The 57,671-nt window shown below is 41.1% G+C and carries 51 protein-coding genes, 2 tRNA genes and 3 rRNA genes (1 of these 56 running past the window's edge); 16 read left to right on the top strand and 40 right to left on the bottom strand.

Going from position 1 to position 57,671, the window contains the following annotated elements; genetic code table 11:
• Positions 1–782, bottom strand: partial view of an aminotransferase class V-fold PLP-dependent enzyme gene (locus PTRA_RS00280; protein WP_058372261.1) — the 5' portion only. Its footprint begins 343 nt before the window's first position; only the first 782 of its 1,125 coding nucleotides appear in the window; the start codon lies at positions 780–782; the stop codon falls past the left edge of the window.
• A 1-nt stretch (position 783) separates the two neighbouring features.
• Positions 784–1,953 carry a PrnB family protein gene (locus PTRA_RS00275; RefSeq protein ID WP_058372260.1) on the bottom strand — a complete coding sequence of 390 codons (1,170 nt, stop codon included), beginning with the start codon at positions 1,951–1,953 and terminating at the stop codon, positions 784–786.
• Positions 1,954–2,090: 137 nt separating this feature from the next.
• Here PTRA_RS00275 and PTRA_RS00270 point away from each other — a divergent pair, with 137 nt between their 5' ends.
• The 4 genes from PTRA_RS00270 to PTRA_RS00255 all read left to right on the top strand — a co-directional run bounded on the left by PTRA_RS00270 (position 2,091) and on the right by PTRA_RS00255 (position 7,840).
• Complete coding sequence (locus PTRA_RS00270; protein WP_058372259.1) at positions 2,091–2,546, top strand: Lrp/AsnC family transcriptional regulator; 456 nt, start codon at positions 2,091–2,093, stop codon at positions 2,544–2,546.
• Between the two features lie 74 nt (positions 2,547–2,620).
• On the top strand, positions 2,621–5,338 hold the full coding sequence (locus PTRA_RS00265) for an ATP-binding protein (RefSeq protein ID WP_058372258.1): 2,718 nt from the start codon (positions 2,621–2,623) through the stop codon (positions 5,336–5,338).
• Positions 5,328–6,698, top strand: a complete 1,371-nt coding sequence (locus PTRA_RS00260; RefSeq protein ID WP_058372257.1) for an alpha/beta hydrolase — start codon at positions 5,328–5,330, stop codon at positions 6,696–6,698. The genes PTRA_RS00265 and PTRA_RS00260 overlap by 11 nt, the downstream gene beginning before the upstream one ends.
• 2 nt (positions 6,699–6,700) lie before the next feature.
• Positions 6,701–7,840, top strand: a complete 1,140-nt coding sequence (locus tag PTRA_RS00255) for a GNAT family N-acetyltransferase (protein WP_058372256.1) — start codon at positions 6,701–6,703, stop codon at positions 7,838–7,840.
• Here the strand turns inward: PTRA_RS00255 and PTRA_RS00250 are convergent.
• Entirely contained in the window at positions 7,817–8,407 is a 591-nt protein-coding gene (locus PTRA_RS00250; protein ID WP_058372255.1) for a DUF938 domain-containing protein, read from the bottom strand. The two genes, PTRA_RS00255 and PTRA_RS00250, sit on opposite strands and share 24 nt — an antisense overlap.
• Before the next feature lie 291 nt (positions 8,408–8,698).
• Between PTRA_RS00250 and PTRA_RS00245 the strand changes: the two genes are divergently transcribed.
• The 3 genes from PTRA_RS00245 to PTRA_RS00235 all read left to right on the top strand — a co-directional run bounded on the left by PTRA_RS00245 (position 8,699) and on the right by PTRA_RS00235 (position 11,116).
• Positions 8,699–10,075, top strand: a complete 1,377-nt coding sequence (locus PTRA_RS00245) for a class II fumarate hydratase (RefSeq protein WP_058372254.1) — start codon at positions 8,699–8,701, stop codon at positions 10,073–10,075.
• 113 nt (positions 10,076–10,188) lie between these two features.
• On the top strand, positions 10,189–10,701 hold the full coding sequence (locus tag PTRA_RS00240; RefSeq protein ID WP_058372253.1) for a hypothetical protein: 513 nt from the start codon (positions 10,189–10,191) through the stop codon (positions 10,699–10,701).
• A 10-nt stretch (positions 10,702–10,711) separates the two neighbouring features.
• The gene (locus PTRA_RS00235; RefSeq protein WP_058372252.1) at positions 10,712–11,116 is read left to right on the top strand and encodes a hypothetical protein; all 405 of its coding nucleotides are present in this window, start codon (positions 10,712–10,714) and stop codon (positions 11,114–11,116) included.
• Between the two features lie 25 nt (positions 11,117–11,141).
• On the opposite strand, the gene PTRA_RS00230 is transcribed toward PTRA_RS00235, so the two are convergent.
• The 13 genes from PTRA_RS00230 to PTRA_RS00170 form a co-directional block, all read right to left on the bottom strand.
• Complete coding sequence (locus PTRA_RS00230; protein WP_011326773.1) at positions 11,142–11,327, bottom strand: hypothetical protein; 186 nt, start codon at positions 11,325–11,327, stop codon at positions 11,142–11,144.
• A 55-nt stretch (positions 11,328–11,382) separates the two neighbouring features.
• Positions 11,383–11,703: a hypothetical protein gene (locus tag PTRA_RS00225; protein WP_041454305.1), complete on the bottom strand. Its 321-nt coding sequence runs from the start codon at positions 11,701–11,703 to the stop codon at positions 11,383–11,385.
• Positions 11,700–12,338, bottom strand: a complete 639-nt coding sequence (locus tag PTRA_RS00220) for a DUF4178 domain-containing protein (protein WP_011326771.1) — start codon at positions 12,336–12,338, stop codon at positions 11,700–11,702. The genes PTRA_RS00225 and PTRA_RS00220 overlap by 4 nt, the downstream gene beginning before the upstream one ends.
• Positions 12,339–12,413: 75 nt before the next feature.
• Positions 12,414–13,106 carry a PspA/IM30 family protein gene (locus PTRA_RS00215; RefSeq protein ID WP_011326770.1) on the bottom strand — a complete coding sequence of 231 codons (693 nt, stop codon included), beginning with the start codon at positions 13,104–13,106 and terminating at the stop codon, positions 12,414–12,416.
• Positions 13,107–13,130: 24 nt separating this feature from the next.
• Positions 13,131–13,544, bottom strand: a complete 414-nt coding sequence (locus PTRA_RS00210) for a YjfI family protein (protein WP_058372251.1) — start codon at positions 13,542–13,544, stop codon at positions 13,131–13,133.
• Positions 13,545–13,623: 79 nt separating this feature from the next.
• On the bottom strand, positions 13,624–15,345 hold the full coding sequence (locus PTRA_RS00205) for a polyamine aminopropyltransferase (RefSeq protein WP_058372250.1): 1,722 nt from the start codon (positions 15,343–15,345) through the stop codon (positions 13,624–13,626).
• Between the two features lie 4 nt (positions 15,346–15,349).
• On the bottom strand, positions 15,350–16,249 hold the full coding sequence (locus PTRA_RS00200) for a DUF350 domain-containing protein (RefSeq protein ID WP_058372249.1): 900 nt from the start codon (positions 16,247–16,249) through the stop codon (positions 15,350–15,352).
• Between the two features lie 26 nt (positions 16,250–16,275).
• Positions 16,276–17,208 (bottom strand): hypothetical protein, encoded by a 933-nt coding sequence (locus PTRA_RS00195; RefSeq protein ID WP_058372248.1) that lies wholly within the window; start codon positions 17,206–17,208, stop codon positions 16,276–16,278.
• A 303-nt stretch (positions 17,209–17,511) separates the two neighbouring features.
• A 5S ribosomal RNA gene (gene rrf / locus PTRA_RS00190) occupies positions 17,512–17,626 on the bottom strand.
• 147 nt (positions 17,627–17,773) lie between these two features.
• A 23S ribosomal RNA gene (locus tag PTRA_RS00185) occupies positions 17,774–20,662 on the bottom strand.
• 305 nt (positions 20,663–20,967) lie between these two features.
• Positions 20,968–21,043, bottom strand: a tRNA-Ala gene (locus tag PTRA_RS00180).
• A 111-nt stretch (positions 21,044–21,154) separates the two neighbouring features.
• Positions 21,155–21,231 (bottom strand) — tRNA-Ile (locus PTRA_RS00175).
• Positions 21,232–21,307: 76 nt separating this feature from the next.
• Positions 21,308–22,843, bottom strand: a 16S ribosomal RNA gene (locus PTRA_RS00170).
• Together the 16S, 23S and 5S rRNA genes with 2 tRNA genes alongside form the textbook arrangement of a ribosomal RNA operon.
• Before the next feature lie 601 nt (positions 22,844–23,444).
• On the opposite strand from PTRA_RS00170, the gene PTRA_RS00165 reads away from it, so the two are divergent.
• Positions 23,445–23,984 carry a gamma carbonic anhydrase family protein gene (locus PTRA_RS00165; RefSeq protein WP_058372247.1) on the top strand — a complete coding sequence of 180 codons (540 nt, stop codon included), beginning with the start codon at positions 23,445–23,447 and terminating at the stop codon, positions 23,982–23,984.
• Between the two features lie 4 nt (positions 23,985–23,988).
• Here PTRA_RS00165 and PTRA_RS00160 read toward each other — a convergent pair whose 3' ends face one another.
• Both PTRA_RS00160 and aroE read right to left on the bottom strand, forming a co-directional pair.
• Positions 23,989–24,243 (bottom strand): DUF1488 family protein, encoded by a 255-nt coding sequence (locus PTRA_RS00160; RefSeq protein WP_058372246.1) that lies wholly within the window; start codon positions 24,241–24,243, stop codon positions 23,989–23,991.
• Positions 24,240–25,064 carry a shikimate dehydrogenase gene (aroE, locus tag PTRA_RS00155; RefSeq protein ID WP_058372245.1) on the bottom strand — a complete coding sequence of 275 codons (825 nt, stop codon included), beginning with the start codon at positions 25,062–25,064 and terminating at the stop codon, positions 24,240–24,242. Before aroE ends, PTRA_RS00160 begins: the two co-directional genes overlap by 4 nt.
• A gap of 54 nt (positions 25,065–25,118) precedes the next feature.
• Here aroE and PTRA_RS00150 point away from each other — a divergent pair, with 54 nt between their 5' ends.
• On the top strand, positions 25,119–25,556 hold the full coding sequence (locus PTRA_RS00150; protein WP_058374471.1) for a group II truncated hemoglobin: 438 nt from the start codon (positions 25,119–25,121) through the stop codon (positions 25,554–25,556).
• 61 nt (positions 25,557–25,617) lie between these two features.
• Here PTRA_RS00150 and hemF read toward each other — a convergent pair whose 3' ends face one another.
• The 6 genes from hemF to PTRA_RS00120 form a co-directional block, all read right to left on the bottom strand.
• Complete coding sequence (gene hemF / locus PTRA_RS00145) at positions 25,618–26,568, bottom strand: oxygen-dependent coproporphyrinogen oxidase (protein ID WP_058374470.1); 951 nt, start codon at positions 26,566–26,568, stop codon at positions 25,618–25,620.
• Position 26,569: 1 nt separating this feature from the next.
• Complete coding sequence (gene tsaC, locus PTRA_RS00140) at positions 26,570–27,133, bottom strand: L-threonylcarbamoyladenylate synthase type 1 TsaC (RefSeq protein WP_058372244.1); 564 nt, start codon at positions 27,131–27,133, stop codon at positions 26,570–26,572.
• A 24-nt stretch (positions 27,134–27,157) separates the two neighbouring features.
• Entirely contained in the window at positions 27,158–27,733 is a 576-nt protein-coding gene (locus tag PTRA_RS00135) for a DNA topoisomerase family protein (RefSeq protein ID WP_011326759.1), read from the bottom strand.
• Positions 27,734–27,977: 244 nt separating this feature from the next.
• On the bottom strand, positions 27,978–28,451 hold the full coding sequence (locus tag PTRA_RS00130; protein ID WP_058374469.1) for a DUF494 family protein: 474 nt from the start codon (positions 28,449–28,451) through the stop codon (positions 27,978–27,980).
• Between the two features lie 289 nt (positions 28,452–28,740).
• Entirely contained in the window at positions 28,741–29,829 is a 1,089-nt protein-coding gene (gene dprA / locus PTRA_RS00125; RefSeq protein WP_058372243.1) for a DNA-processing protein DprA, read from the bottom strand.
• A 28-nt stretch (positions 29,830–29,857) separates the two neighbouring features.
• Entirely contained in the window at positions 29,858–30,979 is a 1,122-nt protein-coding gene (locus PTRA_RS00120) for a LysM peptidoglycan-binding domain-containing protein (protein ID WP_058372242.1), read from the bottom strand.
• A 118-nt stretch (positions 30,980–31,097) separates the two neighbouring features.
• Here PTRA_RS00120 and def point away from each other — a divergent pair, with 118 nt between their 5' ends.
• The 4 genes from def (at position 31,098) to trkA (ending at position 35,355) form a co-directional block, all read left to right on the top strand.
• Positions 31,098–31,601, top strand: coding sequence for a peptide deformylase (gene def, locus PTRA_RS00115; protein ID WP_058372241.1), 504 nt, complete (start codon positions 31,098–31,100; stop codon positions 31,599–31,601).
• 36 nt (positions 31,602–31,637) lie between these two features.
• On the top strand, positions 31,638–32,603 hold the full coding sequence (fmt, locus tag PTRA_RS00110; protein ID WP_058372240.1) for a methionyl-tRNA formyltransferase: 966 nt from the start codon (positions 31,638–31,640) through the stop codon (positions 32,601–32,603).
• The gene (rsmB, locus tag PTRA_RS00105; RefSeq protein ID WP_058372239.1) at positions 32,596–33,891 is read left to right on the top strand and encodes a 16S rRNA (cytosine(967)-C(5))-methyltransferase RsmB; all 1,296 of its coding nucleotides are present in this window, start codon (positions 32,596–32,598) and stop codon (positions 33,889–33,891) included. Before fmt ends, rsmB begins: the two co-directional genes overlap by 8 nt.
• Before the next feature lie 87 nt (positions 33,892–33,978).
• On the top strand, positions 33,979–35,355 hold the full coding sequence (gene trkA, locus PTRA_RS00100) for a Trk system potassium transporter TrkA (RefSeq protein WP_011326752.1): 1,377 nt from the start codon (positions 33,979–33,981) through the stop codon (positions 35,353–35,355).
• A 75-nt stretch (positions 35,356–35,430) separates the two neighbouring features.
• Here the strand turns inward: trkA and PTRA_RS00095 are convergent, their stop codons facing one another.
• From PTRA_RS00095 to PTRA_RS00060, 8 genes are all read right to left on the bottom strand, one after another.
• Positions 35,431–35,646 carry an EF-hand domain-containing protein gene (locus PTRA_RS00095; RefSeq protein ID WP_058372238.1) on the bottom strand — a complete coding sequence of 72 codons (216 nt, stop codon included), beginning with the start codon at positions 35,644–35,646 and terminating at the stop codon, positions 35,431–35,433.
• 70 nt (positions 35,647–35,716) lie between these two features.
• The gene (locus tag PTRA_RS00090; protein WP_058372237.1) at positions 35,717–35,929 is read right to left on the bottom strand and encodes an EF-hand domain-containing protein; all 213 of its coding nucleotides are present in this window, start codon (positions 35,927–35,929) and stop codon (positions 35,717–35,719) included.
• Positions 35,930–36,079: 150 nt separating this feature from the next.
• Positions 36,080–36,292 (bottom strand): EF-hand domain-containing protein, encoded by a 213-nt coding sequence (locus tag PTRA_RS00085; protein WP_058372236.1) that lies wholly within the window; start codon positions 36,290–36,292, stop codon positions 36,080–36,082.
• 468 nt (positions 36,293–36,760) lie between these two features.
• Positions 36,761–37,432: a flagellar brake domain-containing protein gene (locus tag PTRA_RS00080; RefSeq protein WP_058374468.1), complete on the bottom strand. Its 672-nt coding sequence runs from the start codon at positions 37,430–37,432 to the stop codon at positions 36,761–36,763.
• 48 nt (positions 37,433–37,480) lie between these two features.
• Positions 37,481–38,932 (bottom strand): TrkH family potassium uptake protein, encoded by a 1,452-nt coding sequence (locus PTRA_RS00075; RefSeq protein ID WP_058372235.1) that lies wholly within the window; start codon positions 38,930–38,932, stop codon positions 37,481–37,483.
• Between the two features lie 49 nt (positions 38,933–38,981).
• The gene (locus PTRA_RS00070; RefSeq protein WP_058372234.1) at positions 38,982–39,596 is read right to left on the bottom strand and encodes a YigZ family protein; all 615 of its coding nucleotides are present in this window, start codon (positions 39,594–39,596) and stop codon (positions 38,982–38,984) included.
• Between the two features lie 78 nt (positions 39,597–39,674).
• Positions 39,675–40,997 carry a Xaa-Pro dipeptidase gene (gene pepQ, locus PTRA_RS00065; RefSeq protein ID WP_058372233.1) on the bottom strand — a complete coding sequence of 441 codons (1,323 nt, stop codon included), beginning with the start codon at positions 40,995–40,997 and terminating at the stop codon, positions 39,675–39,677.
• Positions 40,998–41,117: 120 nt separating this feature from the next.
• Positions 41,118–43,004 carry a transglycosylase SLT domain-containing protein gene (locus PTRA_RS00060; protein ID WP_058372232.1) on the bottom strand — a complete coding sequence of 629 codons (1,887 nt, stop codon included), beginning with the start codon at positions 43,002–43,004 and terminating at the stop codon, positions 41,118–41,120.
• Between the two features lie 192 nt (positions 43,005–43,196).
• Here PTRA_RS00060 and fadB point away from each other — a divergent pair, with 192 nt between their 5' ends.
• From fadB to tusA, 3 genes are all read left to right on the top strand, one after another.
• Positions 43,197–45,356, top strand: a complete 2,160-nt coding sequence (gene fadB, locus PTRA_RS00055) for a fatty acid oxidation complex subunit alpha FadB (RefSeq protein WP_011326743.1) — start codon at positions 43,197–43,199, stop codon at positions 45,354–45,356.
• A 4-nt stretch (positions 45,357–45,360) separates the two neighbouring features.
• Positions 45,361–46,530 carry an acetyl-CoA C-acyltransferase FadA gene (gene fadA / locus PTRA_RS00050; protein WP_011326742.1) on the top strand — a complete coding sequence of 390 codons (1,170 nt, stop codon included), beginning with the start codon at positions 45,361–45,363 and terminating at the stop codon, positions 46,528–46,530.
• A gap of 309 nt (positions 46,531–46,839) precedes the next feature.
• Complete coding sequence (tusA, locus tag PTRA_RS00045) at positions 46,840–47,079, top strand: sulfurtransferase TusA (RefSeq protein WP_058372231.1); 240 nt, start codon at positions 46,840–46,842, stop codon at positions 47,077–47,079.
• Positions 47,080–47,141: 62 nt separating this feature from the next.
• Here tusA and PTRA_RS00040 read toward each other — a convergent pair whose 3' ends face one another.
• The 8 genes from PTRA_RS00040 to dnaA all read right to left on the bottom strand — a co-directional run bounded on the left by PTRA_RS00040 (position 47,142) and on the right by dnaA (position 57,512).
• Positions 47,142–47,666 carry an REP-associated tyrosine transposase gene (locus PTRA_RS00040; RefSeq protein WP_058372230.1) on the bottom strand — a complete coding sequence of 175 codons (525 nt, stop codon included), beginning with the start codon at positions 47,664–47,666 and terminating at the stop codon, positions 47,142–47,144.
• A gap of 134 nt (positions 47,667–47,800) precedes the next feature.
• The gene (locus PTRA_RS00035; protein ID WP_058372229.1) at positions 47,801–48,253 is read right to left on the bottom strand and encodes an early set domain-containing protein; all 453 of its coding nucleotides are present in this window, start codon (positions 48,251–48,253) and stop codon (positions 47,801–47,803) included.
• Between the two features lie 95 nt (positions 48,254–48,348).
• The gene (gene glyS / locus PTRA_RS00030) at positions 48,349–50,418 is read right to left on the bottom strand and encodes a glycine--tRNA ligase subunit beta (protein WP_058372228.1); all 2,070 of its coding nucleotides are present in this window, start codon (positions 50,416–50,418) and stop codon (positions 48,349–48,351) included.
• 2 nt (positions 50,419–50,420) lie between these two features.
• On the bottom strand, positions 50,421–51,323 hold the full coding sequence (gene glyQ, locus PTRA_RS00025) for a glycine--tRNA ligase subunit alpha (protein WP_011326737.1): 903 nt from the start codon (positions 51,321–51,323) through the stop codon (positions 50,421–50,423).
• A 140-nt stretch (positions 51,324–51,463) separates the two neighbouring features.
• On the bottom strand, positions 51,464–53,890 hold the full coding sequence (gyrB, locus tag PTRA_RS00020; protein WP_058372227.1) for a DNA topoisomerase (ATP-hydrolyzing) subunit B: 2,427 nt from the start codon (positions 53,888–53,890) through the stop codon (positions 51,464–51,466).
• Positions 53,891–53,902: 12 nt separating this feature from the next.
• Entirely contained in the window at positions 53,903–54,997 is a 1,095-nt protein-coding gene (recF, locus tag PTRA_RS00015) for a DNA replication/repair protein RecF (protein ID WP_011326735.1), read from the bottom strand.
• Positions 54,998–55,012: 15 nt separating this feature from the next.
• Complete coding sequence (dnaN, locus tag PTRA_RS00010) at positions 55,013–56,116, bottom strand: DNA polymerase III subunit beta (RefSeq protein ID WP_058372226.1); 1,104 nt, start codon at positions 56,114–56,116, stop codon at positions 55,013–55,015.
• A 13-nt stretch (positions 56,117–56,129) separates the two neighbouring features.
• The gene (gene dnaA, locus PTRA_RS00005; RefSeq protein ID WP_041454303.1) at positions 56,130–57,512 is read right to left on the bottom strand and encodes a chromosomal replication initiator protein DnaA; all 1,383 of its coding nucleotides are present in this window, start codon (positions 57,510–57,512) and stop codon (positions 56,130–56,132) included.
• Between the last annotated feature and the right edge of the window lie 159 nt (positions 57,513–57,671).

Genomic DNA, 57,671 nt, shown 5'->3' with positions numbered 1-57,671 from the left:
GTACCACCCCAAAATTTAAGCGCTCCCTTGTTATAAACAAAGTGATTTATATCAAACTCAAAGGGGGTTTGATGAGAAAACCAGCCAACATCTTTAGGCTCGCAAATAGCTATTTGTTGCGGGTTAACCCATAAGTAAGCAGCGCCAGGGCCGCCACATAGCCATTTAACGCTAGAGCCAATCATAAAGTCAGCATTTAAGGCGGTTAAATCAAGCGGTATAACCCCTGCAGATTGCGCAACGTCAATGATTGATAAGCTATTCGTTTTTTTACTCAAAGCAACAATATCGTGCACAGGGGCTTGCACCCCTGTATTTGAATATACGTGACTGATAAAAACTAAATCTATGTTATTCGTTAAATAACGCTGCCAAACGGTAATATCGGTTAAGTTTTCATGCTCTGGAATAAATGTTATTTGCGCACATTTTGGCAAAGCTTTTTGCATCGCAAAGCCCATACTTGGAAAGTCACTTTGTGCCATTAACACTTTGCAATTTTTTTGCTGTAATCGCGGATGCGACATTAACAACTTAGTTAAACCGCTGGATAAGTTAACTTGCGGACAAAATTGCTCGCTAGGTGCATTAAATAACTGCCCTAACGCGGCATTAAATTGCTCTACTGCAGGTAACCATTGCTGCCAAGGTTCTTTATTTGACGATTCCCACGGCGAAAAATAATGCGCCGCTAAATGCTGCTGACTATTTTTCAGTGGACGCCCTACTGAGTGGCTTAATAAATAACAGCCTTCGGCCATACAAAAATCGTGTTGATTCATCTTATTTAATCCACTGTTTTAGCAAGTTTATATCGTCGTAACGTGTTTTTATATCGTCGCGCTTGGCACTGGCACGTTTATCACGGAGTTTTTCTAACGAATCGAGCAAAACATGTAATGGTGGGCCACTAGCTGTTACTTTACTCATATGTTGCTGCTGCATTTGCTTTGACGGTTGCGCAATAAATTTTTCGACCAATTGATTGTGATGACCGATTGCGGTGTCACCATGTAGTTTACACACCTGAATAAATAGCTTTGCGTGGTATTTAAACCAGTCACTGTCTTTATATTGCTGCGCCTGTAAAAAGTCATCCATAAAGCTTTGCATACGCATTGCTTCGCGCAATATTTGCTGATCTTCTGGCATCATATATAAAAATTTATCCACCAGCATTTGTGAATAACTTGGCTCGTTGGCACTACACAGCCCAAGTAGCATATCGATAACGTTTATGCCGGCAAAATCTCCCGCATTAGCACCTCTGTATATCTCATTACCTACTCGATGCGGTTTATAATAAGGGCGCACACAATTAAAAAAGCGCTCGGTGTCTAGCTGAGTATAAAGTGCATTATTCGATTCAATTACATCTATTAGCGCTTGTTTTGCAACTTTTAATAGCTCGGCACAGGTGGGGTGCGAAATACCTAATGGCAATATTTTTAATAATGCATCGCTGGCGCGTTTATATGCCAAAATACCTTGGGTGTTGTAATCAATAAATAATTTTTCGTCGGGTAAATTAGTAAAGCGTTTATACGTGCCATTTAACGCTTTATTGTGGGTGGTTAAATGAGCGGTCGCAAAGCGCGGCGTTACTCCAATAGAAGCACCTATGTGCATTGCCAATGCCGACGCCTCGACCAGTGGCGATGTGGTCTCACGGCTTGGCTCGGTAATTTCATGACGACGACACGCCGCCATAAAAAGTCCTACATTACCGAGTAAATCAAACGCGCTATCAAACCCCTCATCGGTATTCCCCTCCGCTAATAAATTACTTATTAGCGCGTTACCTTCATCTTTTAACTGCTGCTTTAAAGGCTCTCCTATTCCCTCTACATTGGCTTTATCATCTTGTTGCCAGTAAAGTTGCTCAAGCTCGCTATTTATCTGTGGGAAGGTGCCTCTTATCCATCGATCGAAAATGGCTGTATGGGTGCTCATTATGGTTTCCTGTTATTATAGTTATCACTAAATGCTAACAGAGTTTAATGAGGGTAAAGCGCTAAAAAAATTAGTAATTATTAACATCATTAGCAATAATCACTACAAATATAAAAATAATTAATAAGAATCTATATATGCTCGATAAAAAAGATCAGCAATTGCTCATAGCCTTACAAACCAACGCTAGAATGTCTGTTGCAGATCTTGCCAGTCATATTAGCCTCTCAGATACGCCCTGCCTTAGACGAATTAAAAAGCTAGAACAAGCTAACATCATTACCGGCTACCACGCTGCTATTAACCCTAAGGCACTTAAACTAAACGTTTTGGTGTATGCATTTGTACGTTTAAATCAAAATTCGGCCAGTGCTGCCCTGCAATTTGAACAACACGTAGAAAAGCTCACCCATGTGCTAGAGTGTTCGGTAATATCGGGAAGTTACGACTATTTACTAAAAATAATTGCGCATGATTTAGAAAGCTATGAGCAGTTTGTTAAGCATCAATTAGGGAGCTTAAGCTGTATCGCTAATATAGAATCAACCGTGGTATTAAAGCAGTCTTTTAGCAAAAAACAATTACCATTGTAAAAAATACCGCAAATAACTTACTGTTAGCTATACTGATATTTTCAATTGGGAATATTACTTGTACAGGGATTTATGTGAAAAATTTTAACTCCAAGTATTACTCTAGTGTTTTTTACATTGCTTTTGCTTTAGCCTATTTTTTTGTAGGAGTAATACTTACCAAGCTAACCTTTAACTCGCAAATTATTCCTGTTTGGTTACCCGCTGGCATAGCCTTAGTTGGCTGCTTTGTGTGGTGGTGGCGATTTATTCCTGCGCTATTTTTAGCGGCTCTCGCATTTAATTTAAATTTTTTTACTAATACAACTCATGAAATGGTATTGGTCGGAAATTCATTAAACGAGGCTATGTATATTGCCTTTGGGGTGGTGCTGCAGGGCATGGTTGGTGCCGCAATATTAAAATTTTGGTTAGGGCACCCTCTGCGCCTTAAAAAACGCCAAAACATTATTTATTTTATTGTTGTTGTTGGTGTTTTAGTCAGTTTAATTTCGGCTAATTTTGGCGTGTTTGCACTAAGCCAATTTAATACAATGTACAGTGTAGATAATCACTGGAAAAACACGACCTACTGGTGGTTAGGTGATATTTTAGGGGTGTTAATTGCCACTCCATTTTTACTTTCATTACTACCAGATAAGTCTGATAACTATAATATTTCGGTACTACCGACACTTTCGGTATGTTGTATTTTATTTGTATCAGTAGCGGCTACCACACAATTATACGATAGCGAAAGCCGTATTAATGCGATAAAAATTGCTGAGCGCGAAGTACAAGTGATAGAAAACAGCCTGTACCGCTACACTAATCGCAGCATTATTGCGGTGCAAAGTTTAGCTAGCCAAATTCAGTCATCGCCAACATTAAGCCAGCAAAACTTTAATCAATACGCCAACACCCTGCTTGCTAAGCACTCATTTATAAAAGCCTTGTCATGGAATGTAAAAATTCCACCTCATCAACGCCAAGCATTCTCTCAAGAAATTTCAAGTATTTATAACTTACATTATGATGTTGTTGGTGAGCCTTTAGAGCCAAACGATCCACTCGTTATTGTAAAATATATAACACCGTTTAATATCAACCAAAAAGCCATTGGATTTAATGTCTATTCAAACCCAGATCGCAAAGCATCCTTACTTAATCCCGCAATAAAGTATCAGCCAGTGGGAACTAAAATAATTCAACTCGTACAAACTGAGCACTCTGATGCTGCTTATTTATTGTTTGCGCCTGTATATTCTCAATCCAATGAAAAAGAAACCATTAAAGGCTATGCCACAGGCATATTTTTAGTCCCTCAAATTATTAAGCAGGCCATTACTGAGCAGCAGTCTCAAATGTTTTCGATTGCTATTTATGAAGATATAAACAAACCTGCATTTTACAGTAACTCAAACAATCTTAATGTTGCACAAGGCAGTAAGCTAATATCGTTTAATGTCGATTTTGGTGGGCAACAATGGATAGTAAAACTGGCACTTAAAGATGCTTTTTTAGCCCAACATAATAATCAACTCACCTTGCTGCTGCTGATACTTCAAGTAATTGTATGTTCATTAATTTTATTGATTTTATTGCTGTTTAATCAGCAGCAAATTGCACTTACCCGCCAAGTGGCAGAGCGTACTTACTCATTAGCACAAGCAAAAAAGCAATCTGATTTAGCTAACCGGGCTAAGAGTCAATTTTTAGCTAATATGAGCCATGAAATACGCACGCCACTAAATGCTGTTATTGGCTTTTCTTCGCTTACCCGTAAAGAAGACGATGCCAATACCCTAATTGGTTATTTAGATAAAATAAATTCATCATCTAAAAGCTTATTAAATTTGATAAACGATATCCTCGATATATCTAAAATTGAATCAAAACGGCTAGTGCTTGAACGCATTCCATTTGATTTAACCGCCCTTATTCAGCGCATTAATACTATGTTTGAACAAAGCGCTGCAAGCAAAGCAATTGTGTGGAAAATAAAGAGCAACATCCCTAAAGACACTTGGTTTGTTGGCGATCCTATGCGGTTAGAGCAAATAATGCTTAATTTATGCAGTAACGCTATTAAATTTACTAACACTGGCAGTGTTACTTTAAATGTAGATACGCAGCTTATTGCGCCCAATAAAGCACAGCTAACAATTGCGGTTATTGATACCGGAATAGGTATAAAAGCAACGCAACATGAAAAGTTATTCAATGCATTTACTCAAGCCGATAACTCTACTTCTCGGCAGTTTGGTGGCACCGGCCTTGGGTTAACCATAGCCAAAGAGCTTAGTGTGTTGATGAATGCAAATATAGCGCTACATAGCGAGCTTGATAAAGGCTCTACTTTTACATTTACATTAGAAATAGAGACGGTTAAAGCGCAAAAACCCCTTATAAAACCTACAGATAATACTAATATAGCCGCTTTAAAAATTTTAGTGGCCGAAGATAACCCAGTTAATCAAATGGTTATAAAAGCCATGCTTGGTTCACTAAAAATTGTGCCACAGGTTGTTGAAAATGGTGAGCTTGCAGTTAATATTATAAAAAAACAGCATTTTGATTTAGTGCTTATGGATTGCCAAATGCCAGTAATGGATGGCTATAGAGCAACGGCCCTGATCAGGCAATTTAAAACGGCTGAGGAACTGCCAATTGTTGCCTTAACTGCCGACGTTATGCCCGAAGACAAAGCACACGCTCAGGCGGTTGGTTTTAATCAACACCTTGCAAAACCGCTTGAACTAATTAAGCTAACCGAGTGTCTTGCTCAATATGCAGTGGTTTATGAACAATAATAGTGTATTTTTAAAAATATTTTTAACTTGTATGCTTGGCTTTTTTCCTCACTTAGCTGTCGCTGAAAATTGTATTACGCAGGCAAACGATTTTGAGTTTATTAAAAAGAGTAAACAGCAAGGCCTATTACGCTATACAAAGGAGCACCACCAAGCGCATTTTGATTACCAAGCGCGTGCCCCTTTTAACAGCTACCTAAATCATGCGTATCAGTATATTAGCGTAGCTAATCCTCGCGCTGCTATGCCATGTCCTGTGTTTACTCAAACGTATCAGCAACTAGTTAATCAAGGCAGCCGTAAGCCTAATCCCACTATTGCCGATATTATTGCTCCTTTTGAGTTAAAACACCCACAAAATAAAAAAGCGGTATTACTCGTGCACGGCCTTACCGACTCCCCTTTTACCTATCACGATTTAGCCCAAGTGTATTACCAGCAAGGTTATACCGTACGCACTATTTTATTACCTGGCCACGGCAGCGCTGCTAGTGCGTTACAAGATGTAGACCTACAGCAATGGCAGCAAGCTGTGCGTTACGCTATAGAGCGCACAGCACAAGACTTTGATGAGGTTATTTTAGGGGGCTACTCTACGGGGGCGGCACTACTTATAGACTATGCAATCACGCAAGCGCTTTCATCAAAAATAACGGCGCTTATGTTGTTTTCACCGGGCTCTGAGCCGCATAATAAACAAGGTTGGATGGCCAAGTGGCTTGATTTAATCCCTTTTTTAAATTGGATAGATAAAGACGCCGATGTTGATTTTGCCAAGTATGAGTCGTTTCCACTTAATGCCGCGGCAGCCTCACATGATGCAATGTCATTGGTTAGCATTAAAAATTTAAGTAAGCGCCCAGCTTTGGCATTGCCTGTATTTAGCGTAATAAGCGATATTGACGCGACAATTGATAGCCATGCTACCCTTAAATTATTAAATGCATTACATAATACTAATTTAAGTCGCTATAAAAAACTCGATACCTTAGTGCTTTATGGTAGCAGCGCTATTTTACCCCCAAATTTTGCAGCAGATTACAGAGTATTAAATCCGCAGTGTGCCAGCGAGGCATGTCTAAAAATCCATGGTATATCGCATATTGCCATTGTTAACTCACCACAAAATCCGCATTATGGTATTAACGCTTCTTATCGTAATTGCGGCAGTTTTATTGGCGGCGAAAAGTTATATAAAACCTGTAAAACCACAAAAACGCCGCAATTTGGAGAACGTACAGCTGCTAACTTAAAGCAATACCCCACCTTACAACGATTAACCTATAACCCCTTTTTTCCTGAGCTTAAAAAACAAATAAGCACCTTTATAAAAAACGTAGAACACGCACAAGGTAAGTAGTAATGGCGACATTTTCGCATCAATGGTTTAGTAGTATTAATCAAATAGAGCGAGCGCAATGGCAACGCTTGTTTGGCGACGAGCCATTTACCCAACATGCTTTTTTATACGCATTAGAGCAAAGTCAGTGTGTTACTCAACAAAGTGGTTGGCAGCCTTATCACTTAGCTATTTTTGAGGGCGAAAATATTATTGCGCTGGCACCGGGCTATTTAAAAAGCCACTCTTACGGTGAATATGTGTTTGATTGGGCCTGGGCAGAAGCATACGAGAAACATGGCTTAGAGTACTATCCTAAATGGCTATGCGGTGTGCCATTTTGCCCTATTGAAGGTAGCCGTATTGCTATAGAGCATAGTAACCCTAGCTTAGTGTATGAATACATCACAGAGTTACTAAACCTGCACAGCAAAGAGCAAGGCTGGTCTGGCTGGCACGTTAATTTTTGCAACTTAGCCCAAGCAACACAGCTCACACTGCAGCACGCTATGCTTAGAGTGGGTGTGCAATTTCAGTGGTTTAATAAAGGCTTTACATGCTTTGACGATTTTTTAGATACGCTTAATTCTCGTAAGCGCAAATCACTAAAAAAAGAACGTAGCAAAATAACTCAACAAAACATTACTATTGAATGGCTGCAAGGGACGCAAATTACGCCTGAAATTATGCAGCTATTTTGCGAATTCTATCAACGTACTTATTTAAAACGCTCTGGCCACTTAGGCTATTTAAACATGCCCTTTTTTAAGCTTTTACATGCGCTAATGGCCGAAAAGCTAGTCATTATGCTAGCCAAAAAAGAGGACGCTATTATTGCCGCAACCCTTAGCCTAATAGGAGAAGATACACTGTACGGGCGGTATTGGGGGGCAAGCGAAGAGGTAGATTCACTGCACTTTGAGCTATGCTATTACCAAGGGATTGAGTTTGCAATAAAGCATAACCTCAGCTGTTTTCATTCAGGGGCACAAGGTGAGCATAAAATAGCACGCGGTTTTGCCCCAGTATTAACCTACTCAGCTCACCATATAATTGATAACGACTTTAGCAACGCAATTAACGATTACTTAAAACGTGAACGCCAGCATATTAATATTTATAAAGATCAATGCAGCGCATTACTGCCGTTTAAAAATCAGTAACTGATTATTAGCAGGCATGGCTATATCACTTAGTAACGTTAGCCCTGCTTGCTTTGCTAATAGCTCAACTGCTGCAAAATCTCTAATACCACTAAGTGGGTCGCGCTCTATTAAAAAGCGATTAAAGTCATTATTACTTTGGCTAGTAAACTCGCCTTTATATTTAAATGGCCCGTAAATGCATACTATGCCTTGGTCATTTAAATGCTGTTTTACACCCGCAAAAAAATGCTCTACTAGTTGCCAGCTTACAATATGAAAAGTATTAGCCGTGTAAATAGCATCCACTTTATCAATTGGCCACGCATTGTTTAAGTCAAGTTCAAGGGGAGCATGTAAATTGGTTAAATTAACCTCGCGGTGCCATAAATTAATACCCTCATGATTAATCGCTCTGTCGCTGCTATACCATTGTAAATGCGGCAACTGCTGAGCAAAATACACGCTGTGCTGACCTGTACCTGAGCCTACTTCGAGCACCGTTTTGGCATTCGCTAACACAGATTTTAACTGCGCTAAAATAGGCTGTTTATTATTTTCACACGCTTGTGAGAATGGCTTAATCATTTTTACTCTCAAGGTTAAATACTGATGCGCAACAGTAAAGCAAATTTAGCGTATTTTGTCGTGCGCTAATGTACGCTTTAAAGCCAGTTAATTAATCTATACTTTTATAATTGCTCTTTACATTGAAACACGCAGTCAAAGATGTAATGATAATTATTATCAAATACCCCTTGTAATTTACCACGCCAGCCTACAGATAGAGTACAAGGTTTACTTACAATAAATAATTACCAAGCGAGTGCGTAATTAGCATTCTCAGCCGCTGGTTTAATCCTTTTGAGGAAAAATATTATGACTCAGTTTAGAACAGAATCAGACAGCATGGGCGAGCTACAAGTCCCTGCTAATGCACTATATCAAGCGCAAACTCAGCGCGCTGTGAATAATTTTGCCATCAGTGGTTTAGCTATGCCTAAGCAGTTTATAACCGCCCTTGCTTACATTAAACAAGCTGCAGCGCAGAGCAACTTTGAGCTTGGGCACCTAAGTAAAACTAAAGCTAAAGCAATAGAGCAAGCATGCCAAGAAATTATTGATGGTAGCCATTATGAGCATTTCCCGGTCGATATATTTCAAACTGGCTCGGGTACGAGCTCAAATATGAATGCCAATGAAGTGATTGCCACTTTAGCAAGCCGGCTAGGTGATGAAAGTATTCATCCTAATGATGATGTAAACATGGGGCAAAGCTCTAACGATGTGATCCCTACTGCCATTGCCCTGAGCAGCGCAATAAATGTGGTATACGAATTACTGCCTTCACTAGAAAAACTATCACAGCATTTAGAACATAAAAAAGCCGAAGTTGGCGCGATAGTAAAAACAGGCCGTACTCATTTAATGGATGCTATGCCGGTTACTTTTGGGCAAACTTTAAGTGCCTGGCAAACGCAAATTAACCATGCTGCAGCTGGCATAAGGCATAGCCTAGAGCGTGTTTGCGAACTAGCACAAGGTGGCACCGCTGTAGGAACAGGTATTAATGCCGATCCACAATTTGCACCGCTATTTGCTAAAAATCTCAGTGCCAACGTAGGGATTCGATTTACTCCTAGCAGTAACTTTTTTTACAATATTGGTTCGCAAGATGCCATTGTCGCGCTTTCAGGGCAATTAAAAGTACTTGCTGTAGCGCAAATGAAAATAGCCAACGACTTGCGCTGGATGAACTCTGGTCCATTAGCGGGTTTAGGTGAAATAGAGCTTGAAGCACTGCAACCCGGATCATCTATTATGCCCGGCAAAGTAAACCCTGTGATCCCCGAAGCAGCAGCTATGGTGAGCGCCCAAGTAATTGGTAACGACGCTACAATTACCGTTGCCGGCCAAGCAGGTAATTTTGAGCTAAATGTAATGCTGCCGGTAATTGCTTATAATATTTTACAAAGTATAGAGTTACTCGCCAATAGCGCCCAAGCGCTGGGAGATAAAGCCATTGCTAGCTTTACAGTAAATCAGCTAAATATTGATAAGGCATTGGCTAAAAACCCTATTTTAGTAACCGCGCTAAATCCGGTGATCGGTTATGAGAAAGCAGCTAAAATAGCGAAACAAGCATATAAAGAAGCTCGCCCAATTATTGATGTTGCCGAGCAAGAAACCGAATTATCGCGCAGCGAGCTCGAAAAGCTACTCAATCCCAGCAAGTTAACCCAAGGCGGGCTGTAAATATTCACAGTAATTAATAACGGCTTTAATTGCTTGATAATAGAGTTTTTATTGCCGTAACAAATGCACAGTGTATGATAGTGGTGAATAATTCACCACTATCAGGATTTGTTATGCGTACTACATTGCTAGCTATATTTTTACCACTGTGTTTAACCGCTTGTTTAGATAACCCCGTAGCAGAAACAGAAAAAACAACTGCCAGCGAAACAACAGCGCCATCGCAGCAACAACTGCAAAAAAGTAACAAAGCAGAATTACATACCCCAGCCGAAAAACTATCAAATACTGCCATGAAAGCAGTTACTCTTGATGACATTAAAGCAGCTAAAAATGAATTAAATACGCTCATTGCTAATAAACAATGTGATAGCAGTACGCAGTGCCAAGTAGAAGCTGTAGGTAGCCGAGCATGTGGCGGCCCAAGTAGTTATGTAGTGTATTCAACGACAACAGCAACAACTGAGCAAGTCACTGCATTAAGTAAAAAAATCACTACCTTTGAAAGTAACTATAATGCACAAAATCAAATGGTCAGTATTTGCCAGCATTTAACTGCGCCAAGCACGCAGTGTGTAGAAAATAAATGTGTTAAACTTGAAGGCTCAGCAGTAAGTGTATTTTAAGGATAAGGTTATGAGTTGTTTGCCATCAGCAATTAAACTATCAGTTGTAAGTATTGCTACTAGTATTTTGTTACTGAGCGGCTGTGCTAGCACAACATCGTCAAGCAATGATCACGGAACGAGTTTAGCGAGTCTTAATAGTCAACTTAACGATATTGTTAGTAACAATAGCTGTACAGCTAGCTTTCAATGTAAAGTGCTTGAAGTAGGTGCGCGTGCGTGCGGTGGACCAAGTAAGTATGCTGTGTACTCAACACTTAATACCCAACAAGAACAAGCTGAGCAGATTGCACAGCAAATAACAGCACAAGAAAACACGCTAAATAAGGCACAAGGCTTAACTGACTGCCCATCAGTGCTTGAAGTACAATCACTGTGTATTAATCAGCAATGCCAACCTTTTGAAATAAAATAATGCTGCAAACAATTTAATTTCAGCGTTATCCTAAATATGGGATTAACGCTGAAATAATTACCACCATTACTAAACAAATCCCCGCCTTAATAATATAGTGCATTGGCATTTTATTAAGCACCCAATACGCATAAATAAAACGCACAAAGTAGCTTGCCGCAGTACCAAATAATGCAAAAATTAGTAAGTAAGCAATTAAAATTATATTCACGGCAACTCGTTATTTTATCGTTTTAGTTTAAGGGCATAGCGTCTATAACATAAAACTACTTAATTTTTTTTGTATGAGCAATCAAAAGTTCTGCAACACGTTGCTTTACTACGCGCTTGTCGTCACTTTGTACATCAAAACGGCTTGCAAGCTGTGCTATTTCATCGTCGTTTAAATTAAACGATAAACGCTGTCGGGTTTTTTTCGACTTTACATCTAAACCAAGTATTTTGCGTATCATATCTGAGGGTGTTAGTTCTTGATCAATCGCTTGCTTTTTTATCGACTTTTGTACTTCGCTACTTAGATCAAATGCCATTTGCGTGGCACGCACTGCCTGCTCTTGGCGTAACCACTTTTCTTTAGCATCACTCACTTAGCGTCTCCTGGAAACAAGTCAACAATGTCGGTAATTGGTCGCGTTAAGGTAAGCGAGACTTCGGTTTCGCCACCATCCCAAATCTCAATATTTAAACCAAAGCCTTTATCATCAGACTCTAAACAAATCATTTCACACAGCTCACCACCTTCTTGCTCATAACGTGGAAGAGCTTGATTGCGATAGTCTTTATTATGAAAATAACACACAAATGGCGATTCGCTTTGCTGATAGCTGTTAGCTAAAAACTGCGTAAAACGCTCTGGTATATTTTGCACTGTGATATGCGTTAACGACTCTTCATCAAAAATACGCGCAAACTGATCAAGGCCAAATATATCTTCTACTTCATCACGTTGTACTTTTATAGAAAAGTTAGCCCATTGCTCGCCATCTTCTTGCTCTATTTGTAAAAATACCACTTGGCCGCTGTCACTTTCCAACACAAACTCAGTATCACTACTGTGTTGATACTGATAAGTTTGTATATCAATAACGCGAAGAGTTTGCCCTTTTAACCACGCAGGATAAGCAAATGAATCGATGACGGTAAACATGTCACCTTTTTTAAGCTCACTGGCATGATTAAGCTGACGCTCTGGCTCTTTTTTAGATTTGAAAAAATTAAACATAGGAAGGCTGCCTTCTAAGCAAAAAAGGTAACTAAGCTAAAGCCTGGTTACCTTTTTAAAATATGAACGTAATTATTAGCTATTTTGCTTGGCTTTAATACGCGCTAAAATATCAGCACTTTTTGGACTACTGTCACCAATTCCGGCTTCTGCCATTTTCGCTTTTAAATCGTCGCCGTTTACATCGGCTTCTAGCTCTTTAGCTGCACCTAACTGATCTTGACGGTCTTGCTGGCGTTGCTTAATACGCTCAAGCGATTGACGAGCCGATGTCATAGACGAGCTGTTAGTGTTTAATGTGCTGTTTACAGCCATGGTAGCTTGTTGCACGCTTTCTGTGGTTTTAACCATAGTTAGCTGGCGTTGGTTTTCTTTAATCGACTTTTCAGCTTCTTTAACTTGCTGTTTAAGCGCTACAATGTGATTGCTAAAACCAGATAATACTTGTTCGTTCTCTGCTTTTTCAGCTTCAAACTCGCCAATTTTTTCTGCAATTTCTAATGCTAAAGCTTCATTACCTTTCTCCAGCGCTTGGCCAGCATAAGCTTCATGCTCAGCAATAGAAGCATCTACAGCGCTAATTTTACGCTTAGTTTGCATTTCTTTCGCCATAACTTCTGTTAGGCTCTTTTTAGCACGGTGCAAAGCATTTTGTGCGTCTGCAATTTCTTGCTCAAAAATACGGATACCGTTTTTATCTACAATTGCTTCGCCTGCTTCGCGAGCGCCGCCACGTACTGCTGTAAATAATTTTTTTAAAATACTCATAATCTTAACTCCACTAAATCGCTACTAATCGTTTAAATACATGGTCACGGCTTCTAGTGCATCAATAGCATTATCGGCTAATGTCACTAGTTCGTGGGTAATGTCATCTAATGATGAATTTACCGACAGTGCACCAAAAATCGCGTATTTATTATCGATTTTAGCAAATGCACTTAATGGAATTGGCACGTTTAAACGTAGTAATGTTTCGTTTAACTCGTTACGTAATTCCTGCTTAACTTCGTCTTCGTCAAACAAGTAGCTAATGCATAATAACTGCTCTTGTGTTTGCGTAACAAAAATTGGAAGCTCATCATTTTCATCAACAATGACTTGTAATACATCTTGCTCACCTGGATTAGCAATCAAGAAAGACTCAAAGTTAGCGCCTTCTGTTTCAAAAGAAGCTAATTTTATTGAAAGTTCATTTAATTCCATGTCTCTGCCTTTTGTCGTTTGACATATTATGTCTGAGTTAAGATTCTCATGGCCGACATATTATGTCAACCATGTTTTATTAGTTTTTATACAACTCGCTTTCTATTTGCCATGCTGTACGGTAATAATCGTACAGTTGACCAGAGCCTAACCTATTGACTTCAATATCTTTAACATGTTCAAAATAATTATTCGGAAAAACAAAACTAGCCAGTAAATATTCTTTACTGATCCACCTTGATGGTATCGGCATTGCGGTTACATCGTTAATTCGCCCACTAGCCGATTGCCCCATTTTAGTAGCTATAGTCCAGCCCCATTGCCCAAATGAAGGTATGTTTTGTTGATACTGTTCTACATATTCAAATCCAGCCGCTTTAACCGTTTTAGCAATACTTAAAAATGCTTTTTTAGCATGATAAGGCGAGGTTGACTGCACCGCCATTGCTCCATCTGGTGCTAGTAATTGGCGTACATGATTATAAAAGTAATCACTATACATTTTATTTAAATCGGGATGATTAGGGTCCGGTAAATCAATTAAAATAGTATCAAATTGCTTTGCCTGGTCGAGCAACTTTTCAACTTCTAAAAAGGCATCACCAACAATAATATCTGCACGCGGATCATGCATAGATTTGCTATTAAGGCTTAACAACCGCTGGCTAATATCTTCAGGCGAAGTAAACTCAGCGTCTTTATGGCCAAACAAATTAAGCAATTGCCCATCAAGGTCAATCAGGGTTACTTTGCTCACCGGCCACTTTAAAACATCTCTAAGTGCCAGCCCATCGCCACCACCAATGATCAGTACCCGCTCATGACGATTTGACGCCAACATAGCCGGGTAAACTAACATTGAATGATATATTTGCTCATCAACACTAGAAAACTGTAAGCGCCCATTTAAGTATAAATCGGTTATTGGCTGTGGCTGATTTTTACTTAACCGCTCGGTTAGTACCACATGTTGATATTTAGTGGCTTGGGAATAAATAACCTTGTCTTTGTATAAAACATTGCTCAAGTTATCCATCCAGCTACTGCCTAATACCAATATAAACGCAAATAATACTAGCAATAACAGGTGACACGCTAATAACAGCTTTGCAAAGCGTACATAGGTATGATACCGCCATAAAAAGGCAAGCCCTGCAATTATATTAAACAGCGCAGTCCACGCAGCTGCTTGCATTATGGGCATAGACAACATAATACTAACCCAAATAGCCGCGCCAATTCCGGCACCTATATAGTCGGCACCATAAATTGTTCCTGCGTTATTCTCTAAAAAACGACCATAAACATGCTGACGAATACGCGCGATAAGCGGTATTTCCATACCAATAAACAAGCCAAGTATAAGGCCAAATACATAGGGTAAAAAACGCGACCACTCTTGTAGCTTTTGAAATACATAGCCATTGAGTACTACGTCGGGAGGCAAATTAAAAATACTCGAAAACATATGCGGCAGCGAATAACTCACAGCAATAACGCCGGCAATGGCCAAAATACAGCCCATGCCAATCAAAGCAATTATACTTTCTAGCCAAGCAAAGGCGGTAAATGCATCTTTAAACCAACGCGCTAAAAATGCGCCAATGCCCATTGCGACTATCATAGTGCCGATCATCGCATAAATAGCGCTTTCTACTGAGCCAAGTACCCGCCCCGCATAATGAGACAGTAAGTATTCATAAATAAGGCCACACCCTGCGAGTACAGCCATAACGGTAATAAGTAAAATATCGTGCCCAAGTAAACTAAATTTACTTGGGCTTTTTATAGTTGATGACACTCGATTATGCGCCTAATAGTGTTGCCATAGTTATACCTACCGCAAATGATAACGCTGCAGAAATCGCGGCTACACCCACATTTTTTTGACGGTTCACTTCATCTGAAATATCACAGCCAGATAAAATTATTTTAATTGTCACTAAATGCAAAATAATAAATACCAGTAAACTAACTACTGCACTAATAGCCCAGTACAACAAACTCGCATTAATATTATCGGCTACGTAAGGCGCAATACCCGTTGCTGCGGTAATGGCTAATGCGCTGCCAATTAAAAAACCGGCATAACGAATACCCACAGCTAAGTTGCCATCAATAATTGCTTGTTGTAAGCAATCACCACTTTTATTGGTGCGCTTAAACAGCTGTACGCGATATTGGCTCACTACCAACAACACTAGGCTACCAATAACAAAAGCTGCAACCACAATAGGTAAACCATGCCAGCCGTCGGTAGCCACCCAGAGCAATGCCGAGCGAATTACAATGGCGACACTAACAACGTGGCCAAAGTCGATAACAGCCGCTGTCACGTTACCTTTAACTATTTCGCTATGTAAGCTCACTTTACGTAGCGCAACTTTATCTTGAAAGAAATGCCCAAGCTTAATGAGTAAAATAGCCAGTGCACCATAGCCCAGCATTTGCAGAGCTTCTTGCTGTAATGACACCGCAAAAGCACCGCTGCTCACACCAGTAAGCACAATCGCCAATGCAACTAAACCCGCAGCAAAACTAATACCAAATGCAAAGTTATCACGCTCAGTAATTTCATCATTAGCATGCAGGTTAGATACCCAACCCTTAATATATTTAAGACTCACAAACAGCAAAACAATAATTGCAAAATCAATCGCCAGCGCTTGCAGTGACCACATAGTTATTCCATTAAATTCATACATATTACTCTAACTCCAACTTTATTCTTTTACTTACCACGGCTCACGCCACGAGAGGTTCTACTACCACTGTTACGAACTGAGCCCGAGTTATTACTGTAACTACTCGAACGAGAATAACTACTGCGACTTTTAGGTGGTGTGTAGCTACTTCGGCTTAAGCCTGACGCCCCCGTTTTTTTGCTCGCATAAGGGCTAGTAAATTGCTTACCTTGGCGTTGATATGATTGACGCGTACGTGTTTCTAGCGTGCTCTGCGCTTTAATTTGTTTTGGGCTTGAGTAACGTGAACGGCCGTAGTCATTGTAATAACTATATTTACGACCTCGGCTCCAGCTACCATATTCAACACGATTAAATACATCCCCTAAAATACGATACATACCGTACCATTGCCAAAAGCTAGTACCATTGCTGTTAGATTGCCAGTTACCATAATTAGGATTACCCACCATTTGGTTACCAACTCCAGCGCCTTCAGCTTGCTGACTAATAGCACCAATACGCGCTAAATTGCCTTTAGACATATCCGCAAGCATATTAATAGGATCGGTTAACGCATCTGAGAATAGCGTAGGCTTTGCAGCTTCGCGCAATAAATCAATACTGTGCAAAGTATCTTCGTAAGGAGGAATAAGGTAGGTGCCCTTAATATCTTTAAGTCGCTGTGTTAAACCACTGTAAAGTGCACCTTGACGAGTGGCGTCAAGGGTAATTACATCAACAACTTTTGAAAGTTCTGGTTGCTGATTTTTAAGCTGAACACCGTATTCTTTAAGTAATAATGCATTTCGCAAACTACCATTATCAAGCGCAGTACCTAGCTGTGATAGCTCAACCTCCGCTTTTTTAATCGATTCTTGAATTGTTTTTTGCAGTTGCTCTTCTTTAGATTGGCAACCCATAAGCACCGCAAACAAACAAAACAGGCTGATAAGTTTCCAAGCTTTAATATTTGACATTCATGTCACCTGATTTACTGAATTAACCTCAGTAGTTTTACACAGGTCACTTATTAAACCAACAGTGAAATTGCAACAAAATGATTTTAAAAATGAATTTCTAGCTTGAGAATACAACGACTCGTTAAAGGCTACAGTCTCCTTAGCTATTTTAAAGCTCTTTATCGTCGGTAGTCACGTTGCTCTCCCGACCTACATGAGAGACTTTAGTGTATATTGAGTGTGTATTATTCACCCAAACTCCACTTTTCTGCAGACGTAAAAAAGCCCGAATCGTTAGATTCGGGCTTTCTACAATTTGGAGCCTGGCAATGTCCTACTTTCACATAGCAAATGCTACACTATCATCGGCGCTGTTTCGTTTCACTACTGAGTTCGGCATGGGATCAGGTGGGTCCAAAACGCTATTGTTACCAAGCAAATTAGGACGTTAATTCGTATTACTACAAATTAACTGAATTTGGAAAATATCTGATAATATTTTTTAAGTCGTTCTTCAGTAATATCTACTTTAGTTATATTAACTTCTTGCTTGAACTGTCACATAAAACGCGTTTGGCGTTGTATGGTTAAGCCTCACGGGTAATTAGTACAAGTTAGCTTAATGCCTCACAGCACTTCCACATCTTGCCTATCAACGTTGTAGTCTCCAACGGCCCTTCAGAGAGCTTATAGCTCTAGTGAGAAATCATCTCGAGGCCTGCTTCGCGCTTAGATGCTTTCAGCGCTTATCAGTTCCGAACGTAGCTACCGGGCAATGCCATTGGCATGACAACCCGAACACCAGCGGTTCGTTCACTCCGGTCCTCTCGTACTAGGAGCAACCCCTCTCAATTCTCAAACGCCCACGGCAGATAGGGACCGAACTGTCTCACGACGTTCTAAACCCAGCTCGCGTACCACTTTAAATGGCGAACAGCCATACCCTTGGGACCGACTTCAGCCCCAGGATGTGATGAGCCGACATCGAGGTGCCAAACACCGCCGTCGATATGAACTCTTGGGCGGTATCAGCCTGTTATCCCCGGAGTACCTTTTATCCGTTGAGCGATGGCCCTTCCATTCAGAACCACCGGATCACTATGACCTACTTTCGTACCTGCTCGACGTGTCTGTCTCGCAGTTAAGCTGGCTTCTACCATTACACTAACCGTACGATGTCCGACCGTACTTAGCCAACCTTCGTGCTCCTCCGTTACTCTTTAGGAGGAGACCGCCCCAGTCAAACTACCCACCAGGCACTGTCCGTAACCCCGATTCAGGGGCCAACGTTAGAACATCAAAACTACAAGGGTGGTATTTCAAGGTTGACTCCAACAAAACTAGCGTCTCATCTTCAAAGTCTCCCACCTATCCTACACATGTAGGTTCAATGTTCAGTGCCAAGCTGTAGTAAAGGTTCACGGGGTCTTTCCGTCTAGCCGCGGGTACACAGCATCTTCACTGCGATTTCAATTTCACTGAGTCTCGGGTGGAGACAGCGTGGCCATGGTTACACCATTCGTGCAGGTCGGAACTTACCCGACAAGGAATTTCGCTACCTTAGGACCGTTATAGTTACGGCCGCCGTTTACCGGGGCTTCGATCAAGAGCTTCTCCCTAAGGATAACCCCATCAATTAACCTTCCGGCACCGGGCAGGTGTCACACCGTATACGTCATCTTGCGATTTTGCACAGTGCTGTGTTTTTAATAAACAGTCCCAGCCACCTGGTCACTGCGGCTCCCGTCCGCTTAGAGAGCAAGTCTCATCACAGATAGGAGCGTACCTTCTCCCGAAGTTACGGTACGATTTTGCCTAGTTCCTTCACCCGAGTTCTCTCAAGCGCCTTAGTATTCTCTACCTGACCACCTGTGTCGGTTTGGGGTACGATTCCATATAATCTGAAGCTTAGAGGCTTTTCCTGGAAGTATGGCATCAGCAACTTCATCACCTTAGTGACTCGTCTCGTGTCTCAGGTTTAATGTTCGTCCGGATTTACCTAAACAAACGCCCTACTCACTTTCACATGGACTACCAACGCCATGCTTGCTTAGCCTGCTCCGTCCCCCCATCGCAATTATATCGAGTACAGAAATATTAATCTGTTTCCCATCGACTACGCCTTTCGGCCTCGCCTTAGGGGTCGACTTACCCTACCCTGATTAACATGGGATAGGAACCCTTGGTCTTCCGGCGTGGGAGTTTTTCACTCCCATTATCGTTACTCATGTCAGCATTCGCACTTCTGATACCTCCAGCATACCTCCCGGTACACCTTCAACGGCTTACAGAACGCTCCCCTACCACTCATCCTAAGATGAATCCGCAGCTTCGGTGCATAGTTTAGCCCCGTTACATCTTCCGCGCAGACCGACTCGACCAGTGAGCTATTACGCTTTCTTTAAAGGATGGCTGCTTCTAAGCCAACCTCCTGGCTGTCTGGGCCTTTCCACATCGTTTCCCACTTAACTATGACTTTGGGACCTTAGCTGGCGGTCTGGGTTGTTTCCCTCTTCACGACGGACGTTAGCACCCGCCGTGTGTCTCCCGGATATTACTTTACGGTATTCGGAGTTTGCAAAGGGTTGGTAAGTCGGGATGACCCCCTAGCCTTAACAGTGCTCTACCCCCGTAAGTATTCGTCCGAGGCTCTACCTAAATAGATTTCGGGGAGAACCAGCTATCTCCCGGTTTGATTAGCCTTTCACTCCTAACCACAAGTCATCCCCTAACTTTTCAACGTTAGTGGGTTCGGTCCTCCAGTTGATGTTACTCAACCTTCAACCTGCTCATGGCTAGATCACCGGGTTTCGGGTCTATACCTTGCAACTATTCGCCCAGTTAAGACTCGGTTTCCCTACGGCTACCCTAATCGGTTAACCTCGCTACAAAATATAAGTCGCTGACCCATTATACAAAAGGTACGCAGTCACCCAACAAGTGGGCTCCTACTGCTTGTACGTACACGGTTTCAGGTTCTATTTCACTCCCCTCACAGGGGTTCTTTTCGCCTTTCCCTCACGGTACTGGTTCACTATCGGTCAGTTGGGAGTATTTAGCCTTAGATGATGGTCCACCTATATTCAGTCAAAGTTTCACGTGCTCCGACCTACTCGATTTCACTTAAAATGTCTTTTCATGTACGGGACTATCACCCTGTATCGTGGCGCTTTCCAGCAGCCTTCCATTAACACATAATAAGCTTAAGGGCTGTTCCGATTTCGCTCGCCGCTACTTTCGGAATCTCGGTTGATTTCTTTTCCTACGGGTACTTAGATGTTTCAGTTCTCCGCGTTCGCTTCGTTAACCTATGTATTCAGTTAACGATACCTGCAAGCAGGTGGGTTTCCCCATTCGGAAATCCTAGTCTCAAGTGCTTTTTACTAGCTTGACTAGGCTTATCGCAAGTTAATACGTCCTTCATCGCCTCCAACTGCCAAGGCATCCACCGTGTACGCTTAGTCACTTAACCATACAACCCAAACGGGTCTTTGTTGTGTGACAGTTTAACTTCGCCAGAAGTCAATATTGAATACTAAAGTAGATACCAATCAATCAACTCATAAGAGTTAACTAAATGGCACTGAATGGTACTGCTACCATTCTTTTTTTACTTTTGAAAACTCTTGATAAATACAATGTATTCATCAGAATTTTATTATCAGCTTTTCCAAATTTTTAAAGAGCAAGAGAAATAAAAACTTCTCAAAATTAAACACACTTCATTCTCAGGTCGTTTATGACCCGATAAAGAATATTTATTTTTAAGAAGTAAAGTGGTGGAGCTAAGCAGGATCGAACTGCTGACCTCCTGCGTGCAAGGCAGGCGCTCTCCCAGCTGAGCTATAGCCCCACATATGCTGGTCTTACTGTTTGTATACCGACTTTGCTTCCAGGCAAGGCGTGGGAAATCGACGTTTAGTTTACTAAACGAGATATTCCATAACGATGTATGGGAGTAAAGTGGTGGGTCTGAGTAGATTTGAACTACCGACCTCACCCTTATCAGGGGTGCGCTCTAACCAGCTGAGCTACAGACCCAAACAATAAGTGTTGTTCTCTTTACAATTAACAATCATCTGTGTGGACACTACGAACAAATAAGTTCTAAATCGTATAAGGAGGTGATCCAGCCCCAGGTTCCCCTAGGGCTACCTTGTTACGACTTCACCCCAGTCATGAATCACTCCGTGGTAAACGTCCTCCCGAGGGTTAGACTATCTACTTCTGGAGCAACCCACTCCCATGGTGTGACGGGCGGTGTGTACAAGGCCCGGGAACGTATTCACCGCGTCATTCTGATACGCGATTACTAGCGATTCCGACTTCATGGAGTCGAGTTGCAGACTCCAATCCGGACTACGACGCACTTTAAGTGATTCGCTTACCTTCGCAGGTTCGCAGCACTCTGTATGCGCCATTGTAGCACGTGTGTAGCCCTACACGTAAGGGCCATGATGACTTGACGTCGTCCCCACCTTCCTCCGGTTTATCACCGGCAGTCTCCTTAGAGTTCTCAGCATTACCTGCTAGCAACTAAGGATAGGGGTTGCGCTCGTTGCGGGACTTAACCCAACATCTCACAACACGAGCTGACGACAGCCATGCAGCACCTGTATCAGAGTTCCCGAAGGCACCAAACCATCTCTGGTAAGTTCTCTGTATGTCAAGTGTAGGTAAGGTTCTTCGCGTTGCATCGAATTAAACCACATGCTCCACCGCTTGTGCGGGCCCCCGTCAATTCATTTGAGTTTTAACCTTGCGGCCGTACTCCCCAGGCGGTCTACTTAATGCGTTAGCTTTGAAAAACAGAACCGAGGCTCCGAGCTTCTAGTAGACATCGTTTACGGCGTGGACTACCGGGGTATCTAATCCCGTTTGCTCCCCACGCTTTCGTACATGAGCGTCAGTGTTGACCCAGGTGGCTGCCTTCGCCATCGGTATTCCTTCAGATCTCTACGCATTTCACCGCTACACCTGAAATTCTACCACCCTCTATCACACTCTAGTTTGCCAGTTCGAAATGCAGTTCCCAGGTTGAGCCCGGGGCTTTCACATCTCGCTTAACAAACCGCCTGCGTACGCTTTACGCCCAGTAATTCCGATTAACGCTCGCACCCTCCGTATTACCGCGGCTGCTGGCACGGAGTTAGCCGGTGCTTCTTCTGTCAGTAACGTCACACATGATGGGTATTAACCACCACGCTTTCCTCCTGACTGAAAGTGCTTTACAACCCGAAGGCCTTCTTCACACACGCGGCATGGCTGCATCAGGCTTGCGCCCATTGTGCAATATTCCCCACTGCTGCCTCCCGTAGGAGTCTGGGCCGTGTCTCAGTCCCAGTGTGGCTGATCATCCTCTCAAACCAGCTAGGGATCGTCGCCTTGGTGAGCCATTACCTCACCAACTAGCTAATCCCACTTGGGCCAATCTAAAGGCGAGAGCCGAAGCCCCCTTTGGTCCGTAGCCATTATGCGGTATTAGCAGTCGTTTCCAACTGTTGTCCCCCACCTCAAGGCATGTTCCCAAGCATTACTCACCCGTCCGCCGCTCGTCAGCAAAGAAGCAAGCTTCTCTCTGTTACCGCTCGACTTGCATGTGTTAGGCCTGCCGCCAGCGTTCAATCTGAGCCATGATCAAACTCTTCAATTAAAAAGTTTTATGTCTTTCGACAGCTCAATGAATTCTGAATTTATTTTAATATCTTTCGATATTGAATTGACTGTGCCGAAGCAACTTATAAATAAGTTACTTCTGTTGGTCACTCAGTTTTCAATTGAGACTCTAATTTTTTTGCCTCGCTAATTACCCATAAAGAGTAAGTAGTTTGGCTGTTAGAACTCAATCTGTACGAGTGCCCACACAGATGATTGCTTTATATTGTTAAAGAACGTTTGAGTCGCTTTAGCGTCTCAAGGGATGCGTATAATACATCCTTTATTTTTCGAGTCAACACTTTGTTTTAAACTTTCTTTCGACAATTTAAAACCGAAGTTTTATTTAACTCTCTAAGTAGTTCGTGCCTTGCTATGCTTCGGCGTTTCCCTTCTCAGTGGGGTCGCATTATAGGGAGCCGCAGATTTTACGCAAGCATTTTTTACTGAAAAACTAAAAAAAAATGACGTTCGCTCAGTTACTGACCTAAAGCGCCTAAAACTGATAGTTTTATAAACAATTACTGCTTTTGTGGCACTTAAATAAGCTCTGCTGTTACACTCATAATTTAATATAACTGTTAGTTAAAGGTGCAGATATGACAATCCGTTCTTATAAAGGTGTTACCCCTTCATTTAATGCGTCTGTTTATATAGATGAATCATCGGTATTGGTTGGCGATATTACTTTGGGTGATGATAGCAGCGTGTGGCCGTTAGTTGCTGCCCGTGGCGATGTAAACTATATACGCATTGGTGAACGTACTAATATACAAGATGGTAGCGTGCTGCATTTATCGCGAGCAACCAAAAGTAACCCCGAAGGTTATCCGCTTATTATTGGTGATGATGTAACGGTTGGGCACAAGGTTATGTTACATGGTTGTCAGTTAGGTAACCGTATATTGGTGGGAATGGGCGCAATTATTATGGACAATGCCATTATTGAAGATAATGTGATTATTGGCGGGGGGTCATTGGTGCCACCAAATAAGCGTTTGGAGTCTGGTTATTTATATGTAGGCAGCCCAGTTAAGCAAGCCCGAGCGCTTACCGAGCAAGAGCTTACATTTTTAAAAGTATCTGCGGATAACTATGTACTGCTTAAAAATGAGTACTTAAGTGACGACGTTATATAAGCACTTAGCTAATTAAGCTGACTTCTATTTGGCCTGCCGAGTTGTAACTTTCATCTTCGATAAGTTGCTCGGCGCGCTCTTCGTAATCAAAACGATTTTTTTCAAAGTAACTTGTTGCATGACTTTCATCGGTCAAACCTAAACTACTTACTGCAATAATACATTCCACCAGCATGCCATTTACTTGTGCAAAAAAGACTAATTGGTGCGCTGGCTCTCTAAATTCTAGCCTATCTATAAATTGTATTGCTTGGTTCATGTAAGTGTTCCCTGTTTTAGTGCATTAACGACAGGTAATATTGCAGGCATTTTATTACGCCATACATAATATGCCTGGGCAGCCTGACCAACTAGCATACCACTGCCATCCAATAGTTTAGTATTACTATTATACTGCGCTACCCAATTCATAAAAATGGTGTTTTGCAATGAATAAAACATGTCATACGCTACTTCACAGTTAGTAATATGTTTTTGATCAAGTGCTGGAAGCTCGTCATTCATACTGCTAGAGGTGGAGTTTATGATAAGCGCATAATCGTTTTCTGGTAGGTTGTTAAAACCATAACCCGACACTTTGCCATGTTGCGCAAACAACTTTGCTAAATTTTGTGCTTTTTCGGCGGTACGATTAACAATAACAACTTCCTGTGGCTGATGATCCAACAAGGGTAAAACAACCCCTCTTGCTGCCCCGCCTGCGCCTATTATTAAAATACGTTTACCAGTAATGCTGACATTATTTGCCAGCAGATCGTTTACAAAGCCGATGCCGTCGGTGTTATCACCTAGTAACGTGCCGTCTGTTTGCTTTTTTAAAGTATTTACTGCACCGACAATTTTAGCTAATGGTGTGAGCTCATCTGCCATTGCAAAAGCTTGTTCTTTAAAGGGCATAGTTACATTAGCTCCCTTACCGCCTTGAGCAAAAAAATTCGATACTGTTTTTTCAAAGTTATCGATAGGTGCTAAGATTGCGCGATAGTCGATTTGCTCACCTAAAGAGATAGCAAATTGTTTATGTATCGCGGGGGATTTTGAATGTTTTATTGGATTTCCAAAAACCGCATATTTGTCCATTTTAAAGCAACCTCTTTGCAGTAGTAACACTGCCTATTAACGATGATAAATAATATGATTAAACGACTTTTTTCAAAATCTAAGCCCGCTACAATAGAGCAAACACCCACACCAGAAAAAACACCTTATGAAATACTAGGTGGAGAAGCAGGTGCACTCGCTATTGCAAATAGATTCTACGATATTATGGCCACAGATGAATACGCTAAACCGTTATATGATATGCATCCTCTGCCATTAGATAGAATTCGCCAAGTGTTTTTTGAATTTTTATCTGGCTGGTTAGGTGGTCCAGACCTATTTGTAGCAAAACATGGCCACCCTATGCTGCGTAAACGCCATATGCCCTTTGCCATTGATCAAGACTTGCGCGACCAATGGATGTACTGCATGAATAAAACATTAGACCTTGAAGTAGATAATCCATTACTTCGAGAAGGCCTAAAGCAATCGTTTGGACAGCTAGCGAGCCATATGATTAACCAGCATTAACGCATAACACTAAATACAAAAAAGGCGCTACATAGCGCCTTTTATACTTACACAAGAAGCCTTAAAGCTGACACTCTCTAGCAATTAAATCATTAGGTTGTGTACTCAACCATTGCTGAGGACGTAAGTAGTACTGGTATAACTTAGCCTCAGCACTCTCTGCGTTAGGAGTGTAGTTATACTCCCAACGCGCTAACGGTGGCATAGACATTAATATAGATTCGGTGCGACCACCCGTTTGCAAACCAAACAGAGTGCCTCTGTCCCAGACTAAATTAAACTCTACATAGCGGCCACGACGATAAAGCTGAAAGTCGCGTTGCTGCGCTGTGTATTCATCTTTTTTACGACGCTCTATAATAGGTAAGTAAGCCTCTAAAAAGCCATTACCGACTGCCTGTGTAAAGGCAAAGCTTTGCTCAAACCCCAGTTCATTTAGGTCGTCAAAAAACAACCCACCTACACCGCGTGTTTCATCGCGATGCTTCAAATAAAAATATTCATCGCACCAGGTTTTATACTTTGGATACAACTCATCGCCAAATGGTGCACATAAGTCATGTGCTACTTGATGCCAATGTACTACATCATCAAATACAGGATAAAAAGGGGTTAAGTCAAAACCACCACCAAACCACCATATTGGTTGTTCGCCTTCTTTTTCGGCAATAAAAAAGCGCACATTGGCATGGCTGGTCGGTATATGTGGATTTTTTGGATGAATAACTAACGACACACCGCAAGCATTAAAGCTGCGCCCTGCAAGTTCGGGTCTGTGTGCGGTTGCAGATGCCGGCATAGAGGCACCAAATACATGCGAGTAGTTAACACCGCCTTGCTCAATAATATTACCATTAGTGATAACGCGTGTACGCCCGCCGCCGCCTTCGCTACGCTGCCAGTTATCTTCTATAAACTTAGCTTTACCATCGGCTGCTTCAAGGCCTTGGCTAATAGTGTCTTGCAAAGCCATAAAGTAGGCTTTTACTTGCTCTAATAATTCACTTTGCATATTAACCTCTAAATACTTTGCCATTCATGGCATCTTTAATTGTACTTGGTTGCGTGTTACCACCGAGTGGCTCATCAACATAATAACCTACCTGCTCAGCAAACTGGCTTTTAGCCTCGGCAATGCTTAATACTGTATTTTGACCGCTTAAATTAGCGCTAGTTGATACCAGTGGCTTACCAAACTCTTGGCATAAGCGCTTTACGGTTGGATGGTTAGTCACCCTAACTGCAATGGTGTCAAACTGCCCAGTTAACCACTTTGGGGTGCTTTTAGCTGCGGGCATAACCCAAGTAATGGCATTTGGCCAACTTGAAAAAATGTCGGCACGTTTATCCATTGGGATTTTGGCATCATCTACATATTTTAATAACTGCCCGTAGTTATCGGCAATTAAAATAAGGCCTTTTTCGACCGGACGCTGTTTAATAGCCAGTAGTCGCTCAACTGCTTGTTGATTATCTGGATCGCAACCTAAGCCATATACAGCTTCTGTAGGGTATAAAATCACTTCGCCTTGCGCTAAACACGTTATAGCAGCAGATATAGTAGATTGATCTGACAAAATCGTCTCCAGGAGTTTTAAACGTTATTCAGTGGCTGCAAGTTTATGCATACAACTTTTTTGTGGGCATTGTAACACAGTGCTATTAGCCATTTTTCTCTCAATCAGCAGTGGCCAGTTACATTCTGGGCACGATTGCTCAACCGGTTTATTATTCAGCGTATATTTACAGCTTGGGTAGCAATCGCATGAATAAAATATTTTACCAAATTTATTACTACGTGAAACTAAACGGCCTTTTTTACATTTAGGGCAACTAGGTAATGGCTCTTCATTTTGCTTTGCCTCGTTTTCATTCGCGATGTAATGACACTCTGGATACCCAGTACAACCAATAAACATACCGTAGCGGCCATTTTTTACCACCAGCTGCTTACTACATTGTGGACATGCGGAATCTTCTAGCACTTTTATTTCACTGCTATCGTGGTGCGCCAGCGGTCGAATAAAGTCGCACTTGGGGTAGCTGGCACAGCCTAAAAATGGGCCTGATTTACTATTGCGGATCACTAGCTCTGAACCACATTGTGGGCATATCTCATATTCTTTTTCTAGGGCGTGCTTATTCGCCGAGAAAAGCGAATGGTCGATTTTACTCATGGTGATCCTAGTTGGTGAATTTTCGCCTAATATACCCAAAACACTTAAAGATACAATAGCTATACCTATTACATTAAATTAGCGGCCAATTATAGCGTAAAAAGTGTGGTGTAATAACAAGGCAAAGATTATGGCATATACTTGCTGTATAAATTACTTTTAAGAAAGTGCTTAAGCAATTTAATTTACTCGTATGCTCATATTTTAATTAAATAGGTATTAATAGGTATCTTGAATTTAGGTATTAGTGAAGTAAGTCCCCGGGCTGGTCAAATATAAGATCTTCCATTTGCTCACAAGCCACTTCTGCTCCGGGTACATTAAATAGCACCATTAACACTACCCACTTTAAATCGTCTAACCCTATAAAAGGTTTATCTAGCGCTGCTAAGCGGTCCATTACCATTTCACGGGTAACACCATTAGTAACGCCAATGCGTTCAACAAACATTAAAAAATTACGACACTGCACATCCAGCATTTTGCATTCATGGTCGGTAAATACTCTTATTGTTTGTGGCGAGTCAGTGATTAAATATGGTGATGTGTCACTATGCTGTAATTCGGCTAGCTGCTCTAACCAATCTAGTGCTTTAAATATTTCGGCTTGATTAAAACCAGCTCGTAATAATTCATCGGTCAATTCATTAGGTTCAATGAAGAGCCCAGCGTCGTTGTGAATATAGTTTTCAAAAAGATACATAAGCACCTCAAACATATCACCACCTCGCATTTAGCTTAAGTACTTAGTTTAGGGTCTGTTAATCTTTCAAGGTTAAATTTGCAGCAGCCTGTTTGGTATTTAGGCAAGGCAGAGCCTATGTGGTGTGGTTATTTCCCATAAATTGGCGATAACGCAGCATTAATGCCAAACAGGCGCTACCCGAAGGGTTCTGCCTAGGGGCAATTAACTCTTTGTTGCTCGGTTTTTACTTAGCCCACTAGGTTACAAATCTCGCGCCGCGATTAAATCACCTCTAGTTTGAACAAATATTAACCCGCAAAGGTCAACAGACCCTGATGTAACCATCTAAAACTCGCTCTATTTGATCATCTAGTTCCAAGTCCAGCAACCTGGCTTGCACTTTATCAATTGGCCACTGAGCACGGCGAACAATGTCATCAACACTGGTTACCTCAAAGCCAATACTATTTAATACCTCACACTGGGAGTCTTTATTCGTTTGGGTTGACTGCTCTGTAGTTAAAAAACTACTTTGATAAGTAAAGCTCACCTCATCAAGAATATCACTTACATTTTCCACGAGCTTAGCACCTTGCTTAATTAAAAAATGACTCGCTTGGGCAAGTGGGTTTTTAATCGAGCCGGGAACAGCAAATACTTCTTTATTTTGCTCCAGCGCATAGCGTACGGTAATGAGCGAACCGCTTTTAATTTCAGCCTCAACAATAAGTACCCCCAACGATAACCCCGATATAATACGATTACGACGCGGGAAGTTATGCGCATTCGCGGCAGTACCAGGTAAAAACTCACTTACAAGCAAGCCCTGCTCTAATACTTGATTTGTAAGTAGCTTATGCTGCTTAGGGTAGTAAATATCAACACCGGTACCCAGCACGGCAATGGTTTTTCCGCTGCCAGCTAAGGCCCCTTTATGCGCAGATCCGTCTATACCGCGGGCCATGCCTGAAGTAATAGTGATTCCAGCTAAGGTAAGTTGATATGCAAACTCAGCAGCTATTTCCAGCCCCGTGGGGGTGGCGTTACGGCTCCCAACTATGGCTATTTGTGGGCTAGTTAATAACGACACATCGCCTTTGCAAAAAAGCAATAAAGGCGCACTGGCTATTTGTTTTAAATCTTCGGGGTAAGCGGCATCAAAAATACTAATAACCGTTATATTATTGTGTAGGATTAACTGTTCATAATGCGTAATTTGCTGCCAATTAGTGTGCAACAAATTAGTAGCTTGATTAGCACTTAGCCCTAATTGCAGTAATTGCTGATGAGATAAGCCAAACAATGACTCAAGGGAATGGTTTTTAGATAGTGCTAAAAGGGTTTTAATACCCAACCCTTTACACATATAAAAGGCAAGCCAGTGGGCAAGCTTGCCAGATGACTGATCCATGCTCTCTCCTAGAGCACCAACTCGCTACTTAATGAATAACTGCAATATCTCCAACGCGAATTGGGTGCTGATTTTTAGTTATTAGCGCATAACTTACGTTGTCATACACCTTAAATACAATTAACTCACCTACTTTTTCTTTCGGCATTTTCCAAACCGTACTTCCATCATCGGGTTCAGCACCAAAAAACTCGTTAGCATTTGACATTAACTTTTCAAAGCGACTTGAGTCCTCGGTGTAGCGAGGGCCACGAGGACCATCTATAACGCTTGGTGATTGGCGTTCAATATCAAGTACATGACCCACTTCTACTTGCTGCTCTGATCCTAAGTTTAGCACCACTACATCCATAGTGCTAAATTCTCTAGAATCGCTTGGCGAAGCAATAACATAGCCCAATACAGCCTGGGGGGGACGATGCATATTAAAATACGCTGGTAGCATTTGCCCTTCCATTGCTGGAAGTAAAAAGTCACCTTGTTTTATTTCGCGCTTCACCGACTCAACTCTGACCGATGCAGGCTCACCATTAGCGGCATCACCTTTTCTAAAGGCACGAGCCATACCAACATAAGCAGCACGATTAGCAAGTACCCTTCCTGTTTCTGGGTCTAAATATGGCTTACCTTTATGATAAATTGCATAAGCTTGGTGTAATTTTAAATCGCCTTTAACGTATAAAATATGCCCTAACGTTTGTGTTTTCGTGTTCTCGTTTGCCCCTAAAATATAAGGTTTAGCTTTTATATCGTCGCTATTTATAGCTTGCTCGTAAGTTATATAAGGTCTGATCATTTCTAGTGGCAAGGTGGTAATTGCATTTTTGCCTTTAGGGGTAATTCGCCCCTGAGGAGACAGCTTTCGGTACGCTTTATTTATCACTAAACGTGGGTTTCCCTGCGCATCGTAGATTAATGCTAAGGCATCGCCGGGATAAATAAGATGAGGGTTATTAATTTGCGGGTTCATTTGCCACAACTCAGGCCATAGCCAAGGTTCGTTTAAATAAACCCCAGAAATATCCCAAAGTGTATCGCCTTTTTTCACAACATACTGTTTAGGCGCATCTTTTTTTATTTTTAGCACATCAGCATAAGTAGAGAATGCAGCACCTAATGCAACTATAATTGCAATTAATGGAGATTTCATTGGGCTTCCTTGTATTGTTTTTTCATTATTATTGACCAAAACCTGTTAAAGGGGAACGCGAATGGCTAAAATAAGAGCATACAATACCCTAAATTAAGCATAAGTGTAAAAGGTAACTATGGCTACGTTAGAAGTTTTAAGATTCCCAGATGAACGTTTACGTACAATAGCACAAGAAGTTGCACATGTTGACGACCAAGTCCGTGTGATTATAAAAGACATGCTAGAAACTATGTATGATGAAAATGGCATTGGTCTTGCTGCTACACAAGTTAATATTCATCAACGCATTGTAGTGATTGACGTATCAGAAGAGCGCAACGAACCGCTGGTATTAATTAATCCACAAATTATTAAAAAAGCCGGTACAACCGTAAGCGAAGAAGGCTGCCTTTCGGTGCCTAACTCTTACGCAAAAGTTGATCGCGCAGAAACGGTTACTGTTGCCGCGCTTAATGAGCAAGGTGAAGAATTTGTACTAGATGCAGATGAACTACTCGCTATTTGTATTCAACACGAACTAGATCACCTTCAAGGTAAACTGTTCATTGATTACTTATCGCCATTAAAGCGCCAACGTATTCGTAAAAAGCTTGAAAAAGAAGCCAAATTTGCAGAATAGTAATTAGCACCGTAACAAGCACCTTAGGAAAACTCAGTGACTCAACCATTACGCATTATATTTGCCGGTACGCCGGACTTTGCCGCACGTCATTTACAAGCGCTGATACAAAGCGAACACCAAATAGTGGGTGTATATAGCCAGCCAGACCGCCCTGCAGGTCGTGGTAATAAATTAAAAGCCAGTGAAGTGAAAGAGCTCGCACTTGAGCACAACTTACCGGTTTTTCAGCCACAATCACTGAAAACAGAAGACGCCTTAAATGAGCTTACCAGTCTTAATGCCGACATTATGATTGTAGTGGCTTATGGCTTAATTTTACCTAAAGCCATTTTAGATGCCCCGCGATTAGGCTGTTTAAATGTGCATGGTTCTATTTTACCACGCTGGCGTGGTGCTGCCCCAATTCAACGTGCTATTTGGGCAGGTGATGAAGAAACCGGCGTCACCATAATGCAAATGGATGAGGGGTTAGATACCGGCGACATGTTGCATATAAGCCGCTGCCCTATTAGTGCCACCGAAACCAGTGCCAGTTTATATACTAAATTAGCTGACCTTGGCCCAGGTGCACTTATTGACACTATTAATAACTTAGCTAATGGTAAAATAACCCCTGAGCCACAAAATGATACTGCGGCTAATTACGCTAAAAAGCTCTCAAAAGACGAAGCCAATATTGACTGGTCTATGAGCGCGGCGCAAATTGAGCGTAACATTCGCGCGTTTAATCCGTGGCCGGTATGCTTCACCCAAATGGGGGGGCAGCCTGTAAAAATTTATCAAGCACATGTTGTAGAGCAATCAAGCAACCAGCCTGATAATAACGGGCGCGTTCTATCGAGCGACAAACATGGCGTTATTGTGGGTTGTGGCGAACATGCTTTATGTATTACGCAATTACAACCACAAGGTAAAAAACCAATGGCAATTAACGACTTTTTAAATGGTCGTAGTGACTGGGTTACTCCTGGCACAATATTAGGCGAAAATAATGAGTAATGTTCCAAACGTACGAGCGCTTGCCGCTGAAACTTTATATAACGTAGTTGATAAAGGCGCTTCGCTTAATCAAGAACTGCCATTTGCCAGCCAAGGCTTGCCACCTAAAGATAAAGCCCTGCTGCAGCAAATTTGCTATGGCGTTTTACGCTATTTACCAAGCCTTGAAAACTACTGCCAACATTTAGTTGAGGAGCCGTTAAAAGGTAAGCGTAGAATATTTCAATTTTTATTGTATGTGGGCATTTACCAACTACAACACATGCGTGTTCCGCCACATGCAGCAATTTCAGAAACTGTAAATGCACTACAACAATTGCGTGCTTTGGGTTTGAAAGGGCTTATTAATGCTATTCTACGTAGTTTTCAGCGCCAACAACTTGAGCTTGAAGAAAAAGCCAAACTTATTCCAGTGTGTTTATACAATCATCCAAACTGGTTTATCAAACAAGTTAAAGAAGCTTATCCTGATAGTTGGGAAGAGCTGCTTGCAGAAAATCAACAGCAAGCGCCTATGTGGCTGCGTGTAAATCAAGCGCAATACAGCACGCAAGAATACAGCGATATGCTAACAGCTAACGAAATTGAGCATACACTTAACCCCGATTTTATAGATGGGATAAAGTTAGCCAAGCCACGAGATGTGTTTTCATTACCCGAGTTTGATACCGGTGCTTGTTCTGTTCAAGATGCTGCTGCACAGTTAGCAGCGCGTTTTTTAGATCCTAAAGATGACGACACTATTTTAGATGCCTGCGCCGCGCCGGGTGGCAAAACATGCCATATTTTAGAATTGGCTGATGCTGAGGTACTTGCCCTTGATAGCGATGCAACTCGCCTAGAGCGTGTTAAGCAAAACTTAACTCGTATAGGTTTAGGTGCCGACCTACAATGTGGTGATGCATCACAACCACACACTTGGTGGGATGAAAAACAGTTTGATCGTATTTTACTCGACGTACCCTGCTCGGCTACCGGTGTTATTCGCCGCCACCCCGATATAAAGTGGTTGCGTCGTGCATCAGACATTGCCGATTTAGCAGCATTACAAGGCGATATACTCGATAGTATTTGGCCGCTTCTAAAGCCAGGTGGCACCTTGGTATACGCTACTTGTTCAGTACTCCCCCAAGAAAACCAACAACAAGTTGCTAAGTTTTTAGCTAATAACAATGATGTTGAGCATATTCCTCTACATGATAAAGACACGCCCACTACACCTGGTTTGCAGTTGCTACCTGGTGAAAGCGATGGCTTTTATTACGCTAAACTAGTTAAAAAAATATAACCTATACAGCACACAACAATTAGCTATCTATCTTATTTTAGATAGCTAATACTTCATAGCAATAGGTACTTATAACACTGGTAAATAATGAAAATAATCATACTCGGAGCTGGCCAAGTAGGCGGCACGCTAGCTGAAAATTTAGTTGGTGAACAAAACGAAATAACGGTCGTTGATATTGACGGCAACCGCTTACGCGAGCTTCAAGATAAGTATGACCTACAAGGCGTTGCTGGTCACGGTGCTCACCCAGATGTACTTCGCAGAGCCGGCGCGGAAGACGCCGATATGATTATCGCGGTAACCAGTTCAGATGAAGTAAACATGGTTGCCTGCCAAGTCGCGTATAGTATTTTTAATACCCCGACTAAAATAGCCCGAATTCGTTCTGAGCAATATTTAAAGTATCGTGAAAAGCTGTTTCATAACGATGACTTACCGGTCGATCACTATATTGCTCCTGAGGCATTAGTAACTAAGTACATTCGCCGCTTAATAGACTACCCAGGCGCATTGCAAGTGCTGCAGTTTGCCGATGGCATGCTCTCTTTGGTTGCTGTAAAAGCTTACTATGGCGGTTTATTAGTAGGTTATGCGCTATCTACGCTTAAACAGCATATTCCCAATGTAGAAACTCGTGTAGCCGCTATTTATCGCCAAGGAAAAGCAATAAAACCTCTAGGCACAACAATTATTGAAGCCGATGATGAAGTGTTTTTTATAGCAGCCACTAAACACATCCGCGCCGTTATGAACGAACTCCAAAGGTTAGAGCGTTCATATAAAAACATTATGATTGCTGGTGGCGGTAATATAGGTGCAGGCCTAGCGCGCTCACTGGAAAAAAATCACAGTGTAAAATTAATTGAGCGCAGCAAAGAGCGCGCCGAGCAACTCTCTGAAATGCTCGACAACACGATTGTTTTTTGCGGAGATGCGTCAGACCAAGAGCTATTGTCAGAAGAGCATATTGATCAGGTTGATGTGTTTATTGCGGTAACCAACGATGATGAAGTAAATATAATGTCGGCCATGCTAGCAAAACGTATGGGCGCACAAAAAACCATGGTACTTATTCAACGCAGTGCATACGTTGACTTAGTACAAGGCGGCGATATTGATATTGCAATTTCACCACAAGAAGCCACTATTTCGGCATTACTTACTCATGTTCGCCGCGGCGATATTGTTAACGTATATTCACTGCGCAAAGGTGCAGCTGAAGCTATTGAAGCTGTTGCCCATGGTGATGAAAATACATCTAAAGTAGTTGGCCGAACTGTAAGAGATATAAAACTCCCAGCAGGTACTACTATTGGCGCTGTAGTACGTAACGACGACGTGCTTATTGCCCACGACGATACCATTATTATGTCGGGCGACCATGTCATCATGTTCTTAATTGATAAAAAGCACATTAATATTGTAGAAAAACTATTTCAGGTGAGCGCTATATTTTTATAGCAGCATATTGTTGCTACTTTAAACACAAAAAAGCAGCTTAGTTAAGCTGCTTTTTTAATATAAGGTACTAAAGCTTTATTGTACTTTGGCAAACTCTTCTTTAGAAAGCTCGCCATTTCCGTCAGTATCTAGCTGATCAAATATTTTTACTAACTGTGTATTTGTCGCAGCTTCTTGCTGTGAAATAACACCATCGCCGTTGGTATCAAAAGAAGCAAAATCCACTGCTGCATAGGCTGCTGCTGAAGACGCTAAAACTAAAATCGCAAGTGATGTATTTAATACTTTCATAATAATCTCCTAAAAATGAGAGGTCCTTCTCAGAAATCCCTGACTGTGAAAAATAACCGAAAAAAAGTAATTAGTAGTTAGCAAACTCTGCTTTAGAAAGCTCACCGTTACCATCTGTATCTAACTCTGCAAATTGTGCGATTAAATCGGAATCTACCGACGCTTCACTTTGGCTAATTGCGCCATTACCATCTACATCAAGGGTATCAAAATCACTTGCTGCAAAAGTGGCAGATGACGATGCTAGAGCGATAAGTGCGAGTGCTTTATTTAGCTGTTTCATAATTTAATCCTTTACTATGTTATTCAATGGTTTATCAAAAAAATTAGATATACTAAGGTTTATACTTCCCTTGTTATTCTTTTTCATAAGCTCCCTTGCTTACTTAGGTTGTCTTTGGCAACACAGAATTTTATCAACCTTGCATTTTTCTTATGCTTTAGAAAATTCTTCTTTTGATAACTCACCGTTTTGGTCAGTATCAAGCTCTGAGAAAATACTCATTAACTCTGCATCTACAGCGGCTTCGCTTTGACTAATTGCGCCATTACCATCTACATCAAGGGTATCAAAATCACTTGCTGCAAAAGCGGCTGATGACGATGCTAGAGCGATAAGTGCTAACGTTTTATTTAATGTTTTCATAATCAATCTTCCTTCAAAGTTTATGTTAACTGCGATTAAGTGTTTCACTTTAAATCACGTTTAATGCAATACAGCTTAACTATTACAACTTCGGTGCCAACATTTAAAACACCAATAACTTCAATTAGTTAAAGGTGATATGTACTTAAAGGAGATAATTAACTGTCTGTTTTTGTTGCCTTTTTGCAACACACTTTAAGTCAAAACAATAAGTTCGAACAAATTCAATACCTTACAAAAAGCAAAAAGCGCCACAGATTATAAATTCACACTGTAAGGAAACTGTTTAGCTGGGGTATTCAACTCGGTTATAGCTGAATGATTTTTGATATGAAAATAACCAATAGTTTCAACTCCTCTAAGCAATTGTTTTATATTGGTTATTTTATTTTTATAAACACAGACATGCGTTATTTAAAATTAAATTTAATAAATCGCTACTTTGTTGCAAAATAGCGAAATGTACAGTTACTCGGTTTCTGATTCGAGTATTGAAGGGTCAATAAAGTGATCCCCCATAAAGCTTTTCATTTCTTCTTCGCTGGCTAATAGCTTTATTCCACAGTAAGCACCTTGAGCGTGTTCTTTCACGCTACAAATTTCTCCCTGAAAGTCTTTAACTTGCTTATTACTGCTATCGAGGATGATTGAGCATTGCATCCCTTTAATGTTTTCGGCCAAAGCTTTGTCTTTAAGATCAAACTTTATACCGGTTAGCGAAATATCTTTTATTACCCCATCGAGTATCCTGTCATCACTAAGCTTTAGCTTTGCCGATAATAAGGTAGGTATACGAGCTTGCGAGCGTAAGTCGAATAACTGCACTTGCTTTGGGTAATTAATAAAAAGTAATCGTGCGGGATGAGATACAACAGACATTATTTGCTGACGAAATGCGATGACCTGTCCACCACTCCCCTCTATTAATGCTCTTACTACCACCATTTCCCCATCGTGCAGGTAGTCGCTTGCTGTAGGCAGGCGCTTTGAGCTCGGATAGTTTAAAATAATAAATCGATTTTCGAGTAAACCTATAAACTCTGTTTTTACACGCTTGCTAGCCGTTGGTGTTAAAATTTCAAGATCAACCATGGCACCAGGCATTATTTGGTGTAGCTTTTCTAAGTTTGTTGTCGGCATTGTTGGCATATCCTTTTCCCTAATACTCTTTATAAACTAACAATTAAATTATCCGCGCCAAAATGTAGGCGTAAACAGCACTAATAAAGTAAATATTTCTAAACGGCCAAATACCATAGCAATAGTAAGCAACCATTTAGCACCATCACTAATAGATCCATAGTGCGATGCAACATCTCCTAAGCCCGGGCCAAGGTTATTTAAACACGCTGCAGTAGCAGAAAACGCTGTAATGTTATCCATACCGGTTCCCATCAGCGCTAACATAATAATTATAAACACCAATGCGTACGCTGAGAAAAACCCCCATACAGCTTCTACTACTTTATCTGGCAACGCCTTGCTGCCTAACTTAATAGAATATATAGCCCGAGGATGCACTAGCCTATTAAGCTCTCGCACGCCTTGTAAGTATAGTAAGAATACGCGCACCACCTTCATACCGCCACCGGTAGAGCCCGCACAGCCACCTATAAAGCTCGAAAATATAAGCAGTATTGGTAAAAATAATGGCCAAGCCGAAAAGTTATCAGTGGCAAACCCAGCCGTACTACTAATTGAAACAGCATGAAATAACGCTTGATCGAGTGTTTCATCGCCATTGGCATACACTTCATGAGACGAAAGCACGGTAAAGCAAATAACCACCAGCGCTAACTGAATACATAAAAACACTTTAAACTCAGGGTCGCGAATATAAACACTGATATTTCTACTTGCTACCGCAGCGTAATGCAGTGAAAAGTTAATGGCTGCAATAATTAAAAAGAACACACAAATAAAGTTAATTACGGGGCTATCGAAATGCCCCATAGAGGCATCATAAGTAGAAAACCCACCAATGGCGACCGTTGAGAATGCATGGCTTATTGCGTCAAACCAATCCATGCCTGCAATCCAATACGCTAAGGTACACGCAAGCGTAATTGACACATATATATACCAAAGGTGCTTTGCGGTGTCGGCAATTCGCGGGGTCATTTTAGAATCTTTTACCGGCCCTGGTATTTCGGCGCGATATAGCTGCATACCACCGACCCCTAGCATAGGTAAAATAGCAACCGCCAATACAATGATCCCCATACCGCCAAACCACTGTAATTGTTGGCGATAAAATAACACCGATTTAGGCAGGTACTCTATACCGGTTAGCACCGTTGCTCCGGTGGTGGTTAACCCCGAAAACGCTTCAAATACGGCATCAGCCAGTGATAGGTTTGGCTCTTGTAAAAATATCAGCGGTAAGGATGCAAACGCGCCAAGTACCAACCAAAACAACACAACAATTAAAAACCCTTCCCGCGCTTTTAAATCGCCATCTTCGTGGCGGTTAGGGTAATAAGCCATTAAGCCAATAGTGACACTAAAAATAAAAGCCAAAACAAAAGGAACACCACCACCGTCTTTATAAATTAAAGACACAATTGCCGGAGGCATCATGGTAATACTAAATAGTGCAACAAGTTGCCCAAGGATTTTTATAATGGTACGAAATTGCATTTAGCGTATCGCTTTTATTATTAGTAAGTTTAACGAGTAAGATATTGTCTTACTCTTTAATGGTTAACTCAACCGCGCCGTGGCTTAAATCAAAAATATCTTTAATTGCTTGCGTCGCTTGGCGGCTATCAATAGTAATAACCCATTCAATATTAGCAGTAAATTGCTTATCGATGTTAAGCACTTGATACTTCGTTTTTAATAGTTGCTCAATAGCGCCTTGCATACTGTATTCACTACTACCAATTAGCTCAATGCTTGGCACTTTATTAATCGTTGATAAGTTAGCTAATGCATTATTTAATGTGCCTCCATAAGCACGCACTAAACCGCCTGTACCTAGCTTTATACCACCAAAATAACGCGTAACCACAGCAGTAACTTCACCAAGCCCTGAACCCATAAGCACATTTAACATAGGTTTACCGGCGGTGCCATTTGGCTCACCATCATCCGAAAACCCATACACATGGCTTCCTCCTGGTTTACCCGCTACGTGAGCCCAACAATTATGCCGTGCATCGGCATACTTAGTTTCAATACTTTTTATAAACGCTTTAGCTGAACTTAAATCTGGGGTATGTGCAATATGCACAATAAAGGTGCTTTTTTTAATTTCTTCTTGATGAAAAACATCTGCTGCTGGGTATTTATATTCTGACATTCGTTGATGAACCAAGTTATAAACCAAAAAATGGGGCCAACAGGCCCCTCTTTATAATACAACGAGTCTAACGCGAAATTAATCTAGCGCTAAATTTCGTGTCATATTCTCTAGGCCGTCTTCGTGTACTATGATGTTATCTTCAATACGAATACCACCATAAGGCTTAAACGACTCTACCTTTTGCCAATTAATAAACTGTTTATTATCAGTTTGTGCTAAATCGCCTAGTAAGGAGTCGATAAAGTATAGCCCAGGCTCAATAGTAAACACTTGGTTTTTTTCAATTATGCGAGTACAACGCAAAAATGGATGTCCCTCTGGAGCCGCTTGTTGTGCGCCCATTTCATCAGCCATAAAACCACCCATGTCGTGCACTTGTAAACCTAGGTGGTGCCCTAAACCATGTGGGAAGAAGGTAGAAGTAATTTTACGTTCAACAATTTCCTCAGCTGGTAGCTTCACAATATCAAAGTCGCTAAGAATTTGTGCAACTCTATTGTGACACTCAACATGTAAATCACCATAAAGCATGCCGGGTTTTAATCCCTTACCCAACTCTATTTGCGCAGCGGTCATTGCTTGTACTAGTTCTGCAAATTCGCCTTGTTTTTTAAAGTCATAGGTACGGGTAATATCTGCCGCATAGCCATTAAAATTAGCGCCTGCATCTATTAAAAATGAGTTGTGTTGCTGCGGTGCTTTTGCCTCAAAGTGCGTGTAGTGCAAAATGGCGCAGTTTTCGTTTAGCGCCACAATGTTGCCATAAGGCATTTCGTTTTCACTTTGACGAGTTGCCATTAAGTAAGCTTGCTGAATATCAAACTCACTGCCACCATTAAAAAAGGTATCGCGGGCTGCTTTGTGGCCATCTACTGCAATACGGTTAGCGTTGCGTAAACATTCAAGCTCATATTGGGTTTTATAAGCGCGGTGGTAATGAAAGTAATTTAGTACCGGCTCAGGATTCATAACACTAAAGCCGAGTGCTTGTGCTACTTCTAAGTATTCGCCCACATAAGCGTAGTTAGCTTTGTCGTAGGGTAATAGCTTTTCAACCTGATCGGGCTGTAATAACAATTCAATGTCAAAATACTCAGCCCAAAAATCGCGCGGTTCATCTGGCACTTTATGCCAAAAATCGACCGGACGATAAAAAATAAGTTTAGGCTTGTCACTACCATTTACCACAATCCAGCAATGTGGGTTGTCTAGTACAGGTAGCCAAGCTTTAAAGTGTGGATTAACTTTAAATGGATAATACATATCATCTAAAAACTGACGCTTAGCTTGGCCCGAGTGAATAACTAATCCCTCTAACCCTTCGCGATCACAAATTGTACGAGTACGTTGTTGCAGTGTTGCAATATGTTCGGCGTATAAAACGGCTAATTTATCCATAATAAACCCATCTGTTGTATTTAACTTGCTTTGAGTCTACCACACCCATAATCCATACCCAAAGCGCTCAAAATAAGGGGAACATCTAACCTTATTAGCATATCCCCCTGCCTTTATTAATTATCCGCCCATTTTCATTTCGAGTAGCGGCGCCAGTATATTTCCCTCGCGGTGTAAACGCGTATGATAAACCTGCCTGTAGGCAAATACGTTTTTAACGTAATCGCGGGTTTCTCTATACGGGATCAATTCAATCCATAGCTCTGCAGGAATAGCTTCATCTGGTAACCAGCGTTTAATACGATGATACCCTGCGTTATATGAAGCCGTTGCCAGTATTTCATTGCCGTGGTTTTTCTTTTTTAAATACTGCAAATAGCGCGTACCCAACCTTATATTTGTTTGTGGTTGATATAAGCGGCGGCTCGACACACTGCCTTTATTTACGTAATCGGCAGTACTGGGCAACAATTGCATTAATCCTCGCGCATTTGCTGATGAACGTGCATCGGGGGCAAATGAGCTTTCACGGCGCGCAATAGCAATACTCCATGCCATATCTATTTTACTGCGCTTACTGTAGCGCTCAAAAACATCTTGAAATGCAAACGGAAAACGCTGTTCTACGTTATCCCACGCTTTTATTTTTGCTAGTGTAAAAATAGTGCTGTCATGCCAACCCAGCTCTGTGGAGAGTATTGAAGCAGCTAACTTTTCTTCGTCACTAGAGGTATTTGTTAGGTAATTCCATTCGCGACGTGCCGAGGTAAAGCGCTCAAGTTCATAAAATGCTTTCGCACGCTTATAGCCTGGGGCATTTTTTACTTTATCAACAAGCGCCTGATCGACAGCTAAAGGCTGGTTATTTAAATCAACCGGTAACCCTAATCGCGCCGCGGCTAAAAAACCATAGTAATCGCGATTAGCTGCTACTGTTTTCCAAATAGCGTCTGCTTTTTGTTGCTCACCACGTTTTGCGTAGCTGTACGCTAACCAGTATTGCTGGCCAAGACTTAAGTTATCTTTACCAGTAAAAAAGGCTGCAATACCCTCCCAGTCTTGGGTTTTAAGCATGTTACCGAGTTGCCACTGAATTAATTTGCTGTCTTGGCGATCTTTTGGCACTTTGTTTAACCAAAAGCTTGCTTGTTTGTGTCCGCTAGAAGCAAGCGACAGCGCAAAGGTATAATACACATCAGCTTTAGCTGCATCGCTGTAAGTAAACATTTGATCTAGCTTTTCCCATGCTTTTAAAGCAAGCTCTTTATCACGCCAAATTAAACGCTTTACACCATAAAGAGCAATTTGCCCTTCTTTAACCGACTTATTTTTGTATCTATATAATCCGGCTGCAGCACTTGGATCGCGGCGTACTTTTAAGTATAAATCAGCTAAGTAACCTTCATTACTGGGTAGTAATGTTTTTAAATAAGGTAATAGGCTTTGTGTACCGCCTTCTGCCGCCATAGTCACCCGCTGCCAAACAGCCTCTTTACTCATATAGCCTTTTTTACGCCATAACGAAAAAAGCCCATCGCACGCTTTAGGTTGCGACTTGCCTACCGTCCATAAATCAGTTACTTGGTTTAATATTGCTTTTTCTGGCGCACCTAAATCAAGTTGATAATCTAAATATGTACAAGTCAGTTCAGTATCAGAGGTTTCGCGGTAATTGCGAATATACGCTGCTTTTTTATTGTGTTTTTCTAAATAACTTAACCATGCTTTACGCACTGGCCACTCTAGCGGCGTATGCTGATAAATAGTGAGGTAATCTTCTATTTCTGCTTGGTGTTTTATATCAGGATGTCGTTGCCAATATACTTTTTCAACATAAGGCTTTAATGGATGATCAAGATTACTTATAGCCATTTTAAAATCTTGGTAATCACCATAGCGAACTTTTTTTTCAGCGTCTAAAAATGCATCGTTATCGATGTTTGCCTCAACGCAGTGAAGAGGGAAAATAAAAACCGCTGCCATAGCATTTAATAAATATTTTTTCATAATGCCTTCATAATAAAATTAAAATAATAAGCAAAAACTTTTGTTCCACCATAGCACCAAACAAGCTATATTTTAACCAACTGTTTTGTAACCAAGTTAAATTTTTCGTTGCATTTTTAATTCAAAGCAAGCACACTGATTAAATCGCAACTCATCGTACCAGTCTTAGTTCGTCAACTAGGGAGAATAATAATGTTATATAAAAGCGATTCCTTTGAAGTTAGCTTCATAAAGGAAAACATCGCCGAGTTTAAGTTTTGTGCTACAGCTTCTGTAAACACACTATCTCAGCAAACCCTTTCAGATTGCGCAACAGCATTAAAACAATTAGCTGCAAATACTGATATAAAAGGCATGATTTTTACCAGTGATAAAGAACACTTTATTATTGGTGCCGACGTATTCGAATTTTTACCTATATTTACTAGATCTGAAGCAGAACTAGTAACCTGGATAAAAGAAGCCACTGACGTTTTTGACGCTATCGAAGACTTACCATTCCCAACTCTAAGCGCTGTAAACGGCTTAGCACTTGGCGGTGGCTGTGAGTGGGTACTTGCTACCGATTATCGTGTAGCAAGCGAAACTGCACAAATGGGTCTTCCAGAAGTAACCCTTGGCATAATGCCTGGTTTTGGTGGCACAGTACGCTTACCGCGCATTATTGGTGCCGATAACGCCATGATGTGGATTACCTCAGGTTCTACTAACCGCGCAGCAGATGCCCTTAAAGTAGGTGCATTTGACGCAGTAGTTAGTGCTGACAAACTTATAGAGTCAAGTGTATCAACACTTGAACTAGCAATTGCTGGCAAGCTCGATTGGCAAGCAAAACGCAATGTAAAGCTACAACCACTTAAATTAAACCGTGTTGAGCAAGGCATGAGCTTTGCAATGGCTGAAGGCATGGTAATGGCTAAAACTAAAGGCCACTATCCTGCACCTGTAATGGCTGTAAAAACCATTAAAGCAGCTGCTAACTGTACTCGTGATGAAGCAATGGCAATCGAAAATGCCAACTTTGCTAAATTAGCAGGCACGCCAGAAGTTGCCGCGCAAATCGGTATATTTTTAGCCGACCAGTACATTAAAGGTAAATCACGTAAACTTGCTAAACAAAGCGATGTAGAAATTAAACAAGCTGCAGTGTTAGGTGCTGGCATTATGGGCGGCGGTATTGCATACCAGTCTGCTTATAAAGGTACACCAATTATAATGAAAGACATCCAACAGGATGCACTTGACTTAGGTATGGGCGAAGCCTCTAAGTTACTTGGCCAAAAAGTTAAACGTGGCCATATGTCGATGGAAAAAATGCTTGGTACGCTAAGCAAAATTAAACCGACCCTTAACGATTCTGATCTACAAAGTGCCGATATTATTGTTGAAGCCGTAGTAGAGAACCCTAAAGTTAAGCAAGCAGTACTTGCAGAGCTTGAGAAGACCATGCCAGAGGGCACGGTACTTACCTCAAACACTTCGACTATTTGTATTGATTTGCTAGCAGAAGCGTTAGATAAACCAGAAAACTTCTGTGGTATGCATTTTTTTAACCCAGTACCAAAAATGCCGTTAGTAGAAATTATCCGTGGTGCAAAAACCTCTGATAAAACCATTAACGCAGTAGTTGATTACGCGCTTAAATTAGGCAAGTCTCCTATTGTTGTTAACGATTGCCCTGGCTTTTTTGTAAACCGTGTTTTATTCCCTTACTTTGCAGGTTTTAGTAAATTAGTAGTTGAAGGTGCTAACTTTGCAAAAGTAGATAAAGTAATGGAAAACGTATTTGGCTGGCCTATGGGTCCGGCTTACCTACTTGATGTTGTAGGTATTGATACTGCTTTTCATTGTACTGGCGTAATGGCCGATGGCTTCCCTGAGCGCATGGCGCGTGCAGATAAAGACCCAGTGACTATTTTTGCTAACGAAAAACGTTTTGGCCAAAAGAACAAAGCTGGTTTTTATAAGTACGAAACAGATCGTCGCGGTCGTCTTAAAAAATCGCATGACGAAACTGCAATTGAGCTACTTAAGCCAATTACTGAAGCTGAAAAAGCATTCGATAAACAAGAAATCATTGACCGTTGTATGATCCCAATGCTTAACGAAGTACTACTTTGTTTACAAGAAGGCATTGTTGCATCACCACAAGAAGCTGATATGGCACTTGTTTACGGTGTTGGTTTCCCTCCATTTAGAGGCGGCGCGTTCCGTTACTTAGATCAAACAGGTTTAGCTAACTTTGTGGCAACTGCCGACAAATATGCTCACTTAGGTGCGATTTATCAAGTATCAGAGCAAACTCGTCAATGGGCCGAAGAAGGTCGTGTTTTCTATAAGGTGGAAGGTTAATATCATGAATAATCCAGTAATTGTAGATTGTATCCGCACACCTATGGGTCGTTCTAAAGGTGGCGTATTCAAAAATAAACGTGCCGAAGACTTAAGCGCACATTTAATGAAAGGCTTACTCGATCGCAACCCAGCAGTTGATCCAGCATCAATTGACGATATTTATTGGGGTTGTGTACAGCAAACATTAGAGCAAGGCTTTAACGTTGCACGTAACGCCGCATTACTTGCCGGTATTCCACATAGCGTACCTGCTGTAACGGTTAACCGTTTATGTGGCTCGTCAATGCAAGCATTGCATGACGCAGCTCGCGCAATAATGACCGGCGCTGGCGACACTTACCTAATTGGTGGTGTTGAGCACATGGGCCACGTACCTATGACTCACGGTAACGACTTTCACCCAGGTTTAGCAACAAGCATTGCGCAAGCTGCTGGCTCTATGGGCTTAACAGCTGAGTACCTAGCAACACTGCATGGCATTAGCCGTGAGCAGCAAGATGAATTTGCGTACCGCTCACATCAACGTGCTCAAGCTGCAACTGTTGAGGGGCGTTTTCGCCGCGAAATTTTAGCAATGGAAGGTCACGCAGCAGATGGTTCTCTTATCTTAGTTGAAGACGACGAAGTAATTCGTCCAGAAACAACGGTAGAAGGCCTATCAAAGCTTCGCCCTGTGTTTAATCCTGCATCGGGTACGGTAACAGCCGGAACTTCTTCTGCACTTTCTGACGGCGCATCTGCAATGTTAGTAATGAGCGAAGCAAAAGCAAAAGAACTTGGCTTACCAATTCGCGCACGCATTAAAGCAATGGCAGTAGCCGGTTGCGATCCATCAATCATGGGTTACGGCCCAGTACCAGCAAGTAAAAAAGCACTTGCACAAGCCGGTATTACAATTGATGACTTAGGCGTAGTAGAGCTTAACGAAGCCTTTGCAGCACAATCATTACCTGTAATGAAAGATTTAGGGTTAATGGATGTTGTTGACGAAAAAGTGAATTTAAATGGCGGCGCAATCGCACTTGGTCACCCTCTGGGTTGTTCGGGTTCGCGTATTAGCACCTCGCTTATTCACTTAATGGAAGATAAAAATGTACGATACGGTTTAGCAACTATGTGTATTGGTTTAGGCCAAGGCATTGCAACTGTATTTGAACGTGTTCAAGACTAATTAGTTTAAACATGTAAAACCATCTTGGTGATTAAAAAGGCGAACTGATTTTATGCAGTTCGCCTTTTTTTATTGGTTTATTTTTAGTTGTTTTATATGGTTAGATTAAAAAATCTGGAATACTGTGATCGGGTGTATTATTTGTTATTGCCAAGCTCTATTGATTAAGTCCTTTAATTAAATAAGATGTGTAACTTAGATATAGGTAAAATAGTTAAATTACGCTTTAAATTGCGCTAAACTCTGCAACTTATAAAATGTAAAACCCACATGCGCAGCAATCGCTTTAACTAAACAGGCAAATTTATTATGAGCTTTAATAACCCCGATCACCAATTAGATGCTATAGGTTTACGCTGCCCAGAGCCAGTGATGATGGTACGCGCTGCTATTCGAAAAATGAAGGACGGTGAAACGTTATTAATAACTGCTGACGACCCATCAACAACTCGCGACATTCCGAGCTTTTGTACCTTTATGGATCACACGCTGGTGGCTAAAGATGCAGAAGCAGCACCGTATAGGTATGTAGTTAAGAAAGGGCTTTGAACTGACGTAGGTTGGGTTGAGTATTACGAAACCCAACATATCTTAGAGTTATCGAAATAATTTCACTCATCATACATATTGTTTAACTTGTTATCACTTCCCCAAGTACTCGGTAACTTTAAATTTTTAACGTATCCATGAAAGCTTGAAAAAGGCCAATCACTGACTTTAGTAACGTATTTATGCTTCACGGGATTATAGTGAATATAATTAATATGGTTATCTAAGTCTTCTTCATTTCTAATTTTATGCTCCCAATAACGGCGCTGCCAAATTCCACGCTCCCCTTTATGTAATCTGCTTTGTTTACAAAACTCACCTGGTAATATCTGTCGAGAAAATTCAGATTTAATTAAACGCCAACGCATTGCGTAATTACTGTCGCCCTTTGGTAATTGCCAGATAGCATGGAGGTGGTCATGCATGATAACAATTGCAATCGTATTTACAGGATGCCTTTTAGTTATCTTCAAATAGACACGGCGTAATATTTCTATATTTTCAATAAGGAGAGACTGAGTTCTATCTTCTAAATTTAGAGTGAAAAAGTAATATGCGCCTGGCTCTAAAACACGTCGATAACGCATATCTATACCCAAATAGATGAAGTTATGAATAAGAGTATAGTGTAATTTTATGAGTAATAATAAAGGTAAGCTTGGGTCAAACTTACCTACAGATATTCGTTGGGTTTCGTTTCACTCAACCCAACCTACGAAAATTACTTCTTCGTTATCGTCACTTGTGGCTTGTCGTAATTACTGTAATCAATACTTACTATATAGGTGCCTTTTATTGCTGGCGTATAGCTAAAGTAGTTATAAATAGTATTACAGTCTGCAGTAACAGCTTGGCCTAAAGTTAGGCTTTGCCCTGCTGGCTGAGTATCGCTGTAGCCACAGTTGTAACCTTCACTAAAGTCGGCATCGGCAATTTTAAATTCGTATACTTTACCAGGCATTGAAAATTTAACTTCTGCTTGATACAGCGATCGCGCTACTTGGGTAAATTGGTACTGAGGCTCTGCATCCCATAAGGTAAAGTCGCCCCTTAAATACACGGTACGATCTAATTTTTGTTGTGGTAATACATCATCAAGCGTTATTTGCGTAGAACAAGCAGTTAAAAAACTAACAAGTGCTAAGGTTAAAATACGTTTTATTGGGCTTTTCATTCGAGATCCTTACTTTATATATGCAGGTTAATAATACACCAAAATTAAAACTAAAAAGCCAGCAAAACGCTGGCTTTTTACATTATCGAATAATGTTATTTTTGTAGTACAGAAATGTCTGCAATACCTAAAAACAATCCGCTTAACTGGCTTAAAAGCGCCAAACGATTTTGCTTAACCGCTTCGTCTTCCGCCATAACCATTACGTTGTCAAAAAAGTTATCAACACTTTGACGAATACCAGCCAATTGGCTTAATGCCTCTTGGTAATTGCCGCTAGCGTAAAGTGGTGAAAGTTCAGTAGCAAATTTTGCTACTTGTGCCGCAAGTACTTTTTCTGCGTCGTCGGTTAGTAAACTTTCATCTACATTACCTTCGCTGGTAATGTCATTTTTAGCAAGTATATTACTCACACGCTTATTAGCGGCTGCAAGCGCTTCTGCTGCGTCTAATGTGCGAAAATGGCTTACGGCTTTAACACGGCGATCAAAATCAACAGGTTTAGTTGGACGGCGTGCAAGCACAGCTTGAATCACATCTACTTCTATCCCTTCGTCTTGATACCAAGCACGGAAACGCCCTAGCATAAACTCAAACACATCGATTGATACATTAAGATTAGTTAGTTTATCGCCAAACAAAGTTTGCGATTTAGCAACTAGGTCTAAAATATCAAGCGGTAGCTCTTTTTCTACCATGATGCGCAGTGCACCAATAGCAGCACGACGTAAAGCAAACGGGTCTTTGTCGCCTTTTGGCGCTTGGCCTATGCCAAAAATACCCACTAAGGTATCAAACTTATCGGCAATCGCTACTGCGCAACTAATTAAGTTGCTAGGTAAGCTGTCGCCTGCAAAGCGTGGCATATATTGCTCATTTTGCGCTAATGCTACATCTTCAGCTTCGCCGTCAAAACGTGCGTAATGCATTCCCATAACACCTTGGATGTCGGTAAATTCCATCACCATTTCGGTCATTAAGTCAGTTTTACTTAATAAACCAGCACGCTGTGCTAGCTCTTTATCTGCACCAAGTTGCTGGGCAATATAACCGGCAAGCTCACTAATACGCGCAGACTTGTCTTTAAGTGTACCTAACTGTTTTTGGAACAATACGCTATCGAGAGATTCTAAACGGCTTTCTAGTGTTTTCTTTTTATCGCTTTCAAAAAAGAATTGCGCATCGGCTAAGCGAGGACGCACTACTTTTTCGTTACCCGAAATCACTACGCTAGGATCTTTACTTTCTATGTTAGACACAAACAAAAATTTATTTAAAAGTTTGCCGTTTTGATCTAAAAGCGGAAAGTACTTTTGATCGTCTTTCATCGTGTAAATAAGCGCTTCGGCCGGTACTGCCAAAAACTCTTCTTCAAATGTAGCCGTTAATGTTACTGGCCATTCTACCAATGATGTTACTTCTTCAAGTAAATCTTCATCCATAGCTACAACCGCATTTATTGCTTTAGCGGCGGCTTCTATTTGCGCTCGAATTTGCGCTTTACGCTGTTCGTAATCGGCAATAACGTAGGCTGATTTTAAAACATCAAAAACGTCATCAGCATGGTTAATGGTAATTTTTTCAGGATGATGAAAGCGATGTCCTTGAAGCTGGTTATTTACCTGCTTACCCAGCACTTCACCTGTTACTAACTCATCACCCAATAAAACAGTTACCGTATGCACTGGACGAATAAATTGTGTTTTATTCGCGCCCCAACGCATTGGCTTAGGAATAGGTAATTTAGCCAGCGCTTTATTAATAACGTCAACCATGAGCGTTTTAGTTTCTTGCCCTGCTACTTTAGCAAGGTGCAGCAACCACGCGCCTTTGTCGGTTTCAAGTGTTTGCGCATCTTTTACTTCAATACCACAACCACGTGCCCAACCCATTGCAGCCTTAGTAGGATTGCCGTCTGCATCAAACGCTGCCTTAATTGCTGGGCCGCGTTTTTCTACTTCTTTATCTTGTTGTTTAGCATCAAGCGCTATTACGCGAAGGCCCAAACGACGTGGTGATGCATACCAGCTTACGCCTTGATGCGCTAATTCTAATGCTTCTAGTTCTGCAGTTAAGTTTGCAGCAAATGCTTCTGCTAATTTACGCAGTGCTTTTGGTGGCAACTCTTCGGTGCCAATTTCTACTAATAAGTTTTGTGCTGACATGCCTACTTATCCTTACACAGCGGGAAACCAAGCGCTTCGCGTTTATCATAATAACTTTGTGCACACGCTTTTGATAAAGCACGAACGCGCAGTATGTAACGTTGACGTTCGGTTACCGAAATTGCGTGGCGCGCGTCTAATAAGTTAAATGCATGCGACGCCTTCATTACTTGCTCATAAGCCGGTAACGGTAAGTTTGCTTCAATTAACTTTTGGCTCTCTGCTTCACATTTATCAAACTGAGCAAATAGGTCTTCTACGTTGGCGTGCTCAAAGTTATAAGTAGATTGCTCTACTTCATTTTGATGAAACACATCGCCGTAAGTAACACGCCCAAGCGGGCCATCAGCCCATACTAGGTCGTAAATACTGTCTACGCCCTGAATATACATGGCTAAGCGCTCTAGGCCGTAAGTGATTTCGCCAGTTACCGGTGAGCACTCAATGCCGCCCACTTGTTGAAAGTAGGTAAACTGAGTTACTTCCATGCCGTTTAACCAAATTTCCCAACCTAGGCCCCACGCACCTAAGGTAGGTGATTCCCAGTTGTCTTCAACAAAGCGTACTTCGTCTGTTAAGGTATCTATGCCTACAGCCGCTAAAGAGCCTAAATAAAGCTCTTGAATGTTATCTGGCGAAGGCTTTAGCACAACCTGAAACTGGTAGTAATGCTGCAAGCGGTTTGGGTTTTCGCCGTAACGGCCATCGGTAGGTCGACGGCACGGTTGTACGTATGCACTCGACATTGGCTCTGGGCCAATCGATTTTAAAAATGTTTGCGGGTGAAATGTCCCAGCGCCCACTTCCATATCAAGTGGTTGAATAATAACGCAGCCTTGCTGCGCCCAATAATCCTGTAAAGCCAGGATCAAACCTTGAAAGGTTTTAACGTCATATTTTTGCATATTTGGCTTTTTACTATCTGAGAAGTAGCGTGAAAATTACCCTCAGTATACCTTGTGCACACGCAGGTTTTAAGCAGTTTGTGCAATTGAAAAAATAAAAAAGGAGCCATTGGCTCCTTTTTTGTGAGTAGTATTGCTAATTATACGTCTAGGTTAACTACACGTAGCGCGTTCTGTTCTATAAACTCGCGGCGAGGTTCTACTTGATCACCCATTAGCGTTGCAAATAACTGATCGGCAGCTACTGCATCTTCAACAGTTACCTGCAGCATACGACGTGCATCGGGATCCATTGTAGTTTCCCACAGCTGGCTAGGGTTCATTTCGCCCAACCCTTTATAGCGCTGTATATAGAGGCCACGCTTAGATTCAGCGATTAGCCATTCTAAAGCATCCACAAAGTTATCAACAGGTTGTGTTTTCTCACCGCGTTGAATATAAGCGCCTTCTGTAATGATATTTGCAATGTTTACGCCAGTAACAGCAATGCGCTGATAATCGCGTGAAGCAATAAAGTCATAATGAAGTACGTGCGCTTTATCTACACCGTGCTGACGAATTTTCACTACTGGGTAGTATAAGTTACGCTCAGTATCATGCTCTGTTGCAGCTTGGAAAATAGTAGCATCTTCATCACGAGCAATTAAGTCATCAACTAATTCTTTAGTCCATGCTATTACTTTAGTTTCATCTGAAAGATCTTCTTTTTTCAGTTCACTTTGGTAAATAAGACGGTTCATTACAGTATTAGGAAACTTACGTTTTAGACGCTCAATTACCTTAACGGTATTTTGATAATCGTGAACAATTTTTTCTAGCGCTTCGCCTTCAATACCGCTTGCATCTGTACTGGTGTACAAAGTTGCATTATTTAAAGCAAGAGTTGTTAGGTATTCAACTAGTGCTGGATCATCTTTAATATAACGCTCTTGCTTACCTTTTTTCACTTTATAAAGTGGTGGTTGGGCAATATAAATATATCCGCGCTCAACAATTTCAGGCATTTGGCGATAAAAGAACGTAAGTAATAAGGTACGAATGTGCGAACCATCCACGTCAGCATCCGTCATGATAATGATACGGTGATAGCGCAGTTTTTCAGGATTATATTCATCACGACCAATACCACAACCTAATGCAGTAATGAGTGTTGCTACTTCTTGCGATGAAAGCATTTTATCAAAACGTGCTTTTTCTACGTTTAATATTTTACCTTTAAGCGGAAGAATAGCTTGGTTTTTACGGTTACGTCCCTGCTTGGCTGATCCGCCAGCAGAGTCTCCTTCCACTATATATAGTTCTGATTGTGCTGGATCTTTTTCTTGGCAATCGGCTAACTTACCAGGTAAACCGGCTAAGTCCATTGCACCTTTACGACGTGTCATTTCACGTGCTTTACGTGCAGCTTCACGCGCACGTGACGCATCTATTATCTTACCTACAACAATTTTGGCATCTGTTGGGTGTTCTAATAAAAACTCAGTGAATTTTTCAGCCATTGCTTGTTCAACCGCAGACTTAACTTCGCTCGAAACTAGCTTGTCTTTAGTTTGTGATGAAAACTTAGGATCAGGTACTTTAACACTTACAACAGCAGTTAAGCCTTCACGAGCGTCATCACCCGTTGCATTACTGGTTGTTTTAGCTTTTTTGTTAAAGCCTTCTTTTTCCATATAGTTGTTAAGTGTACGTGTTAGCGCAGATCTAAAACCGGCTAAGTGAGTACCACCATCACGTTGTGGAATGTTATTTGTAAAACAGTATATGTTTTCTTGATAAGCATCATTCCATTGCATTGATACTTCAACAACAATACCATCTTCTTCACGCGTATGCGTAAAGTGAAATACACCTTTATGTATAGGTGTTTTATTACGGTTTAAATACTCTACAAACGCTCTGATACCGCCTTCGTATTTAAAGTGATCACTTTTATTCTCTTCGCGCTCATCATTTAAAATAATGCTTACGCCAGAGTTTAAAAATGAAAGCTCGCGTAAACGCTTAGCTAAAATATCGTAATGAAAATCTAAGTTAGTAAATGTTTGATCACTTGGCCAAAAACGTAACTCTGTACCTGTTGTGTCTGCGTCACCAATTACAGCTAATGGCGCATCTGGTACACCATGAGTGTATGTTTGCTCATGAAGTTTACCTTCACGGCGAATTGTTAATTTAAGCTTTTCTGATAATGCGTTAACAACCGATACACCAACACCGTGTAAGCCACCTGAAACTTTATAAGAGTTATCATCAAACTTACCACCGGCATGCAGTACCGTCATGATTACTTCGGCTGCAGATACACCTTCTTCTTCATGAATTGAAGTTGGGATACCACGGCCGTTATCTCGTACAGATACCGAACCATCTAAGTGAATCGTTACAAAAATATCATCACAATGACCTGCTAAGGCTTCATCTATAGAGTTATCGACGACCTCAAACACCATGTGGTGTAAGCCCGTGCCATCATCGGTGTCCCCTATATACATTCCAGGACGCTTTCTTACTGCGTCTAATCCTTTAAGTACTTTTATACTCGACGAGTCATAATTCTCAGACATGGTTAATCCCACTTATCTTGTTATTAGGTTGCCATGTTTCACGTGGAACATTTGCAGTTCTCGTTGCATGGGTTCCACCACAGCAGAAATACTTTCAGACAAAATTGAAGATATAAAAATTTGAGAACTGCAGTGAGCTAATAATTGCCCCACTTTCTCTTTTGTATCTTCGCTTAACTCTGAAGGTAAATCATCTATTAGCAATATAGATTGCTTATCTGTCTCTGACTCAATTAAGCTATTTTGCGTTACTTTTAACGCATAAAGTAATAGCTTTAATTGTCCACGAGAGAAAATATTCTCAACGCTACTGCCAGCGACACTAAAACTAAAATCAGCCTTATGAGGCCCTTTACTGGTAAAACCTTGGCGAGCATCTCGCTCAAAGTTTAACTCTAATGCATCGCTAAGAGATTCGCTCTCTTTCCAACCGGCATTAAAGCTTATTTCTAAATCGCGTATTAGCGTTAATTCTGCACACATTTTATCAAAAAACTGCTGCTTAAACCTACTTATATACGCCATTCTTAATTTATTTATTTGCTCAGCCAGTCTAACAAATTCTTTGTCCCAAAACTTAATTTGGTCAAAATAATTCTTTGGCTTACTTTTTAGTAGCGCATTTCGTTGTTTTAACACTTTATTGAACGATTGCCATAAAAAGAAGAACTCATGTTCCACGTGGAACAAACCTAAATCTAAAAACTTTCTACGCTCTTTAGGCCCACCAAAAAATAACGAATAGCTCTCTGGAGTAATTATTTGTACCGGCATAAGCTGTGCAAGTTCTGATATTTTTCGGCTCGCCTTACCTTGTATTTTTAAATTAGTTTCGCCCGCTTGGGTTTTACTAATACCAATAGGAATAGATAAGTCGTGTATTGCTTTGCGGCCATGAATTACAAACTGCTCTTGCTGATGCGCAATAATACTTTTATGTTTTGATGTTCTAAAAGATTTGCCGTGTGAAAGGTAATAAATAGCTTCTAAAAGGCTGGTTTTTCCGCTGCCGTTTTCACCATAAATTATATTAACGCCGTTAACTGGTTCTAGCGTCAGCGCCTCAATATTACGAAAATATTTGAGGCTCAAATGACTTAAGCTCATTGGGTACTTATAGTCTTATAAACGCATAGGCATAACTACGTACATTGCTTCTTCATCGCCTGCACCTTCAATTAGTGCGCTGCTGTTTGAATCGGCCAATGTAAACAGTACATCTTCTGTTTTTAATGTGTTTAATACATCAAGTACATAAGACACGTTAAAGCCTATTTCTAGGTCGGCGCCTTCGTAACCTACCTCTACTACTTCCTCAGCTTGTTCTTGCTCAGGGTTATTAGCAGTAATTTTTAACAAACCATTGGATAAATTTAAACGCACACCTCTAAACTTTTCGTTAGATAAAATAGAGACTCGCTGAAACGCACTACGTAACCATTCGCGATTAGCAGTAATGACTTTATCGCCACCACGAGGTAACACACGGCGGTAATCAGGAAAGCGCCCATCAACTAACTTACTAGTAAAGGTAAACTCTATGTCGATAATACGAATATGGTTAGCACCAAACTGAATAGTTACGAGTTCTTCGTCGGCTACCATAAGGCGCATAATTTCTTGCACCCCTTTACGAGGTATAATTAGCTGGCGCTGCGTATTAAGCGATTGCTTTAATTGCTTTTGTGCAATTGCTAAGCGGTGTCCATCAGTGGCTACTGTTTTAATGTCAGTATTGTCTACTTCAAACGACATACCATTTAAATAGTAACGTACGTCTTGATTCGCCATCGAAAAATGCGTGCTTTCGAGTAATTTACGCAGCTCTAAACGCGTTAGTTGAAACTCAACTTCGCCATCCCACTGCTCTAAATTAGGAAAGTCTTCGGCGGCTAAGGTTGTTAACGAAAAACGACTTTTACCGCTGGTTAGTAATAACTGATGCTCTTGTAAGCTTAACGTTAGGTCTGAACCATCTGGTAGGCTTTTACAAATATCGAGTAATTTTTTAGCCGGTAATGTTAACTTAGTATCGGCAATATCATCACCTACAAACACGGTTGCAACGAGTTCAATTTCAAGGTCGGTACCTGTCATTGAAAGCTGCCCGTTTTCTACTACTAACAATACGTTAGATAAAATTGGCAATGTATGCTTACGCTCAATAGCGCCCGATACTTGCACTAATGGCTTTAAAAACTGTTGTCTTGATATTGTTATTTGCATAATAAAGTCAGCCTTAAGATGACAATGTTCTTATTAAATTTTGGTAATCTTCTTTAATTTCGTGGCTTTCATCACGTAGTGATTTAACCTTACGACACGCATGTAATACAGTTGTATGATCGCGGCCACCAAAAGCGTCTCCAATCTCAGGTAAACTGTGATTGGTTAACTCTTTAGATAATGCCATAGCAACTTGTCGAGGCCTTGCTATAGAGCGACTACGGCGCTTAGACAGCAGATCAGAAATACGAATTCTGTAATACTCAGCCACAGTGCGCTGTATGTTATCTATGGTAACTAGCTTATCTTGTAAGGCAAGTAAATCGCGTAGCGCTTCTTTTACAAAGTCGATAGATATAGGACGACCGGTAAAGTTAGCATTGGCAATTACACGATTAAGCGCACCTTCTAATTCGCGTACATTAGATCGTAATTTTTTAGCAATAAAAAAGGCGACTTCGTGCGGCAAGTTAATTTTACTCTGCTGCGCTTTTTTCATCAATATAGCAACGCGTGTTTCAAGCTCAGGAGGCTCAATTGCAATAGTTAAACCCCAACCAAAGCGCGATTTAAGTCTGTCTTCAACGCCTTCTATCTCTTTTGGATAACGGTCCGAGGTTAAAATTATTTGCTGGTTGCCTTCCAATAACGCATTAAAGGTATGAAAAAACTCTTCTTGTGAGCGTTCTTTGTTAGCAAAAAATTGAATGTCATCAATCATTAGCGCATCAACACTACGATAGTAACGCTTAAACTCTTCAATCGCGTTATTTTGCAGTGCTTTTACCATGTCTTGTACAAAGCGCTCTGAATGCATATAAACTATTTTTGCATCTGGCTTATTAGCCAAAATACCATTACCTACAGCATGCAATAAATGCGTTTTACCTAAACCTGTACCACCGTATATAAATACAGGATTAAAAGCGGCACCTGGATTATCTGCAACTTGTGTTGCTGCTGCTTTTGCTAACTGGTTTGATTTACCTTCAACAAAACTGTCAAAGGTATAATTTTCTTTTATATTCGATTTATATTCAGATTTGGGCGCTGGCTCTACAACAGGTTTTGGTTGTCGTGATTGTTGTTTGGCTTGTGTAGTTGGTGCCGATTGCGTTCCAGCAACAGATACAGGCTGTGCATTTAATAAAGGCTTACTGCCTACATCAAAACGTAGCTCTGGAGCTTCAACACCACAAATCTCTACTAATAATTCATTAATTCTATTTAGGTATTTTTCTCTTACCCAATCTAGTACAAAGCGATTAGGTGCATAAATCGTCAAGGTATCTTCGGTACTTTCTGCTTGTAGTGGTCGCACCCACATACTGAACTGCTGCGAAGGCAATTCATCTTGCAATACATATAAACAACTTTGCCAAACCGACAGATACACAGTCAAACTCCCAGAGATATAATTTTTATTCCCGCACATCATTAATGATTAAAAATCACCTCTGTAATGCGTTTAAATGGCCCAATAAGCGACCCAAGACCGGCTATTATGAAGACACTTTATCCACAAGTAAAAGACTGATTTTTATAAAATTGTTGA

The organism is Pseudoalteromonas translucida KMM 520 (assembly GCF_001465295.1).
GTDB classification, from domain to species: domain Bacteria; phylum Pseudomonadota; class Gammaproteobacteria; order Enterobacterales; family Alteromonadaceae; genus Pseudoalteromonas; species Pseudoalteromonas translucida.
The sequence above is the reverse complement of the archived record's forward strand: the minus strand, read 5'-3'. Positions and strand labels throughout refer to the sequence as shown.

Bases quoted from the DNA above. Each gene is read 5' to 3' on its own strand.
- PTRA_RS00275 (WP_058372260.1), bottom strand. From the start codon at position 1,953: ATGAGCACCCATACAGCCATTTTCGATCGATGGATAAGAGGCACCTTC.
- PTRA_RS00270 (WP_058372259.1), top strand. From the start codon at position 2,091: ATGCTCGATAAAAAAGATCAGCAATTGCTCATAGCCTTACAAACCAAC.
- PTRA_RS00260 (WP_058372257.1), top strand. From the start codon at position 5,328: ATGAACAATAATAGTGTATTTTTAAAAATATTTTTAACTTGTATGCTT.
- PTRA_RS00255 (WP_058372256.1), top strand. From the start codon at position 6,701: ATGGCGACATTTTCGCATCAATGGTTTAGTAGTATTAATCAAATAGAG.
- PTRA_RS00250 (WP_058372255.1), bottom strand. From the start codon at position 8,407: ATGATTAAGCCATTCTCACAAGCGTGTGAAAATAATAAACAGCCTATT.
- PTRA_RS00245 (WP_058372254.1), top strand. From the start codon at position 8,699: ATGACTCAGTTTAGAACAGAATCAGACAGCATGGGCGAGCTACAAGTC.
- PTRA_RS00240 (WP_058372253.1), top strand. From the start codon at position 10,189: ATGCGTACTACATTGCTAGCTATATTTTTACCACTGTGTTTAACCGCT.
- PTRA_RS00235 (WP_058372252.1), top strand. From the start codon at position 10,712: ATGAGTTGTTTGCCATCAGCAATTAAACTATCAGTTGTAAGTATTGCT.
- PTRA_RS00220 (WP_011326771.1), bottom strand. From the start codon at position 12,338: ATGTTTAATTTTTTCAAATCTAAAAAAGAGCCAGAGCGTCAGCTTAAT.
- PTRA_RS00215 (WP_011326770.1), bottom strand. From the start codon at position 13,106: ATGAGTATTTTAAAAAAATTATTTACAGCAGTACGTGGCGGCGCTCGC.
- PTRA_RS00210 (WP_058372251.1), bottom strand. From the start codon at position 13,544: ATGGAATTAAATGAACTTTCAATAAAATTAGCTTCTTTTGAAACAGAA.
- PTRA_RS00200 (WP_058372249.1), bottom strand. From the start codon at position 16,249: ATGTATGAATTTAATGGAATAACTATGTGGTCACTGCAAGCGCTGGCG.
- PTRA_RS00195 (WP_058372248.1), bottom strand. From the start codon at position 17,208: ATGTCAAATATTAAAGCTTGGAAACTTATCAGCCTGTTTTGTTTGTTT.
- PTRA_RS00165 (WP_058372247.1), top strand. From the start codon at position 23,445: ATGACAATCCGTTCTTATAAAGGTGTTACCCCTTCATTTAATGCGTCT.
- PTRA_RS00160 (WP_058372246.1), bottom strand. From the start codon at position 24,243: ATGAACCAAGCAATACAATTTATAGATAGGCTAGAATTTAGAGAGCCA.
- aroE (WP_058372245.1), bottom strand. From the start codon at position 25,064: ATGGACAAATATGCGGTTTTTGGAAATCCAATAAAACATTCAAAATCC.
- PTRA_RS00150 (WP_058374471.1), top strand. From the start codon at position 25,119: ATGATTAAACGACTTTTTTCAAAATCTAAGCCCGCTACAATAGAGCAA.
- hemF (WP_058374470.1), bottom strand. From the start codon at position 26,568: ATGCAAAGTGAATTATTAGAGCAAGTAAAAGCCTACTTTATGGCTTTG.
- PTRA_RS00135 (WP_011326759.1), bottom strand. From the start codon at position 27,733: ATGAGTAAAATCGACCATTCGCTTTTCTCGGCGAATAAGCACGCCCTA.
- PTRA_RS00130 (WP_058374469.1), bottom strand. From the start codon at position 28,451: ATGTTTGAGGTGCTTATGTATCTTTTTGAAAACTATATTCACAACGAC.
- dprA (WP_058372243.1), bottom strand. From the start codon at position 29,829: ATGGATCAGTCATCTGGCAAGCTTGCCCACTGGCTTGCCTTTTATATG.
- PTRA_RS00120 (WP_058372242.1), bottom strand. From the start codon at position 30,979: ATGAAATCTCCATTAATTGCAATTATAGTTGCATTAGGTGCTGCATTC.
- def (WP_058372241.1), top strand. From the start codon at position 31,098: ATGGCTACGTTAGAAGTTTTAAGATTCCCAGATGAACGTTTACGTACA.
- rsmB (WP_058372239.1), top strand. From the start codon at position 32,596: ATGAGTAATGTTCCAAACGTACGAGCGCTTGCCGCTGAAACTTTATAT.
- trkA (WP_011326752.1), top strand. From the start codon at position 33,979: ATGAAAATAATCATACTCGGAGCTGGCCAAGTAGGCGGCACGCTAGCT.
- PTRA_RS00095 (WP_058372238.1), bottom strand. From the start codon at position 35,646: ATGAAAGTATTAAATACATCACTTGCGATTTTAGTTTTAGCGTCTTCA.
- PTRA_RS00090 (WP_058372237.1), bottom strand. From the start codon at position 35,929: ATGAAACAGCTAAATAAAGCACTCGCACTTATCGCTCTAGCATCGTCA.
- PTRA_RS00085 (WP_058372236.1), bottom strand. From the start codon at position 36,292: ATGAAAACATTAAATAAAACGTTAGCACTTATCGCTCTAGCATCGTCA.
- PTRA_RS00080 (WP_058374468.1), bottom strand. From the start codon at position 37,432: ATGCCGACAACAAACTTAGAAAAGCTACACCAAATAATGCCTGGTGCC.
- PTRA_RS00075 (WP_058372235.1), bottom strand. From the start codon at position 38,932: ATGCAATTTCGTACCATTATAAAAATCCTTGGGCAACTTGTTGCACTA.
- PTRA_RS00070 (WP_058372234.1), bottom strand. From the start codon at position 39,596: ATGTCAGAATATAAATACCCAGCAGCAGATGTTTTTCATCAAGAAGAA.
- pepQ (WP_058372233.1), bottom strand. From the start codon at position 40,997: ATGGATAAATTAGCCGTTTTATACGCCGAACATATTGCAACACTGCAA.
- PTRA_RS00060 (WP_058372232.1), bottom strand. From the start codon at position 43,004: ATGAAAAAATATTTATTAAATGCTATGGCAGCGGTTTTTATTTTCCCT.
- fadB (WP_011326743.1), top strand. From the start codon at position 43,197: ATGTTATATAAAAGCGATTCCTTTGAAGTTAGCTTCATAAAGGAAAAC.
- fadA (WP_011326742.1), top strand. From the start codon at position 45,361: ATGAATAATCCAGTAATTGTAGATTGTATCCGCACACCTATGGGTCGT.
- tusA (WP_058372231.1), top strand. From the start codon at position 46,840: ATGAGCTTTAATAACCCCGATCACCAATTAGATGCTATAGGTTTACGC.
- PTRA_RS00040 (WP_058372230.1), bottom strand. From the start codon at position 47,666: ATGCGTTATCGACGTGTTTTAGAGCCAGGCGCATATTACTTTTTCACT.
- PTRA_RS00035 (WP_058372229.1), bottom strand. From the start codon at position 48,253: ATGAAAAGCCCAATAAAACGTATTTTAACCTTAGCACTTGTTAGTTTT.
- glyS (WP_058372228.1), bottom strand. From the start codon at position 50,418: ATGTCAGCACAAAACTTATTAGTAGAAATTGGCACCGAAGAGTTGCCA.
- glyQ (WP_011326737.1), bottom strand. From the start codon at position 51,323: ATGCAAAAATATGACGTTAAAACCTTTCAAGGTTTGATCCTGGCTTTA.
- gyrB (WP_058372227.1), bottom strand. From the start codon at position 53,890: ATGTCTGAGAATTATGACTCGTCGAGTATAAAAGTACTTAAAGGATTA.
- recF (WP_011326735.1), bottom strand. From the start codon at position 54,997: ATGAGCTTAAGTCATTTGAGCCTCAAATATTTTCGTAATATTGAGGCG.
- dnaN (WP_058372226.1), bottom strand. From the start codon at position 56,116: ATGCAAATAACAATATCAAGACAACAGTTTTTAAAGCCATTAGTGCAA.